This window comes from Aequorivita flava, assembly GCF_038742595.1.
In the GTDB taxonomy this organism is placed as follows: Bacteria; Bacteroidota; Bacteroidia; order Flavobacteriales; family Flavobacteriaceae; genus Aequorivita; species Aequorivita marisscotiae.
Genome location: NZ_JBANCF010000013.1, coordinates 1 through 57,671 on the forward strand (window position 1 = coordinate 1; position 57,671 = coordinate 57,671).

Here is a 57,671-nt window from a genome sequence, read left to right on the forward strand (position 1 = left end):
CGCCAGAGATGTTGCCATCTTCATCGTCAAATGCAACACCCGCAAAGTTTACTACAGCGCCACAGGTTCCAGGGTCATTGTTAGCCGTAATGTTTGCAGGACACACTATGGTTGGTGGATTGCCTACCATAGTTATTTCTGTGAAATTAATACAGTAACTTAAAAGATTTCCTGAGTCGCCGCCAGAATCATCACAGATACTAAGCGTCCAATTTCCATTTATCGGTTCTCCAGCAAATGTGGCGGCAAAAGTACCGCCTTCAGCTTGAAACGTACCTGTAAAAGGAGCGGATCCTGTAGTTATACTGGGAGCGCCGTCCATAAATACAGTATTGGTATAATTGTCTCCACTGCCTCCATTATCGCTCGATAGATCCAGAGTGGTTCCATTAGGAGAAATCAGTGTAATATCTAAGTCAGAGTCCCAAGAATGGGTTAAATTTATCTCTACTGTGTCTAAGGTGTAATCTCCTGATCCTGTACCTATATTACCTGTTGCCGTAACAGCAGCAGGTGAGGTTGTGGGGCCACCAACGCATGGAAAGCCACCAGTACCAGTAACGGGAATAGGTTGTGGATTACCGGTTCCGCAAGCTGAAATTGGGCCACCGGCCGGCATGTCGCATTTAATAACGCCGCCATTGGGCGCAAAGCTAAACTGCACACTACAATTTGCTGCTGAACTGGTATTGGTAATTACCACTTCAAACCAACCTGGTTCTACTGTTACAGAAAATGGTTGTGTGTTTGAAGAACCCACATCTCCCAAATAATTCGTGCCTTGGTTCGCCGGATCGTATGGAGTTGTACTTCCACCTCCAGGTTCTTGGAAAACTAGCGCATGACCATTGGTAAGGCAGGGACTCGCGCCACTATTTGGGTCAAAATTGATGGTTATACAGGTAGGAGCCACATCAGAATTATAAAAACGAATAGCAGTGTAATTAAAAGTTGTTGCCGTGTTGAAATCGCCGGGATATACTTTTGATGGACAGGCACTGGCTACAGCATCTCTAAAGATTCTGCCCAATTGAGTTCCAGATCGTACAAAAAAACCAGATGGCTCTGCCGAGAGTCCAATTTGAGTTTCTATCGGACTGGTCAGATCGTTACAGTCACCTTGTGCAAAGGAACTGGTGTTAAAAATAATAAGTAGTAAGAAGCTAAGAGCAGCGCTTACAAGATAATTTTTCTTCATAATTAATAATTATTTATAGTTAGACACATAAAAGTATGTTAATTAATTGAATTTATTACTATAATAACCAGATAATTATGCATAATTAAAAAAATTTAATCCAAAGGGTGAGTTATTAGTAATTCACAGAAACAAAAAAAGCCGCTAATGTATTATCATTAACGGCTTTTTAAATAATCTTGAAATATTCTTATTTAATCATCTCATAACTTCGTTTAATAAACGCTGTAAGCTCTTCACCTTTTAACAAATTTTTACTCAGTCTGGCCAAATCCAGAGCCTGATTCACCAAGCGCTCTTTTTTCTTTTCAGTTTTTGTATTTAAGATTTCGCCTACCAATTCGTGATTGGTGTTTACAATCAAATTGTACATTTCAGGGAAACCGCCCATTCCAAACATACCGCCACCACCGGTTTTTTGCATATCCTTCATCCTTCGCATAAATTCTGGCTCGGTGATAATAAACGGATTTGCATTGCTGTCCATAGCCTCTAATTGTACGCTGAACTTTTCCTTCGGAATAACCCCGTCAAGGAATGTTTTTAAACTTTCCTTTTCTTCATCAGATAGTTTTGAAATCTGCTCATCGTCTTTTTTGATAAGGTTTTCAACGTGGTCGCTATCTACGCGAACAAACGAAAGTTTCTCTTCCTTACTTTCTACTTTTTGAAGTAGGTGCGCTACTATAGGCGAATCCAGAAGTAATACTTCGTATCCTTTTTCTTTGGCTGCTTCAATGTAGCTGTGCTGTTCTTCTTTATTTGAAGCATACAGAATAACGAGATTACCATCTTTATCGGTCTGCGCATCTTTTATCTTTTCCTTCAATTCTGAAAAAGTGAAATACGTATCGTTTACCGTTGGGTACAGTGCAAAATCCTGTGCTTTTTCGAAGAACTTATCTTCGGTCAGCATTCCGTATTCAATAACGATTTTAATGTCGTTCCATTTCTTTTCAAAGCCTTCGCGGTCATTGTTGAAAAGACTTTTCAACTTATCCCCAACTTTTCGGGTTATGTAGCTAGAAATCTTTTTCACAGCACCATCGGCCTGTAAATAGCTTCGCGAGACGTTTAACGGTATATCCGGACTGTCAATTACTCCGCGTAACATCGTTAAAAATTCAGGAACAATTCCCTCCACATTATCGGTTACAAAAACCTGGTTTTGGTAGAGCTGTATTTTATCCTTTTGAATGCTCATATCGTTGGTCATCTTCGGGAAATAAAGGATTCCCGTAAGATTGAAAGGATAATCAACATTTAGGTGAATGTGGAATAGTGGCTCCTCGAATTGCATGGGATACAATTCTCTGTAAAATGAATTATAATCCTTATCTTCCAATTCAGTGGGCTGCTTGGTCCACGCTGGGTTAGGATTGTTGATAATATTATCAACTTCCTGAGTAGGCGCTTCGTCTTCTTCTTTTGCACCTTCAGGTTTTGGAAGGGTTTCCGTTTTGGTTCCGAATTTAATCGGGATGGGCATAAACTTATTGTACTTCACCAATAATTCACTGATGCGGTTTTCTTCCAAAAATTCGGTAGAATCATCGGCAATATGCAGAATTATCTCGGTCCCTCTTTCCTTTTTATCGGCTTTCTCAATAGTAAATTCCGGCGAACCATCGCACGCCCAATGCACTGCGGGCTCGTCTTTATAACTCTTTGTAATGATTTCTACTTTTTTGGCTACCATAAAAGCCGAATAAAAACCAAGTCCAAAATGCCCGATAATCCCGGCGTCCTTTCCGTTTTTGTCTTTGTATTTTTCAATGAATTCCTCGGCGCCAGAAAAAGCAATTTCGTTGATGTATTTTTCAACTTCTTCCTTGGTCATCCCAATTCCCTGATCTATTATGCGAAGCTGTTTCTTCTTTTTGTCCAACTTTACTTCAATCATCGGATTGCCGTATTCTACCCCTTCGGCTTCGCCAATATTGGCCAAATGCTTCAGTTTTAGGGTTGCGTCGGTAGCGTTCGAAATTAATTCACGCAGAAATATTTCGTGATCGCTGTACAAAAATTTCTTGATCAGTGGGAAAATATTGTCCACCGATACATTAATAGTTCCTTTGCTCATTTTTCTATTATTTATTACTTATTATTATTAATTTGAAACAAAACCTAATAGTCAAATAAAATACCAATGCCGAAATTTCTGCCACGTTGTCACTTCCCACTAAAACTTCCTACCAAACTTTAACACAACATTCTGTTTAAGTTTTATTTAATAAGATTAAACAAGTGTTATCTTTGTATTTGTGTAACGACCTATTCCACACTTTTAAATAAATTATATTATGACGGCAACGAACAATTCTGAAAATACAGACAAAACAACTTCGAAAAAAAATGCTAGAGCTGAAAAGATTATTACGGCATATATGCAGGCGGTATTAACGAAGGAAAAGCCACCCCTCAGCGTTTTCAAATTCTGCAAGGAAAATAATTTTACCGAAGCAGAATTTTATAAAAACTTCGGTTCCTTTGAAGCCCTACAATCAAAAATATGGACTTCATTTTATGATGAAACAATTCGTCTGGCTAATAGAGATGAAGGGTACGAAACGTACAGCAATAAAGAAAAAATGCTCACCTTTTTCTACACCTTTTTTGAACTTCTCACCCTTAATAGAAGTTACATACTCGTTACCTTACGCGAGCATCAAAATATGATGAAAAACCTAGGCCAATTGAAAGAATTGCGTAAAAAAATAAAGCATTTTGCTTCACATTTAATTCGCGAAAATAACGAAGATAAAAAGCTGAAAATTTTAAAACAATCGGTAACCGTATTTTCTGAAGGCGCTTGGATACAAACCCTTTTTCTATTGAAATATTGGATGGATGATAATTCCACAGGTTTTGAAAACACAGATATCGCAATCGAGAAATCGGTACGTGCCATTTTTGATGTTTTCGATACCCAACCATTGGAAAGTGTGCTTGATTTTGGAAAGTTTTTATGGAAAGAAAAAATGGCCTAATGAAGACGATAGATAAAATTCCCACTAATAAAATTCAACGCGCGTCAAAACTAATGACTACCGGCGTAAAAGTAGGCGGTAATTATTTAAAGTATTACGGTAAAAAACTCGTTAATTCCGAAACCACTAAAGACGAATTAAACGAAAGCAATGCCGAAGATATTTACGACGGGCTAAAAAACCTAAAAGGCAGCGCACTAAAAGTAGCGCAAATGCTTAGTATGGAAAAAAACATCATGCCAAAAGCCTATGTGGAAAAGTTTTCCTTGGCGCAATTTCAGGTGCCGCCACTTTCGGCACCCTTGGTGCGCAAGACTTTTATGAAATATTTTGGCGATACCCCCGAAAGTCTCTATGATACCTTTAATGCAGAATCTGTTGCTGCGGCTAGTATTGGCCAGGTTCACAAAGCTACAAAAGATGGTAAAAACTTGGCGGTGAAAATCCAGTATCCGGGAGTTGCCGAAAGTATAAGTAGCGATTTGGCAATGGTAAAGCCAGTTGCAATGAAAATGTTTAATATAAAAGGTAAGGATAGCGATAAATACTTTAAGGAAATGGAGGGTAAATTGCTGGAAGAAACCGATTATCTGTTGGAAGTAGAACAGAGCAAGGAAATTACAAATGCTTGTAAAAACATTCCCAATCTAAAGTTTCCCAATTATTACAAAGAACTTTCCGGCGAACGTATTATTACCATGGACTGGATGACCGGACAGCATCTTTCGGAATTTACTAGTACAAATACCAATAAAGAAAAGGCAGATAAAGTAGGGCAGACGCTGTGGGATTTTTATATGTTCCAAATGCACCAATTAAAGCGCGTGCACGCCGATCCGCACCCCGGAAATTTTTTAGTAGACGAAGAGGCAAACCTCATTGCGATAGATTTTGGCTGTGTTAAAACCGTTCCCGAAGAATTCTACCTGCCGTATTTTGAATTGGCCAAACCTGAAAATATAAACAATCCTGAAATTTTCTTGGAGAAGATGTATGCTTTGGAAATTTTAAAGGAGGAAGACTCGCCTGAGGAAACCAAATTTTTTTCAGAATTGTTTCACGAAATGCTAAGTCTTTTCACCCAACCCTTTCACAGTGAAATGTTCAACTTTGCCGATGAGGAATTCTTTGGAAAAATTGCCGAGTTGAGCAATAGATATTCAAAAGATACTGAAATTAGAAAGATGAACGGCAATCGTGGTTCCAAACATTTCTTATATATAAATAGAACTTTTTTCGGACTTTATAATTTAATGAACGATTTGGGAGCGAAGGTGGCAATAAATAATTATAAAAATTACCTGTAAACTTTAACAAAACTTTGTTTAATCCTTTAACAATTACACTAAACAAAGTGTGGTATCTTTACAGAGAATAATCGAATATTAAATTGCTATGAAAAAGTAAAAATATTCTATTATTTAATTGGTTAGGTTGTTTAAGAAGGGCGCATCTTTTGCGCCCTTTTTTTAATGTTAAAAGTTATTGCTTTATTTCTTCCGAAACATTTACGGAACTTTCCATTTTGTTCTTCACGTATTTGTCTAACCATTGGTCCTGTTCCCACAAAACATGTAGTACGCTTTCTTTCGCGCTGTACCCGTGACTTTCTTTTGGCAACATTACCAGTCTGGCTGTTGCTCCCAAGCCTTTTAACGCATTAAAATAGCGCTCGCTTTGCAGCGGATAGGTTCCCGAGTTATTATCTGCTTCACCGTGAATTAGTAATAATGGCGTTTTCATTTTATCGGCATGCATAAATGGCGACATGGTGTAATACGTTTCGGGAGAATCCCAATAGCTTCGCTCTTCACTCTGAAAACCAAATGGCGTGAGTGTGCGGTTATAGGCACCGCTACGTGCAATTCCCGCTGCAAACAAATTGGAATGGCTCAATAAATTTGCAACCATAAACGCGCCGTAGGAATGTCCGCCAACGCCCACGCGGTTTCTGTCTATATAACCCATTTTGTCAACGGCATCAATCGCTGCTTTGGCATTGCCCACCAATTGGGTTCTAAAAGTATCGTTTGGTTCTTCATCGCCTTCGCCCACAATTGGAAAGGCTGCATCGTCTAAAACCACATAGCCTTGCGTTACCCAATAAATTGGCGAACCGTAATACGGATAAATAAATTCATTGGGGTTTGTGGTATTTTGCGACGCACTGGCTTTGTCTTTAAATTCACGCGGATACGCCCAAAGAATCATTGGCATTTTTTCTTTCTTTTCTACGTTATAACCTATTGGTAGGTATAAGGTTCCCTCAAGTTCCAAACCGTCATCTCGTTTGTAGGTAATTACTTCTTTATGAACATTTTGAATACTCTTAAAAGGATTTTCAAATGAAGTTACAGGCGTTAAATCATTTTTCTTTTTAATATTTCTGAAGTAATAATTAGGATACTCATTCTGCGATTCTATACGAACCAGAATTTTCCCTTTCTTCATATCGATTGCAGCATTTAGATTTTCAAGCTTATCGGTGTATTCAGATTTATAGATGCGTTTGGTTTTTTGGGTTTTTAAGTTGAATTCATCTATAAAAGGAAATTGTCCCTCGTCCGAAAAACCATCGCCCATAAGAAAGGCATTGCCTTCAACCACTTCTAAAACACGCTCATCAAAATTGTTTCGGGTGGTTACAAAATTTCCGGGATCATTGTACCGGTCCTGATAATTTCTGTCAAAAATAATCTTCGGCGTTTTCGAAACATTTGATGGATTAAAAATATACGATTTTGTATTACGATCATTCCACCAATAATCTGAAGCAATGGCGAGCTTATCATTCCCCCAAATAATTCCAGAATAACGATTTTTTGTTTTTAGCAACAAGTTGCCCTTTCCGTTAAAGGGAGCTGGCAATTCATATACGGCATCGCGAAAATCTACTTTTACTTCCGGATCACCTTTATCCAAGGCTTCGGCCCAGTAAATGGTTGCTGGTTTATCTGCGCGCCAATTCATTCTTCGCTTTCCCATTCGGGTTGCCATAAAACCTTTTGGTTCTACTTCGTTTAGCGGTACGTCGTTTACTTTTTGAATCAGTTTGCCTTCGTTATTATAAATATTGGTTTCAAAAGGAAAACGGCTATAAGGCACGATATAGGAAAATGGTCTTTTAATTGTTGAAACCATGATATAATTGCCGTCGGGCGAAAAATCAAGTTCGTCGTACATGGCTGTCGGAAGAAAATCTTCAACCTTGCCCGCAGTAGAAATCTTCTTTATTTCCGAACGTGCCAATTGCTCAAAGTTGTATTCGTCGTTCGGGCTGCTTAGCAAATCCTGATAGGTTCTGTTTTGCGCCTTTTCGCCATCGCTTACTGTAATGGTTGGGCCATCGGGCACGGCTTCATCGGTGTTTATTAATTGCTTTCTATCGTTGGGGATAACGTTTACAAGTAGCGCACTGCCATCTTTAAACCAATTAATAGGGTTGCCCATATTTGCATTTATCTTTAACGTACTAAGCTGTTTGGCGGTAGCGTTTTCAATATCTGCCAACCAAAGTTGTACACCATCATCTACTGTATTTAAAAATGCGACCATTTTTTGGTCTGGTGAAATAGTAAAACTGGAAAGTCTAGGGTTTTCGGGAAAGCCCGATACTTTCCGAGCGTCTTTTTCCGAAGCTTTTTTTACTTTTATATTATTGTAAAACCTGGTACGGCTACCAATATTTGTTTTGGGGTTTATTCGCAATCCGCCTAGGCGCAATTCTGGTTCCGATAGTTCGGCAATAGATTTGTAGGCATCGCGATAAAAAAGCACTACATTTTCACCATTGCTGTCAATCCAAACCGAAGGTGCCAAGGGCGCATCTACAAGTTCAAGAATTTCTTTTGGGGGTTTCTGGTAGGTGAGTTTTTCCTGTGCTATAAAGTTGGCACACGTAAAAAGGAATACGATAATCGCAATGGTTTTTTTCATGATAAAATTTTTAAGAGCTAAAGATATTCAAAATAAATAGAAATAATTTGTTATGCGCGCATACTATATAAACTGTAATTTGTTTCCTTAAAAAGCGGTATATGTTTATCTTTCCAAACTATTTTAAACTGAAATAAATGTACACTTCAAAAATTACTGGTTTGGGATCTTACGTGCCCGAAAATGTGGTTACCAACGACGATCTTTCAAAATTAATGGATACCAATGATGCGTGGATTCAAGAACGCACGGGTATAAAGGAACGCAGACATATTAAAAAAGGCGATGGCAATTCTACTTCGGTAATGGCCGTAAAAGCTTCTACTATTGCTTTGGAACGCGCCCAACTGCAACCAAACGATATAGATATGATTGTGTTTGCCACCCTAAGCCCAGATATGTATTTTCCGGGCGGTGGAGTAGAAGTACAGGAAATGATGGGGATGCGCACCATTCCAGCTTTAGACGTCCGCAACCAATGTAGTGGTTTTGTATATGCCCTGTCGGTGGCCGATCAATTTGTGAAAACGGGAATGTATAAAAATGTCTTGGTGATTGGAAGTGAAAACCACAGTGGTGGCCTAGATTTTTCAACACGTGGCCGCAACGTTTCGGTAATTTTTGGCGACGGTGCCGGAGCTGCTGTAGTTTCAAGAAATGAAACGGGAAAAGGTGGAATTCTTTCTACCCATCTTCACAGCGAAGGGCAATATAAAAACGAACTTTCACTAAAGGGTCCGAGTACCGAATATTGGGTGCCACAGATTATTGAAGAAAACCCACAAGAAAACATACCCTATTACCCAGTGATGAATGGCCAGTTTGTTTTTAAACACGCCATTGTTCGTTTTGCCGAAGTAATCCAGGAAGGCTTGGAAGCAAATAAGCTTGCGGTACAAGATATTGATATGTTAATACCGCATCAGGCCAATCTTCGTATTTCGCAATTTATTCAACACAAATTAAAATTGAATGACGAACAAGTTTTTAATAACATCCAGAAATACGGAAATACTACTGCAGCTTCAATTCCTATTGCTTTAACCGAAGCTTGGGAACAAGGAAAAATCAAGGAAGGCAATTTGGTGGTCTTAGCAGCTTTTGGGAGCGGATTTACTTGGGGAAGTGCTATTATTAGATGGTAATATTGCTTCGGCAGAAAAAATAAAAAAGCCTTTCAGCAAAACTGAAAGGCTTTTGTTTTACCCAAAAAATAGGTATAATTTTTTAAAGGCTAATTCAAATAAATTATAAAATGAAATTTTAGGTATTGTATTATAATAGACGAAATGATATTGCCAATAGTTTCACCCCGAATGGCTTTTTAACAAAATAATAACGGACTAGAAAATTCCTCCGCCTCCAGACGAGGTGTTGTCGTCTCTGTTTTTTCTGCCCTTGGCGCGGTAATTACTTCCTCCGAATCTATAGGCCAATCCTACATAAATGGTATTGCTTTCATTTTTAAATTCCCCGCTCTGTGGATAGGGTGTATTTCCACTAAAAGCAAACTTCATGGAATTAAAAACATCATTATAATTTATACTAAAAGTTCCGCGGCCTTCCCATAAATTATATCGCGCGCCCAAATTCACAAAATAGAGGGGTTCAGATTCAAACTGAATTCCCTTGTTTTTTGCTCGGTAAAGTCCAAAGGCCGATAAAGTAAGGTTTTTGGTAACCGTAAAATTATTCGACATTCTAACATTCCAGGCAACGTTATCTGTTTCTACAACTTGTGTTATTATATCGTCCACAGTTGGAGTTCCCGTAGCGTTTTCAAAAGTTTCGGTAATACCTTTTTGGGTTTGTTTGTATAGCTCAAAACTGGTGTTAAAACTCCACCATTTTGTGGGTTTGTAGTTTGAGGAAAGTTCAATTCCGTATAAATCGGTACTGCTGAAATTTTGAAAGGTAAGAATAGACCTATCTAAATTTGTGCGATCTATGAGTATTGCACGGTTTATTTCGTTATCCACCAATCGGTAGAACAATCCGCCAGTGAAACTTCCCATTTCAAAATTACGGGTGTAATTGGCCTCTATTGAATTGGTAAACTGAGGCTCCAAGTTTATATTTCCGAAAGAAGAAATTAAGGGCGTACTAAACTCACGAATGGGATTTACCTGATCAAGTCCCGGACGATCTACCCTACGGCTGTAACTAAGTTGGTACTGATTTTTTTCGCTGGGAGAATACGTTACAAAAGCACTGGGATACACCTGAAAATAATCATTAGTGAAGGCACGCACTTTGTTGGTATCGGCTTTTACGCTAACGTTTTCCACTCGTGCACCTAGCTGGTATGACCATTTTTCATAGGTTTTTCCAAAAGTGGCATAAAGTGAATAGATGTCGCGAAGGTATTCAAAGCGCGTTGACGGCGTATCTGTTAACTCGCCATTGGCATTGTAACTTTTGCCGTTGGAGGCATAATCTATGGTGGTTTCAAAAAGCCGTGCCTCGACCCCTGCTTCAATTTTTATACTTTCTGAAATTGGATTTACATAATCAAGATTCACAGTTAGTTGATTGCGGTCCGTTTCATCATTGTCCGAAAAATTTTCTAAAGGTGAAGCTCCGCGAAATTTATATTTTCCGATGGTTTCATTTGAAAATATATTATAATCTGCCTCTAGCTCAAGACTGTGGTCCGCTTTTTCAAAATTTACTTTATAGTCGAAATTATATTGAGATGATACATTTTCATTGGCATAATAGAATAATTGTTGTTGGTTGAGAGATGGTTGATCCAAATAAAAAATTGTGGAACTTCCGTCGCCTTTTCCTTCGTATAAATTTTGATTGGTAAAGAAGGATATCGTGTTTTTTTCATTTAAATAATAATCCATTCCCACTTTAAAAAGGTTGGATTTACTATCGTCCAAAAAATGTATCACTTCTTTTGAGTTGTTCAGGGATCGGGTAATGAGTCCGTCATTCTCGTGTTTGGAAACATTATTGCTAAGGTTGGCATAGAAATTAAATTTTCCATTTCTGTAATTCATATCCAAACCCGCATTAAATTTTGCGTTTTCCCTATACGTTAGCCCAACAGAAGCATTGCCGTTAAAACCCACGTTTACGTTTTTATGCAGAATAATATTTATTAATCCGCTCATACCTTCAGGATTGTATTTTGCCGAAGGATTGGTAATAAGTTCAATTTGCTTTATGGATGAAGACGGAATCTGCTTTAGCAATTGCGCTACTGGAATGTTTGAAAGTTTGCCATCTACCATGACCCGCACATTTTGGTTGCCCCGCATAGAAAGTTCGCCTGTTTGTTGGTCAATACTCACGGTGGGCAGGTTATTCATAATATCTGAAGCAGTAGGCCCAGCGGTTGAAAGATCCTTGCCCACGTTTATTACTTTTTTGTCTAACCGTTGTTCAATAGTAGATCTTTCGGCCACGATATTTACCTCGTCCAGCGAAGCGATGTCTTCCTCCAGCAATATATTGCCAAGATAAATAGATTCATTTCCTTTCGTGATGTTAATTTCGGTTGTAAAAACTTTATAGCCAATATATTGAATCATTACTTGGCATTGGCCTTCCGGTATTTTGTGGATTTCAAATTTACCGGTATCATCGGTTACTGCGCCGGTAATTATTTCGCCCTTTAAATTTTTTACTACAACAGTAACGTAGGGAAGGGGTTGGTTTAAAATTTTGTCTGTTACACTGCCATAAATGTGGCCGGGTTTTTCCGTTGGGTCGTTAACGGCATGGACCGCACCGAATACGACGAATGCAATTAATACTAAAATGTTTTTCATTTGTGTGATTGATTGATGTTATTGATTGATTTATTAAAAAATAAGACAGTATTTTCCATTAGATAGTATCTTGTATAACATACTAACTTTGCAAATGTTACCGCGCTTATATATACAAGACGATTTAATTTTTTTTCTGTTACACTTAAAGTGAAGAAATTTTAAAAAAAACAAACCCGAAGCGAGCGCCCCGGGTTTGAATCTTTACTGCTATTATTAACACTAACCATCAACGTAAAAATTTCGCAGTAAAGAATTAATCTACTATATAGACGTTGAAAAAGGCAAATTGTTTCAAAACAATTTCATTTTAACGAACTTTTATGACTTCTTGGAAAGAAGAATTGTATTTTTCATAAAAAACATTTAAGATGAAGAAAACATTAGTACTCGGCGCCAGCCTTAATCCCAGCCGTTATTCAAACCTCGCCATTAACAGATTGGTAAATCACGGACATCCTGTTGAAGCTATAGGCTTAAAAAAGGGTATAGTAGCCGGAATTGCCATTGCCACAGAAAAAGTAGCGTTTAAGGATATTAACACCGTTACACTCTATTTAAACCCCAAACGGCAGGCGGAATATTATGAATATATTATTTCATTAAAGCCCGAACGCGTAATTTTTAACCCTGGAACTGAAAATCCGGAATTTTACGAAGTCCTCAAAAAAAATAATATTAAAAATGAAGTTGCCTGTACTTTAGTTCTTTTGGGTACGGATCAATATTAAGCCGAAAAAGGTTAGGGCGCCGTTTAGAATAAGTATAAAAAAACCAAATTCAAAATTTAAATATGCTGCGCTCATTGCACTTATGGCATATCCTATAAAAGGCGTTGCAATGGCAATAAGTGGTACAAACTTATCTTTAACATTCCACTTTGTAAATAGGCCATAGGCATATAGCCCGAGTAGCGGACCGTATGTATAACCCGCGTACACAAATAGCTTGGATATTACAGAATCATCAGCAATAACATATTTAAATATAATGATTACCAAAATTAAAAGAAGCGAAAATAAAATATGAATTCGCTTGCGCATAATAACCTGTTTCCTTTCGTCGTATTTTTTTTCAATATCCATAATATCAATACTAAACGAGGTTGTTAAAGCAGTTAAAGCGCTATCGGCACTACTGTATGCTGCGGCAACCAATCCTAAGAGAAACAAAATGGCCACGCCAATTCCAAAACGCGTTTCCTGGGCGGCGAGCGTCGGAAAAAGCTGGTCTTTGTGGGCGTCTATTCCATTTTGCTGTGCGTAAACAGTTAGAAGCAATCCCAATGTTAAAAAAACAAAATTTACGATTGTAAGCACAATCGTAAACCAAAACATGTTTTTTTGTGCATCCTTTAAATTGCGGCAGGTGAGGTTTTTTTGCATCATATCTTGGTCTAATCCCGTCATTACAATGGCTATAAATGCACCGCTTATAAACTGCTTTATAAAATGATCGCCCGATTTCCAATCGTCAAAAAAGAAAATCTGGCTCATATCGCTATCTGCAATAAAAGTAAAAAGATTACCGCCGGACAATCCTAAATCGGTTGCCACATAATATACCGCCACCCCCACGGCAACTAACATAAAGAGCGTTTGCAGCGTATCAGTCCAAACAATTGTTTTTATCCCGCTCTTAAAGGTATATAGCCAAATAAGCAGGATTGTAATGGTAACGGTTATCCAAAAAGGAATATTTAAATCGTCAAATATTAAACTTTGCAACACTACTGCAACCAAGTATAATCTAAAGCTTGCGCCAACAACTCTTGAAAGCAAAAAGAAACTGGCACCTGTTTTATACGAAGCATTTCCAAATCGTCCTTCTAAATACGTATAAATAGAAGTAAGATTTAAACGATAATACAGCGGAAGTAATACCGTGCCAATAACTGCATAGCCTACAACATACCCCAACACTACTTGAAAATAACTAAATTTTGAAGCTTCTACCCAGCCCGGAACTGAGATAAATGTTACCCCGCTCAGCGAGGCACCAATCATACCAAAAGCTACCAAATACCATGGCGATTGTTTCCCAGCTTTAAAGAAATCTGCATTGCTGCCACCCTTATTTGTAAAATAGGAAATAAGTATTAAAACTATAAAGTAACCAAGAATAAGGAGCAGAATATGTAGCGGTTGCATGGAATGTTAGTTGTAATTTTTTAGGTTTGCTTTTCGGCGTAAAAATACAAAGTTTGATTTCCCCACCATTTTTATTTTTAATACTTTTGGAAACTTTGAAACAAATTACTCGTAACACCTTAAAAATTAATTATATGCGGTTTAAATTACTTCTTCTTACGGTATTGCTTTTTGGTTCTTTTACCAGTCAAGCGCAAGAATACCTTCACATGATTGACGCAGGTACCTATAAAGTACAGGATATTATTGACAGTGCCGAAACCTACTTCGCCGATAAAGACAAAGGCAGAGGATCTGGCTACAAACAATTTAAGCGCTGGGAATACAACGCCTTGCGAAGAGTCAAGGAAAATGGATTTCTCCCTACTACACAAGAGCGTTTAGACGAATTGCAGCAATGGAACGCATATTTAAATGAAACTTCAGCAAATAGAGGTGTTCTTACCGATAACTGGGAAGAATTAGGTCCTGATTATATGAATGCAACCTCAAGCTGGAATCCGGGCGTAGGTAGAATTACTGGGCTCGCAATAGATTTGGCCGATGCAAACCATATGATAGTTGGTGCGAATACCGGCGGGGTGTGGAAAACTACAGATGGCGCCCAAACATGGACGCCCCTATGCGATTATTTCTCTAATCTTTCGGTCTATTCGGTAGCTATAGACCCTGCAGATTCCAATACTTATTTCTTTGGATCAACCAATGGAAATATTTTTAAATCTACAGATGCCGGAGCCACATGGACACTCTTAGGGACCATTGGCAACAGTATTGTAAACAAAATATTAATTCATCCTACAAATTCCGATATAATGTTTGCTACTGCAGACAATGCAGGTATTTATCGTTCTGTAAATGGTGGCGTTACTTGGATAAAACCCGCTACAGATAACAGAGGCTACGATGTAGAATTTAAACCCGGCGACCTATCGGTGGTTTACGCCTCCGGAAGTGGTTTTCATAAATCTACAGACGGTGGGGCTACTTTTACAACTATAAGTGGTTTCTCTAGTGGCGCAAAAATGATTGGTGTTTCTGATGCAGATCCAAGTGTGGTATATGTTTTAGAAGCTGCCGGCGGTAAATTTGGAGGATTTTATACCTCTAGCGATAGTGGCGATAATTTTACGAAACTTAATCACGGCGGACTCAATTTCTTTGGTTATAGCACCAGTGGAAATGATAATAGCGGGCAGGCTCCTCGAGACATGGCTATTGCAGTAAACCCAACAGATGTAAACGAAGTTCATATTGCGGGTATTCTTACTTGGCGATCTATGAATGGAGGCGTTAATTTTTCCTGTACCTCAGATTGGATTCCTGGAAACGCCGCTTCACAAAATATAGGATATTGCCACGCCGATGTAGATGATCTTCAATTTTATGGTACCGCATTATTCGCAGTTACCGATGGTGGCGTTTTTAAAGCCGCTAATACGGTAACGGTTACTGCCAATTACTACGAAGATTTAACCGAAGGTCTTGGAATCCGTCAATTTTATAAAATAGGTGTTTCTCAAACAGCAGACGTAATTGTATCCGGAGGTTCTCAAGATAACGGTACTTCGGCATATACCGCAGTAAATGGTTGGAAAGACTGGTTGGGTGCCGATGGAATGGAATCGTTTATAGATAAATCTAATAGTAATCTGTATTACGGTACTACCCAAGGAGGGCAATTGTACCGTACAAGTAATGGCGGTAATACATATACGGGGCTTAACGAACCGGGAAGCGGTTCTGGAAACTGGGTTACACCCTTTGAACAAGACCCTATTGACGACAATGTAATTTATGTGGGCTATAATGTGGTGTATAAATCTATCAATTTTGGTTCAAGCTGGACGGCGGTTTCCCAAAACCTCGGCGCTAATTTAAATAACTTAAAAATTGCACAATCTAACAATCAGGTAATGTATGCTTCTCGTGCTGCATTTATATACAAAACTACCGACGGTGGAGCAACAAATTGGACGCAGATTACCAGTCCGGGAGGTTCAATAAATGCAATTGCTATACATCCAACCAATCCAGATAAGGTAGCAGTAGCAGTAGCTTCCGGAAATAAGGTTATGGTTTCGGACGACGGCGGAAATACTTGGACAAGCTATAAAAAGAATCTTCCAAACTTTAGTGCTTTTGCCTTGGTGTGGGATAATAACGGAGAAGATGGCCTGTACTTGGGTATGGATTACGGAATATATTATATAGATAACACCTTTACAGATTGGCAACCCTATAGCAATTTATTGCCAAATGTTTACGTAAACGAACTGGAAATTAACAAAGTAGATGGCAAAATATACGCAGGAACTTACGGAAGAGGCTTATGGGCATCCCCATTGGTTGCTGGCACTGCAGGAGTTGAAGACAGAATTTCTGCAAATAGCGTATCCCTGTACCCAAATCCAGCTTCGGCACAGTTTACCATCGCATTGCCAAAGGCTTTAAATGCTGAAGTACGCGTTTTTGATATTTCAGGAAAACTACTTATTTATCAAGCTGAAACGTTAATTTCATCAAAACATTCGGTTGATGTTTCGACACTGTCAACGGGAACTTATTTTGTTCGAATTAACAGTGAAGAGGGTACCGTTACCAAAAAACTTCTTATAAAATAAACATCATTTTTATATTAGAAATGCTTCGGGAAAAACATCTATTTCCGAAGCATTTTTTTTATAACTTCGCAGCAGGAATTAGGCTATGGAATTTTCTTCAAAACTTCTTGAAAATGCAGTAAACGAAATGTCTCAACTTCCCGGTATCGGTAAACGGACCGCCTTGCGTTTAGTACTGCACTTACTAAAACAACCCAACGAGCAATCGCAAAAATTGGCCAGTAGTTTGGTTAAAATGCGGGAGGAAATTAATTTTTGCAAAAACTGCCATAATATTAGCGACTCAAAACTGTGCGAAATTTGCGCTAACCCTCGCCGCGATGAACAATTAGTTTGCGTGGTGGAAGACATTCGCGATGTTATGGCTATTGAAAACACCAGCCAGTACCGCGGACATTATCACGTTTTGGGTGGCAAAATTTCACCAATGGACGGGGTAGGTCCGGGCGATTTAACCATTCCATCACTAGTTGAAAGAGTAAAATCAGGAAAAGTTCGCGAACTTATTTTTGCGTTAAGCTCAACGATGGAAGGCGATACCACCAACTTCTATATTTATAAACAAATAGAACCTTATAATATTGCCACTACAACCATTGCACGCGGAATTGCCGTGGGCGATGAACTTGAATATGCAGATGAAGTAACCTTAGGAAGAAGTATCTTGCATAGAATCCCTTTTGAATCCTCACTAAAAAACACCTAAGATTGAAACTTTCTGTTGTTATTCTCAATTATAATGTTCGTTATTTTTTAGAACAATGCATTCGTTCGGTTAAAATAGCCACCGCAAATTTGCACTCCGAAATTATTGTTATAGACAATGATTCTGAAGATGATAGTTGCCAAATGGTGAAAACGTTGTTTCCAGAGGTAATCTTAATTGAAAATAGCGAAAACGTTGGTTTTAGTAAAGCGAACAACCAAGCTGTGGCTGTAGCACAAGGCGAATACATTTGTATTTTAAATCCAGATACTGCAGTGTCTGAAGATACTTTTGTCAATACATTAAAATACGCCGAAAGCATTACTAATATTGGGGCTTTGGGAGTATATTTAATGGATGGCACGGGAAATTATCTTCCCGAGAGCAAACGCAATCTGCCCACCCCAAAAGTCTCCCTTTTAAAACTTACAGGCTTTCCCCAAAAATATTACGCCAAACAGCTTTCCGAAACTGAACAGGGCGAAGTAGGCGTATTGGTAGGCGCTTTTATGCTTATTAAAAAGAATATTTACGATGAGGTGGGAGGCTTTGACGAAGATTATTTTATGTACGGTGAAGACATAGATTTGTCTTATAAAATTACCAAAGCGGGTTATAAAAATCACTATCTCGGAAACACCACCGTCTTACACTACAAAGGCGAAAGCACCAAAATAGACGATGCGTATTTTAAACGCTTTTATGGCGCTATGCAGATTTTTTACAGGAAGCATTTTAATAAAAATTTTCTGTTAGAGGGTTCCGTAGCAGCAGGTGTGGCCTTGGCAAAAACCGTCAGAAAGCTTTCCCCAGTAGCTAAAACCAAACCGCTTCCAACCTTGGAGCGAAATTATTTTTTTACTGAAAATATCGAGCTATTGGAAAAACTTTCTGCCAGCACTGTAACCGTATTTCAGATGGTTTCAAAAAACATGCATCCGCGTATTGAGCTCGAAAACAGCTTGTTGGTTTTTGATGTTGACTATATTTCATACCGTGAAATTTTCAAAATCATGAAACAGTTAAAAGGAAAGAACAACCTTTTTCGTATTCGGCCAGCTGGATGTAATTTTATAATAGGCAGCGACCAAAGCGACGAAAAGGGCGGGGTAGTACTTTTTTAAGAAAATTGAAACCTTAATCGAGCAAATTTTAACTAATTTTGCAACGTTTTTAAAATAGGCACGCGGGTGCGTCCAAAATAAAACATTGAAAAAATATTATGGCAAAATTTGAATTGAAATTGCCCAAAATGGGCGAAAGTGTTGCAGAAGCAACCTTAACCAACTGGCTAAAGGAAGTAGGAGATACTATAGAGGCAGATGAGGCAGTGCTTGAAATTGCAACCGATAAGGTAGATAGTGAAGTGCCAAGTGAGGTAGATGGGGTTTTAGTTGAAAAGCTCTTTAACGTTGATGATGTGGTACAGGTAGGCCAGACCATCGCCATAATTGAAACCGAAGGTAGCAGCGCCAAAACAGATACGCCTGCTGCAGAAACCAAGCCTTCTCCAGAAGTAGTTAACCAAGTTGAAAAACAAGTAGAAACTGCTAAAGAAACGGTAAAAGCCCCGATTGAAAATACAGGCGATCGCTTTTATTCTCCTTTGGTAAAAAATATTGCATCAGCCGAAGGGATTTCGCAGGATGAACTTGATGCAATCTCCGGTACCGGAAAAGACGGACGGGTAACCAAAGACGATATTTTAGCATATGTAAAAAATAGATCTGCAGTAAAAACAGAGGCAGAACCGTCTAAAACTACGGAAACGCAAAAGCAGGAGCCTGCAAAACCAAAAACTCCGGTATCTGTTAATGGTAACGATGAAGTTGTTGAAATGACTAGAATGGGCAAACTTATAGCCCATCATATGATAGAAAGTACCCAAACTTCAGCTCACGTACAATCCTTTGTAGAGTGCGATGTAACCAATGTTTGGAATTGGAGAAATAAAGTAAAAGGCGCATTTGCTAAGCGCGAGGGTGAAAACCTAACTTTTACACCTATATTCATGGAAGCAGTGGCAAAAGCCCTAAAAGACTTTCCGATGATGAATATTGCAGTAGATGGCAACAACATCATAAAACGAAAAAATATAAACTTAGGAATGGCGGCAGCGCTTCCTGACGGAAATTTAATTGTACCTGTAATTAAAAATGCAGATCAGTTAAATTTACTTGGTATGAGCAAAGCCGTAAACGATCTCGCTAATCGCGCTCGCGAAAATAAATTAAAGCCAGACGATATTCAAGGAGGTACCTATACTGTTACAAATGTGGGAACTTTTGGTAGCATTATGGGCACACCAATTATAAACCAGCCGCAAGTGGGTATTTTGGCCCTGGGCGCTATTAGAAAAGTTCCGGCGGTAATTGAAACCCCGGAAGGCGATTTTATTGGTATTCGATATAAAATGTTTCTATCGCACAGTTATGACCATCGCGTTGTAAATGGTGCTTTAGGCGGACAATTTGTAAAACGCGTAGCCGATTATTTAGAAGACTGGGACCTTAATAGAGAAATTTAATATACTGTAAAATACTGTGTAAGGGGGTTTTGTTGTCAAAATCCCCTTTTTGGTTTTTATCTTTTTTCTAAGGTTTAATAAGCGGTATATTTACCTTTTTTTAAAATACAATAATGGAGCTCAACTTAAAAAAACCAATCTGCTTTTTCGATCTTGAAACTACGGGAATTAACGTAGCTTCCGATAGAATAGTAGAAATAGCCATCTTAAAAATTTACCCAAACGGAAATAAGGAAAGCCACACCTGGCGCGTAAATCCTGAAATGCCAATTCCCGCAGAATCTTCAGCAATACATGGCATTACAGATAAAATGGTGGCAAATGAACCCACATTTAAAGAGCTTGCACCAAAAGTTTATGCCCTGATTAAAGATAGCGATTTGGGCGGGTTTAATTCCAATCGTTTTGATATCCCACTGTTGGCCGAAGAACTGCTGCGCTCCGAAATAGATTTTGATATGAAAAAAGCACTATCTGTAGATGTGCAGACCATCTTTCATAAAATGGAGAAACGCACGTTAGAAGCGGCTTATAAATACTACTGCAATAAAGATTTAACCGATGCCCACAGTGCGGCTGCCGATACCCACGCAACCTATGAAGTATTAAAGGCACAACTGGAAAAATACGACGAGCTAAAAAATGATATCGGTTTTTTGGCAGACTTTAGTTCGCATCGGGATCACGCAGACTTTGCTGGCTTTATTAGTTATAACGACGATGGCGTTGAGGTTTTTTCCTTCGGAAAATACAAGGGAAACTTGGTTACCGAAGTTTTGGAAAAAGATTCCGGATATTTTGGGTGGCTGTTAAATGCAGACTTCCCCTTGTACACAAAACAGGTTTTAACCCGTATTAGATTGAATACCTTAAATACAAAATTTTAGCAGCTATATGAAAATAATCTGCATTGGTCGCAATTACGCCGATCATATAAAAGAGCTCGATAACGCCAAACCCACCGAGCCAATTATCTTTTTAAAACCCGATACGGCAATATTATTAAAGAAGCAGCCGTTCTTTATTCCAGATTTTTCAGACAACGTGCAGCACGAAGTAGAATTGCTAGTGCGAATCAATAAAATTGGAAAACATATCGATAAAAAATTCGCGCATAAATACTATGACGAAATTGGATTGGGTATAGATTTTACAGCCAGAGACTTACAGCTTCAATTAAAGGAAAAAGGTCTGCCGTGGGAAAAAGCCAAAGCATTTGACGGCGCTGCGGTTATTGGAAATTTTATAAAAAAAGAAAAATTTAACGACCTGAATAACATTGATTTTAGCCTGAAACGCAACGGAATAACGGTTCAAAAGGGCAATTCTATGTTAATGATGTGGAAAATTGATGCGTTAATCGAATATATTTCGAAATATTTTACCTTAAAAATTGGAGACGTTATCTTTACAGGAACTCCCGCTGGAGTAGGTAAGGTTGAAGCAAACGATGTATTGACGGGATATATAAGTGAAACAGAAATGTTTTCAATAAAAGTAAAATAGTATGACAAAATATTATGAAAGAGAGAATCTAAACGAAATCGCCGATGGCGATCCAGATTTTTTACAGGTATTGGCACAGACATTTTTAGATGAAATCCCACCGGATTTATATTCTATGAAAGAAGCCATCGAAAATGAAAATAGAGATTTAGCCTATCAATTTGCACACAAAATGAAGCCGAATATTGAGATGTTCGGCATAGATGCGCTTAAGGATATTACAAGCATTGAAGCTTGGTCTAAAACCTCTAAAAATAAAGCCAGTGTAATTCCGCATTTAGAAAACGTGCTAACTACATTAGATAATGTTTTTGAGGAGTTGAAGAAAGACTTCGATTTATAACATGCTTGCAGAAATTATTACCATAGGCGATGAAATTCTCATCGGTCAAATTATTGATACCAATTCGGCCTATATTTCAAAAGAGCTGAATAAAGTAGGGGTAAAGGTCTATCAAATTACTTCGGTTCAAGACGACCGTCTCCATATTCTACAGGCTTTCGAGGACGCCAAAAAACACGCCGATCTCGTAATAATTACGGGCGGTTTAGGCCCCACCAAAGACGATATTACCAAACAAACTTTCTGCGATTTTTTTAATGATGTTTTAGTCGAAGATAAACGCGTTATTGAAAACGTGGCACAACTTTTCAAGAAATATCAGCTCAACAAACCCTTGCCGGCCAATTTTCAACAAGCAATGGTTCCGTCTAAAGCTACCATTTTAATGAATGCGTTTGGTACGGCACCCGGAATGTGGATGGAGAAAGACGATGTGGTTTTTGTTTCCTTGCCCGGAGTGCCCTACGAAATGAAACACCTAATGCAGCAAGAGGTTTTGCCACGTATTATTAAGCGTTTTAACAGGCCACATATTTACCACAAAACCCTTTTAACCTATGGTTTGGGCGAAAGTGCCATTGCAGAGCGCATCGCCGCGTGGGAAAACAATCTGCCCGAAACAATTAAGCTCGCCTATCTGCCCTCCTTAGGGAAAGTGCGATTGCGACTTTCTTCTACAGGAAACGATGAAGTTGCGCTAAAGGAAACCGTAGATTCCCAAATGGAGGTTTTAAGCCAAATGCTTTCAGATATTGCCGTGGGGTTTGAGAATGAAACTTCCATGGTAGAATTAATCGGAAAAATTTTAAGTGAAAAAGGAATGAGTTACAGTGTTGCCGAAAGTTGTACTGGAGGTAGAATTGCTTCTGAAATAATTCAGTCTGCCGGAGCATCCAATGCATTTATGGGCGGCATAATTCCTTATGATACTAATTTAAAAACCAAGATTCTGGGGGTTCCGAAAAACATAATTGAAACGTATAATGTGGTTAGTATCCCAGTGGCCGAAGAAATGGCAAAGCGATGTTGTGTGCTTTTTGAATCGGATTACGCAATTGCAACTACAGGAATTGCGGGCCCAACCAAAGGCGATGGTAATGATGAAGTAGGCACGGTATGTATTGCTATTGCTGCGCCTAGCGGAATTACCTCAGAAAAATTCAGTTTTGGGCAGGACCGTTTTCGCGTTATAGAAAAGACCACCAATAAAGCTTTGGAGATGCTCCTAAAAGAAATTTTAAAAAACTAAATTTCTTTTGTTGTACATCCCAAAAGAATTACTTAAATTTGCACCCTGTTTTAAAAATAACTTAAAAAGGTTAAGGAATGTCAAGAGTTTGTGAACTTACCGGAAAGAAAGCGATGGTTGGAAATAACGTGTCGCACGCAATGAATAAAACCAAACGTAAGTTTGATGTAAACTTGCTAAAAAAGCGCTTTTATATCCCAGAGGAGGACAAGTGGGTTACCCTTCGTGTTTCGGCTTCTGCTATAAAAGACATCAATAAAAAAGGTATTTCTGCGGTTATGAAAGAAGCTCGCGAAAAAGGCTTTTTAACAAAATAATTGCAATAATCAATAAAGTCTGTTACAATGGCTAAAAAAGGAAATAGAGTACAAGTAATTTTGGAGTGCACTGAGCACAAGGAATCTGGACAACCAGGAACTTCTCGTTACATCACTACCAAAAACAAAAAGAATACACCGGACAGAATGGAGTTGAAGAAATTCAACCCTATTTTAAAGAAAATGACGGTTCATAAAGAGATTAAATAATATAAGTCATGGCAAAGAAATCAGTAGCATCGTTACAAACAGGATCAAAGCGTTTAACCAAAGCAATTAAAATGGTTAAGTCGCCAAAATCGGGGGCATATACATTTACTGAAGCTATTATGGCTCCAGAATTGGTAAACGACTGGTTGAACAAAAAGTAACCAGCTTAAAATATTGAAGAAAAGCCACTTTTTTGCGAAGGTGGCTTTTCGTATTTTTACCATCTCAAAAAAATAACTTTGTCAAAAGCTTAAAACTTTTTTCAAAGTTGACGAACCGACAACAGTTAACCGATAACCGAACCATGAGTCTATTCAAAAAAATATTTTCGAAAGAGAAAAAAGAAACGCTCGATAAAGGACTTGAAAAAACAAAGACTTCCTTTTTTGATAAACTGAGCAAAGCAGTTGCCGGAAAAAGCAAGGTTGATGACGATGTTTTAGACAACCTTGAAGAAGTTCTTGTGTCTAGTGATGTGGGCGTAAATACAACACTTAAGATAATTGATAGAATTGAAGCGCGCGTAGCCCAAGATAAATACTTGGGAACAGATGAGCTCAATAAGATTTTGCGCGAGGAAATTGCAGGTCTTCTAAGCGAAATAGATTCCGGAAACGCTACAGATTTTGAAATTCCAGCAAATAAAAAACCATATGTTATTATGGTAGTTGGTGTAAATGGGGTAGGGAAAACAACCACTATTGGCAAACTGGCATATCAATTTAAAAAAGCTGGAAAGAAAGTGGTATTGGGTGCAGCAGATACCTTTCGCGCCGCCGCCATTGACCAATTACAAATTTGGGCCGATAGAACCGATGTCGAAATTGTAAAACAAAGTATGGGCAGTGATCCTGCAAGCGTAGCTTTTGATACCCTCCAAAGTGCGGTAACCCAAAATGCCGACGTGGTGATTATAGATACTGCCGGACGTCTTCACAACAAGGTTAATCTAATGAACGAGCTTACAAAGGTAAAACGGGTAATGCAAAAAGTAGTTCCGGATGCACCGCACGATGTGTTGTTGGTCTTGGATGGTTCTACAGGTCAAAACGCATTTGAACAAGCAAAACAATTTACTGCTGCCACCGAAGTAACTTCCCTTGCCGTTACAAAACTTGACGGTACAGCCAAAGGCGGTGTAGTAATAGGAATTAGCGATCAATTTAAAATTCCTGTAAAATATATTGGCGTAGGTGAAGGCATGGAAGATCTGCAGGTTTTTAATAAATTTGAATTTGTAGATTCATTCTTTAAGTAGATGGAAGAAAAGGCAAATAATAAACCCAGCAAAATTTATCAGTATATTTTGCTCGCCTTGGTTGGCTATATCGGAATTCTTACCGGGTATCATACATTCAAAATTATTCAGTATTTTTTTAAATCGGTGCCAAATCCGTTAATGCCTTTAGATTTATATAAATACATAGCTTTTCCGTATTTATCTTTTATTCCTTTTCTTTTGGGATTGCTGATTTTAGGTCTCTATTTTGCAAGAAGGAAATATTTCAAAAAAAAACACGTAATTCTGTACGTAATACTAATTCTTGTTTTCCATCTTTCACAAACCAGCCTGCTCGAATTGTTTGACGGTTTTAATCCGTACGGTGGATAAAATAGTTTAAATCGAAACATAAAAAAAACCTACAAGGTTTTGGAAACCTTGCAGGTTATTTGACTTTATTCTTTATACGAAAACGTGGCTTATTTAGTCCTACGTCTTTCAGCGCAGCAGTCTTACGTCTTTTTGAAAGCGTTTCCTCCGTGACTAAAACAAAACCACGAATCCACAAATATTTTTTAAGTATCATTCGTGAATTCGTGGCTAAAATTAAACGCTACAGTCTTTTTACCCGAATTGTTTGACGGTCTTAATCCGTACGATGGATAAAATAGTTTAAATCGAAACATAAAAAAAACCTACAAGGTTTTGGAAACCTTGCAGGATATTTGACTTTATTCTTTATACGAAAACGTGGCTTTTTTAGTCTTAAGTCCTACGTCTTTCAGCGCAGCAGTCTTGCGTCTTTTTGAAAACGTTTCCTCGGTGACTAAAACAAAACCACGAATTCACAAATATTTATTGAGTATCATTCGTGAATTCGTGGCTAAAATTAGAGGCTAAAGTTCTAGCTTCTTTTTAAAGAGTTTCCTTCAACCAATTAAAAAACTCGCGTTGCCATATTAAAGCATTTTGCGGTTGCAACACCCAGTGATTTTCTTCGGGAAGATAGAGGAGCTTACTTTTTATACCTTGCAATTGTGCAGCCTGAAAAGCCCCTAAACCTTGTTCAATAGGAACGCGGTAATCCTTGCCTCCTTGAATAATCATAATTGGGGTGTCCCATTTATCAACATATGTTATTGGGTTAAATTCATTAAAAGCTTTTTGCGCAATGGCATTGTCTTTTTCCCAATAGGCACCACCCATATCGTAGTTTACAAAAAATAATTCTTCGGTTGTTCCGTACATGGCGCGCGTGTCAAAAACTCCGTCGTGGGCGATAAAAGTTTTAAAACGACCTTCGTGATTTCCAGCCAGCCGAAAAACAGAATATCCGCCAAAACTAGCTCCTATTGCACCTAGACGTTTATTGTCCACATACGGTTCTTTAGCAACATCATCAATCGCATCGAGGTAATCCTGCATAGCGCCACCGCCCCAGTCACCGCTAATTGCTTCATTCCATTCCACGCCGTGACCTGGCATTCCGCGACGGTTTGGCGCTACAATAATATACCCCTGAGATGCCATAAGTTGAAAATTCCAACGCGTGGAATAAAACTGCGACAGCGCCGATTGTGGCCCGCCCTGTGCGTAAAGCAAGGTTGGGTACTTTTTATTTTTGTCGAAATTTGGCGGAAGAATAACCCAAACCAGCATTTGCTTACCATCTTTTGTAGTTACCATTCTCTTCTCAACCGTAGGTAAGGTTAACTTTCCGTAGAACTCGGTATTTACTTGTGTAAGTTGCTTAAAGGTGTTGCTCTTTAAATTGAAAGAGAATATTTCGGTTGCGTGATTCATATCGGTGCGAGTAACAATTAACTGCCCATCTATTTCTGCAACAATCCCAGTTACATCAAACTGCCCCTTTGATAGTTGTTCAACAAGCGGCATTTTTCGAGTCTTCCCAGGATAATCAACCTTAAAAATTTGTTTGGTTCCGTCAACTGGAGCGGTAAAATAAATATCCTTGTTGTTTTTAGCCCAGGTAAATCCGTTTACCGTGCCATCCCATTGAGCGGTTAAGTTTTGTTTTACGCCGTTTTCCAGTACAACAATATCGTTTTTATCGGCTTCATAACCATCGGTTTTCATTTGAAGCCACGCCAAAGTACCATTTTCTGAAAAAGCTGGCTGCGTATCGTATCCTTTGTTTTCTTCGGTTATATTTTCAGTTTGTTTACTAGCAAGGTTATACTTGTAAATGTCTGTATTAGTACTAACCGCATAGTCGGTTCCAGCTAACTTTTTACTTACGTAAAAAATGTTTTCGCCTTTTGGCCCCCAGATATAATCCTCATCACCGCCAAACGGTGCTTGTGGTGTGTAGTACGGTTGTTGTGGCGTAATATCGGTTTCGGCACCTGTGTTTACATCTTTGTAAAAAACATGGCTATAGCTACCGTCGTTGTATTTATCCCAGTGGCGATAATCTAATGAAGTATAAACGTACGCATCGCTTTTGGGAAGGTCGCTGTAAATATCCTTCGCCATTACATCTTTTACGTGTACCTCTTTATCTATTAAAAGAAAGTTGCCATCGGGCGAAAGGTTTTTATCGGCTACTTTGGCTTCTTCTTTTGTAACTTCGGCAAAATTGCCACCCGAAACGCGCATTGCGTAATACTTAGAGTCGAAACTGTTTTCCGGTATATTTGGCGTGGTTACTTTATAAAAAAGCACTTCGCCGTTTTCAGAAATTCCAATCGGACTTACTTTTTTCACCTGCCATAAAAGCTCGGGAGTCATTGTGTTTTGCGCAAACAAAAAGCCAGCACAAAGAAAGGCCAGCAGGAAAGTTATTTTTTTCATCTGAATAAAATTATTGAATTTTTAACGAGTGTAAAGTTACTTAAAATAGTTGGTAGCGTAAATGAGATTTAGTAATTGTGAATAGGGTGGTTTTTTAATGGTATCTTTGCACCCCGATAATAAAAATTTTATATGCGTACCAAATCCCTTAAAAAGAATAAGATAAATGTTGTAACCCTCGGTTGCTCTAAAAATGTGTATGATAGCGAGGTGCTTATGGGCCAATTGCGAGCCAGTAAAAAAGAGGTGGTTCACGAAGAAGAGGGCAATATTGTAGTTATAAATACCTGCGGTTTTATTGCCAATGCAAAGGAAGAAAGTATAAACACCATTCTGGAATACGTTCAAAAAAAGGAAGAAGGAACGGTTGATAAAGTTTTTGTAACGGGCTGTCTTTCGGAACGGTATAAACCCGATCTTCAAAAGGAAATCCCCAATGTAGATGAGTATTTTGGCACCACTGAACTTCCAGGTTTACTAAAAGCTTTGGGCGCAGATTACAAACACGAATTAATTGGCGAGCGAATTACAACCACCCCTAAAAATTACGCCTACTTTAAAATAGCCGAAGGCTGCGACCGGCCGTGCTCGTTTTGTGCAATCCCGATTATGCGCGGAAAGCATAAAAGCACCCCAATGGAAGATTTGGTAACCGAAGCCGAAAAACTCGCCGCAAAAGGGGTAAAGGAATTGATTTTAATAGCCCAAGATTTAACATACTACGGGTTAGATTTATACAAAAAACGAAACCTGGCAGAGTTACTTCAGAAATTGGTAAAAGTTGAAGGTATTGAATGGATACGTCTTCATTACGCATTCCCAACGGGCTTTCCGATGGATGTTTTGGAGGTAATGCGCAACGAACCAAAGGTGTGTAATTATATAGATATTCCGTTGCAGCATATTTCAGATTCAATATTGAAATCCATGCGCCGTGGAACTACAAAAGCAAAAACCACTAAACTCTTAGAAGATTTTAGAGCTGCCGTCCCGGAAATGGCAATCAGAACTACGCTAATTGTTGGGTATCCCGGCGAAACGGAAGAAGATTTTCAAACCCTAAAACAATGGGTTAAAGATATGCGTTTTGAACGCTTGGGTTGCTTTACCTACAGCCACGAAGAAAATACACACGCCTACAATCTCGAAGACGATGTGCCGGAAGAAGTAAAAATAGACCGCGCCAACCAGATTATGGAAATTCAATCACAAATTTCTTGGGAATTGAACCAGCAAAAAGTTGGTAAGGAATTTAAAGTAGTGATAGACCGTAAAGAAGGTGGCTATTTTGTAGGTAGAACCGAATTTGATAGCCCCGACGTAGATAACGAAGTTTTAATAAATGCCGAAGACGACTATCTGCGAACCGGCGAATTTTTCAATGTAAAAATTACCGCCGCGGAAGATTTCGACCTTTATGCTGAAGTTGTTTAATTGGTAACCCTGAGCAGCTTGTCCTAAACGTAGACAACCGGTAGCTGTTAATTACAAGGAAAAATCACGCCTCGGGAAGTATATTTCAAAAAAAGTAACTTTTTACAAATATGCTGTTGAATTGTTATCTTTGAAAGAAACTCGCTATTATGAGAAACTCCCAACGTTTTACATTTCCGAAAACGGTCCTCTTCGGGATAACTACGCTGTATGTAGTGTTAATGCTGGCAACCTATTTTCTGTATTATAAAGAACCCACCGTAATTTGTGCACAGCGTATGTTGACTGCGCAAACCATTGCCTTGCTTTTTCAAGTGGTGCTTAATTATATAAATTATCACGCAAAAAATAAAATCGTAATTCTGGGCACTTTGTTCGTTAGTGCAATGATTATTTTTGGAGCCATTACTGCCTTTTTTAGCCTTACAATTATGTGCGAATTTTATGGATTTTAAAAAAATCTAAATACGTTAACCTGAACGCTACAATTTGAAAAAACTGCTCATCATCGGTCACACTTTTCCGGAGCCCAGCACAACAGCTGCAGGTAGCCGAATGATGCAGTTGTTACAGTTATTTGAAGCTGAACAGTATGAGATAACCTTTGCGAGTACAGCTTCGGTTTCGGAACATACTGCTAAACTGGAATTACGAAACATTTCGGTAAAAAACATTCTTTTAAACGATCCTTCTTTTGATGAATTTATAAAAAACCTAAATCCTGAAATCGTACTTTTTGATCGATATATTTCTGAAGAACAATTTGGTTGGCGCATTTCAGAAAACTGTCCGAATTGCCTTAAAATTCTCGACACCGAAGATTTACATTTTCTAAGGAAGGCGAGGGAAGAAGCAATAAAAGCAAACCTTTCGGTTTCTGATGCAAATTTATTTTCAAATTTGGCCAAGCGGGAATTGGCGAGTATTTTACGTTGCGATCTGTCGCTAATTATTTCAGAATATGAAATGGAGCTGCTTCAAAATACCTTTAAAATTTCCGGTGAAATACTTCACTATTTACCTTTTTTAATTGAATCGGTTTCCGAAGAAATACAGACTTCTTCATTTAAAGAACGCCAAGATTTTATTGCGATTGGCAATTTATTGCACGCGCCGAATGTAGATTCGGTTTTGCAGTTAAAGCAAATCTGGCCCGAAATTAAAAAGCAACTTCCAAAGGCAGAGCTGCATATTTATGGGGCATATGCTCCGCAACAAATTCTTCAATTAAATAATAAAAAAGAAGGTTTTATTATCAAAGGCTGGGCTAATAACTTGGAAACAACACTGCAAATGTATCGCTTGCAATTGGCGCCCTTACGTTTTGGCGCCGGCCTTAAAGGCAAATTGCTCGATGCAATGCGTTTTGGGTTGCCCTCTGTAACCACAAAAATTGGAGCAGAGGCCATGCGAGGAAAATATCCTTTTGGTGGCGCAATTACTGATGAACAAACCAATTTTATCACGCAAGCTATACACTTGTATTCTGATGAAAATACATGGCAGGAAGCCCAGAAAAATGGGTTTGGAATAATTAAAAACCGTTTTCGAAAAAATCTTTTTTCCAAACAATTTATGTCGCGTATAAATGAGCTTCTGGCTAGGCTCGATGCACATCGGCAGCATAATTTTACAGGACAAATTTTACAGCACCATACGCTACAAAGTACAAAGTATTTGAGCAAGTGGATTGAGTCTAAAAGCGTGATTGCACACAATGCGTCGCCAGTTTGTTTTGCCAATTCCGATGAGGTGCGCGAAGATTACAAGCAGTAGTTTTTCTGAAATTTTAATTAGTTTTGCTTTTTTATCCCCTCAATATGAAAGACAATTCTAATCGTAAACTCGAAGAAACAGCCGTTGAGCGCAAAGCCCTTTTTGATAAGATAAATAACTTTTCCGAAGCATTTTTAGAAGGTCTTCCCGAGCGAAAGGCTTTTCATTATAATACGCATCAAACCACCGACGCCGATTCATTTTTTAATATAAATTCTGAAAAAACTTCTTTAGACAATATCTTAAGTTTTTTTGAGGAACGGGTTTTAAACGTTGGACTAAACCCCACTTCCGGGGGGCATTTGGGCTATATTCCCGGAGGAGGAATATACAGTGCCGCCGTTGCAGATTATCTGGCCGCCGTTACCAATAGATATGCTGGCGAGTTTTATGCCTCGCCCGGTGCCGTACGGATGGAAGATGCGCTAATAGATTGGGCTGGCAAATTAATGGGATTTACGGAAGATTTTGGCGGTAATTTGACTTCTGGTGGGAGCCTAGCCAACCTTATTGCGCTCCATACTGCCAAACACCACAAAAAAGTAATTGGTACTGCCATAGCTAAAAACGTGGTTTATTGCACAGCACAATCACACCACAGTATTTATAAAGCATTAAAAATTATTGGGCTGGAAGACTGTATTGTTCGCGAAATTGCTTTGGATGATAATTTTAGAATTTCGGTAAAAGCGTTCGAAAATCAATTAAAAGCTGACGGTGCAATGGGGCTAAAACCTTTTTTGCTCATTGCAAACGCCGGCTCTACAGATGTTGGTGCCGTAGATCCGTTGGAGGCATTGGGGAAACTTGCAAAAAACTACAATCTTTGGTTTCACGTTGATGGAGCGTACGGGGCATTTTTTATGCTAACGGCTTCTGGCAGGGCAAAATTAAAAGGTATTGAAATGGCCGATTCCATTATACTTGATCCGCATAAAGGTATGTTTCTACCCTATGGTTCGGGAATCGTGTTGGTAAAGAATAAAAAGCAACTCGCGGCCGCTCATAGCTATACCGCCAATTATATGCGCGATGCCTATATTGAGGACCAGTACTCTCCATCTAATTTATCGCCAGAACTGAGTAAACATTACCGCGGCTTACGTATGTGGTTGCCATTAAAATTATACGGAGAGCAGATCTTTACCGATTATTTAAACGAAAAATTGCAATTAACTACATGCCTGTCGGATGAATTGTTAGCCCTAGGTTATAAATTAGTCTGCAAACCAGATTTAAGCGTTGTAGCTTTTAGATTGGCTTTAAAGAAATACGATAACGACACGCAAAATAAAAGGGTTTTAGACTATATTCAAAAAGACGGACGTATTTTCATTTCTTCCACAATTCTTGATGATAAACTCACTTTGCGCGCTGCAATTTTATCTTTTAGAACCCATAAAAAAGATATTGACCTTTTCTTAAAGCTTCTTAAGGAAGCAAAGCAAAACTTGATGAAATAACGCGGAAGGCGCTGTGCAAATAATCGCAGCAAATATTAAATATAACTACTCCTTTGTAACCTAATTTAATAAAACTCATCCAAAATGTGAACAGAAAACAATTGGATATGGGTTTTATCTTTCCGTATAGAGTAAAAGTTTTAAGCGTTGAAACTATAAATAACAACGTAATTCTTTTAAAAATTGAAAAGCCTTTTAGATTTGAATTCCAACTCGGACAAGTAGTTGACTTAAGTATTTTTAAACCCGGATTTGAACTTTCGGTAGCTTCGTTTACAATCGCCAATACGCCTTCGGAAAATCATTTGGCCTTTATAATTAAAGTGTATCCGCGAAAGGGACTTACCGAAGCGATTTCAAAACTAAAACCCGATGAAATAGTTCAAATTTCTACCCCTTGGAATTCGTACGCATACAAGGGTAGTGGAACTTTTATAGCGGCGGGCGCGGGAATAACGGCCTTTTTGCCAATTTTTGAAACCATTGAAGACAAAGGTATAGATGTAAAACAGGAACACAGTTTAATTTATGCAGATAAAAGTAAAAGCGATGTTTTATACTACAATAAATTAAAAAAAACCTTTAATAATAAACTGTCTGTTATTTTAAGTAGGGCAAAATCTAGAAACCTTTCTTTTGGGAAAATTGACGAAGATTATCTTTCAAAATTAATCAGCAGTACAGAACAATACTTTTATATCTGTGGCCCCCGAAGTTTTGAAAAGGAAGTTAAAACGCATTTGGTTACCATTGGCGTTAAAAAACGAAATATTCAAACAGGTTACAACCTATAATACGTGTGATAGGTTTTATTTTAATTTAGAATTATTGTCTTTTTAACAACTTCAACCTTCTTGGTGGTAATACTTCAATATTGCTCTTTCAATATTTAACATAACTAAAAAATGATCTGGATTTTTTTGTAACCGGATTCAATTTTATGAATCTAAAACTAAAGAATCGAAACCTCGAAATTGATTTTTCGAAATAGGGAGAGATTATTAATTCACAAATAAAACCTAAAGATTATGAGAAAAAAAATTATGATTTATATGTTGCTGCTCGGCGTATTTACGTCGCTGGGCTTATACAGTTGTAGCAATGATGACGATGGCGATACCGGTAGGTTGGCACCTGGAGAAGGCAGTTTAAACCTACCTCCCTTAGATGCCCAATTGGTACAGGAAGGGCAAGATATATTCCGTTACGACACTTTTGGCGATGAAACGTTTTGGACAGATGTGTTACAGATGAATGAAGTTGTAGAAGCTGCCGTAAGTCCGAATACCGCATTGGCAGTAGGGTTAAAAGTAGATGCCGAAGCATTGCCACCTGCCGTTGTTGAAGCCATCCAAAATGGACAAGTTGATTTGGACGATCCACAAACTACGCTCGTGCTTTTACAGCTTAATGCCGTGGTTGGGGTGCAAGGTGAAGTAAGCGAAAATGCCGATGGCTCTTTAAAGCTAGATAGAATGGGAATAACCTGTGCATTATGCCATTCCACAGTAGATGATTCTTTTGCTCCGGGAATAGGAAGCCGATTAGATGGTTGGGCAAATCGTGATTTAGATCCCGGGCTCATTATATCATTATCACCAGCCTTAGATCAACAAACAAAAGATGTTTACGCCTCTTGGGGTCCGGGTATATATGATCCCAGATATAGTAACGATGGGTTAAATAACCCTGTTGTAATTCCGCCAGCTTATGGTTTATATGGTTTGCCAAAGGCAATTTTTACCGGCGATGGTGATGTTGAACACGAACCAGCAGGACCAGTGGCGTACTGGAATAGATACGTGGCGGTAACGCAAATGCGTGGCCATGGGTATTTTGCAGACCCACGTCTTAACTTAGAAGTAGATCACAGAGAAGGCGATGATTTAGTTACAGACAAACTCCCTGCTTTACAGGCCTATCAGTTTTCAATTTCCGCACCAACGCCACCAGCAGGTTCGTTTGATGTTGCTGCCGCTGCACGTGGTAAAGAACTATTTTCTGGAAAAGCGCAGTGTGCGAGCTGCCACAACGGACCATTATTTACAGATGTTGTAGATGGTGGAAAACTTCATCCTCAAAGTGCATCGGTAGCGGTAGATAAAGATTATGTTAAACGATCTGCTACCAAACAATGGAGAGTTACTCCACTGAAAGGTCTTTGGCAACACCCACCGTATTTCCACGATGGTTCCGCAGCAACCTTGGCTGATGTAGTGAATAGATATAATGAAGTAAATAATCTCGCCTTAACCGGTTCTGAAAAGGATGACCTTACTGAATATTTGAAATCGCTATAAGAAATTAATAGTCTAAAGGTTGAAACACACTTAGAATTTTCAGATCCACTTTTTTTATATGCATCTCTTTTAGAGGAGTCTATCCCCAGTTAAACTGACCTCTAAAGAGATGCATTTTTAGTAAATGAACTAATGATTGTTCAACTTATTATCGTGTTTTTAAAATCCAAAATTAGCAATCACTTTATATCAAAATATATGTAAAACGATGACCAAAAAGAAAGGCGTCATTGAAGATCAATCTAAAAGTACAAATATGAAACTTAATAGAATTCTTTATATAATTCTGGTTTTGATATTATTTACAAGCTGCAAAAGTAAATTGATATATCAAAGTATCGACTTTGAAAACAATTATAAATTCAATTCTGAAATTCAAGAAGAACTTGTTAAAGATACCGTGGCCTGGAAATATCAAATTTCAGCAGGAGAATATGCAATCAATGGAGATTATAAAAATGCATTAGAACAATGGGATGTCGCATTTCCAGGGAGTGCTAAAACACTTTCTCAAAAGCAAATCGATTCAATTATTGCCAAATACAAAATTGTACCAGCAATAAATTATATAGTTGAACAGGCAAAATCAAACCAAATTGTCATCATAAATGAAGCACATTACAATTCGTCCCATCGCGCTTTTACTGAAAAATTACTTCCAAAACTATACGAAATTGGATACACAAATCTCGGACTTGAAGCCTTAACCAACGGCGAAAATGTAGATTCCCTACTCAATAAAAGAGGCTATCCTATTCAAGAAAGTGGATATTATACTAAAGATCCAAAATTTGGAAATTTAATTAGAACCGCTCTACAAAATGGGTATACCGTTTTTCCCTACGAACGCACCTCTAGGACAAACGGAAAAGAAAGAGAAATTGAACAAGCGGAAAACATAAAAAAGATTATTGATAAAAATCCCAATGAGAAATATATTATCCATTGTGGTTTTGGTCACGTATTAGAAGGAGATGTTCAAAATTGGGAAAAGGCTATGGCAGGAAGACTGTATGAATTTACAGGAATAAATCCACTGACAATTAATCAGACCAAGTATAGCGAAAGAAGTAAACCCGAATTAAATAATCCATTATTAGAAGCCTTGGCTTTAAGTGAACCCTCTATACTACTCGACGAAAATGGCAAACCACTAAAGTATACCAAAGAAGAAAGTTATACCGATATAGCAGTCTTTCATCCAATTACGAACTATTTAAATGACAGGCCAAACTGGCTATTTGATTCAGATAATAAAGAAATCAAGATTGATTTAAAGGATGTAAACATTTCATTTCCGGTGATGGTTTTGGCTTATTTTAAAGATGAGGATACTACTAAAGCTGTTCCTACAGATATTATTGAAATTCAAAATAAAAATGCTCTTGGACATCTCGCTCTAAAAAGTGGAACCTATGTTATTGTAGTCACTAATAAAATGCGAAGATCATTAAAGTTTGAATTGAAAGTGAAATAAATATTTCAGTCTAAAACGAAAACAAAATGCACATCCCCAATTATTTTAAAAACGAAAATTTAGAAGAGGTTAAAAACTTCCTGATTCAAAATAGTTTTGGGATTTTGATAAACCGGACGGAGGAAAGATTGACCGGAACCCATATTCCAATGGAAATCGATAAAAATGAATATGGAGAAGATGTACTGGTGGGGCATGTTTCAAAAGCGAATCCGCAATGGGAAAATTTTAATGACAAAGAGGAAATACTAGCAATTTTTAACGGGCCACACGCCTACGTTTCTTCTTCTTGGTACGAAAAAGAAAATGTTCCTACTTGGAATTATATTGCAGTACACGTTTACGGGGAAATCAGAATTATTGAAGGCGATGAATTATTAGATTCTTTAAGGAAATTAGTAAACAAGCACGAAAGGAATTCTGAAAATCCAGTTTCTGTAGAAAACATGTCAAGTGAAACGCTTAAACAAATAAATGGAATCGTTGGGTTTAGTATAAAAATAAATGAAATTCAAGCCGCCTATAAACTTTCGCAAAACAGAAACCAAACTGATTATCACACTATCATTGAAAAGCTCGAAAAAAATGGAAACCCTATTTCAGATGAAGTTGTGACTGAAATGAAAAAAAAATCAATTAACTGTAAATTAAGGCGATGAACTATTTAATAAAACAAGCAAAATTTATTCCTTTATTATTCTTTGTTCCAGTCACTATAGCTGGGTTTTTAGTCCCTAGTTACAGCATGATAAAACAACAAGGAAGCGAAATTACATTGACAACCTATAAAACCGCAATTTTTATTTTAGAAAGCGGGGCGCTTTTGTCTGGCTTATCCGGTATTTTATTGGCTTTGGGAATTATGCTTAAATATAAAAGGTTCTATCTCTCAAGCGTAATATTAATTGTATTTAGTATTTCCATGATATCTAATGGATTGTTCCCTATGGGTAGTCCAATGCACGGATTTTATGGAATTGGTCTTTCACTTATGTTATTGCCATTTATTAGTTGTTATGAATTAAAAAATGAAATGGTAAGAAAGACCTTTTTTAAGATATCTATAATTTCTGGCTTTGTAATGTTCATATATTTCTGGTCAACGATCGTTGGTTTGGACCCTCAAGATTATCAGGGGTTAACACAAAGAATAGCAGCCATATTTATGTTTGGATGGATTGCATATTTGGCATACGAATTAGAGAAAAGCGTTTCGATGTAACGTAGATATTGCATAGAACGAGTCATTGGAAATTCAAGCCGCCTATAAGCTTTCCCAAAACAGAAACCAACCTGATTATCACACTATCATAAAAAAGCTCGAAAGTACAGGATATCCTAACCCAAAAGGAGTAACTGAAGAAATGAAAAAAAAAATCAAATAACTATAATTTTAAAATCAAAAACTGTAACCAATTTAAAATTTTTATTGCCTTATCTATAAAATAATGAAAGAAATAAATCGAAGTATCAGACCACATTTTTTAATACTTTTTATGCTTTTTGCATTTTCTTGCAAGACAGGAATACATTCTACATTTCAAAACACAAGCAAATTCCAAGAAGAACATCCCAACTTTTCATCAAAATTTGAAAACCAAGTAAAAGACATCTACAAAGAAAAAGAATTGTATGGAGATTTTATTTTTGCTGTAGTTGATGAAAATGGATTGGCTTATTCATTTGCTCTCAACAGAGATATTCTAAATGGAAAAGTATCATCTCTTGACAATAATTCCCCTATTTATATTGCATCTAGCACAAAAGCATTTACAGGAACGCTACTCAAAATATTAGAACAGAAAAAGATACTCGATTTAAACAAATCACTTAATGATTACCTGCCACAACTTGATTACAGTGACAGTATAGACACAAAGAAAATCACAATTAAAAGCCTTTTAAATCACACTCACGGCACATTTAGCACAAGTATGACGTGGAAAACAGCTTTTTTGGGTTATAGCGGTAAAAATGAAGAATTAATCAACGATTTAAATACAGACTTTCTTTATGACCCATCAGGTAAATTTCGATATTCGAATGTTGGACCAATTATCGCAGCTATGGTCGTAGAAAATGTTGTAGGAAAAACCTGGAAAACAGAAATGAAAGACTATATTTTTAGACCATTAAAAATGGAAAACACTAGTGCGAATGTTAGTGATTACAACTTAAAAAACATTCGTCCATCACTTACCATTTCCGAAGAAAGAGGGATTATTGAAAAAGGTTTTTATAAAAAAGACATTACAATGCACGCAGCAGGCGGTATAATTTCAACTATAAATGACCTTTCAAAATGGTTAAGTGTAAATATTAGAGAAGACAATATTTTGCTGAATAAAAATTCTTGGTCAGAACTTCACACTTCTACCACACCTCAAGACAAAGAGTATTTCAATTACAATCGCACTGGTTACAGTTTAGGTTGGGATATTGCTGAATATCAGAAAGAAAAGATATTAACACGTTTTGGAAACTTGGCGGGAATAAGTTTTCATATGTCATTTATGCCGAATAAAAAAATTGGAATTATTGCATTTTCAAATGATAACAGAGCATATCTATTGCCTCATCTAATGGCAGATTATGCTTACAATATAATAAATGGATTATCAGCAGACAGTATTTTCAAGAGTGAGAAACCAAAATTTGAAAAAGGTTTTGAAAGGGAGAATGAAATTTCATATCCTAAAGATTCACAACTTTTAACAGAAAGTAAGGTTGCGGACAAAATATTGGGTACCTATCAAAATACAGAAAATTGGCCAGCCATTTCCATTGACAATAAAGATAATCATTACATTTTAAAGTGGGGAATTTTGGATGGAAACATCTATAAAAAAGAAGAAGGTAGTTACTTTAGTAATTTAGGTGTGCTAACAAGAGATTTTGAAATAAAAAATGATTCCCTTGTAAGTGGATCGCTAATTTTCAAAAAATCGGAGGAATAAAAACTGCATACAATTACTTCAACTACAGATTTAATAGACCCTTCAAAATAAATCTTGTAACCTTTTACTGCTAAAATCATCAAATATGAGGAACTTGACTTTCGCAGTCTTAAAACTCTATCCATTTTATTACCTCCTGTTTGCCATAGCCTTTAGGTTGTATTAATAGAGAAATGATGATCGCGAAAGTAATAAATTCGCATCGCGCTTAACGGATAAACAACTGCTCTTTTACATATTACGAGACACATATAAATTCGATGCTCACAAAACAAATTAACAAATGTCAAGTTTAAAAAAAATTCTATTCTCCACCCGTACCATGACGGTTCTTTTGCTGCTATATGGCATTTCCATGGCTGTGGCAACTTTTGTGGAAAATGATTTTGACACGCCCACCGCGAAAACACTAGTTTACAATGCAACTTGGTTCGAAATTTTAATGCTTTGGCTGATACTCTTATTTGTTGCAAATATTAAAACCTACAACCTTACAAGACGAGAAAAATGGCCAATACTGGTATTTCACTTGGCGTTTATTTTTATGTTTATTGGTGGCGCAATTACACGCTACGTCAGTTTTGAAGGGCAAATGCCGATAAAGGAAGGACAGACCACCAACGAAATTATCAGCGACCTCACTTATTTCAAACTCAATGTAAGTGATGGAAGTAAAATGCGGATTTATGACAAGAACTCATATATGATGTCTTATTTTAATTCCAAAGACACCAAATGGCCATTCAAAAGAACATTTGAACAAAATTATCGGTTTGACGACAAGGTTATTTCTTTAAAAACCCTAAACTATATTCCACTAGCCAAAGACTCGCTTCAAATAACCGAATCGGGAAAGAAGATGCTCAACATCGTAACCATAGGGGAAGGTGGTAGAGTGAATAATTATATTCCCGAAGGTGAAATCAAAAATATTGATGGTACAATGTTCAGTTTTAACAAACCGGATCAAGATGCGGTTCAACTAATGGAAAAGAATAGCGTTTTAATGCTTACCCTCCCAACAGATGGGCGATACATGTCTATGGAAGGGCAGCAAAAGGGCGTAGTAACTGATGCTACATTATTGGCGCAACAATCGGGAAATATTAAAGCGAATAAAACGGATACGCTGAATCACAGAACACTTTACACGGTAAGCAACACTAATTTTATTATTCCCGAAAGTGCTTTTAACGGAAAAATAGTTTATTACAAAGGCGACAAAAACAATCCGATGGACAAAAATCTTTTGGAAGTTATTCAGGTAGAATTAAAATCGGGCAATGAAATTGATACGCTATTGATAAAAGGTGGAAAAGGCGTTACCGAACTAAACAAAACTTTAAAAATTAATGGGCTAGATGTTTCTTTAGGATTTGGGTCGAAGATACTTAAAACGGAATTTGAATTGCGTTGCGACGACTTTCTTTTAGAGCGTTATCCAGGTTCAAATAATCCCTCATCTTATGAAAGTAAGATAACGGTAATTGATAAGGGATCAGAGAATCAGCACCATGTATTTATGAATAACGTTATGGATTATCGTGGATATCGGTTTTTTCAAGCGAGTTATTTTCCAGATGAAAGCGGCACAATTCTGTCTGTAAACGCCGATTGGTGGGGAACAAGAGTAACCTATTTTGGATATTTCCTTTTATTTTTAGGAATGTTTTTTACACTTTTTTGGAAAGGCACTCATTTCTGGAGTTTAAATAATACACTAAAGAAAATGCATAAAAAAAATAGCTCCCTTCTGTTTTTTTTATTCTTCTTCGGAATAGGTCTTGCTACAACGCCTAGCTTTTCACAGGATTACACAGGGAAAATTGCAGATACTACGTTGCAGCCGAAACAAAAAATTGGTCCCGATGCTCAATTTGCATCCCGTGAAGCATTAGGTTCTAATCGAATAATTAATTTAAAACATGCAGAAAAATTTGGACGTCTTTTAGTGCAGGATTTTCAAGGACGAATTAAGCCTGTTAATACCCATTCGTTAGAGTTGCTCAGAAAAATCTACAAAAAAGACTCATATAAAAAACACAAAATCACTATAACTCCTGAACAATGGTTTATTTCTATGCAAATAGATCCGGGATTTTGGGCAAATGAACCTATTATAAAAGTAGGTTTAAAAGGAGGAGAAAAGCTCTTAAGGGAAACCGGAGCCAATGCGGCGGGATATACCACATATACCAATCTCGTAAATCCAAGTACAGGGGTTTATAAATTAGACGCACAAAATAACGCATCTTTTAGCAAACGAAAGGCCGACCAATCTAAATATGACAAGGCGGTGATAGCGGTTACGGAACGCTTTAATATTTTTAGTAACATCGCATTTGGGTATTACACCAATATTATTCCTGTAAAAAACGATCCACGACAAACTTGGAGAAGCTGGATTTATAGTACGGAGGAAAACGCCGTTACCATAGACGAAAACGCCTATAGCCTATTAACCCCCTATTTTGAAGGTGTAAAAAAAGGTTTAAAATCCGGCAATTGGAGTAAAGCCAATAACAGTATTGAAACTATAAGCAAATTTCAGCAAGTTTGGGGAAAAGCTATTGTACCGTCGCCATCAAAAGTTAATTTGGAAATTATTTACAATCGTATAAATATATTTTTTTGGCTGATGATAGGGTACAGCATTTTAGGTGTATTTATGATTATACTCGGATTTGCTGAGGTATTTTCTTCAGAAACAAAATATAATAATTTTATTCGCCTCTTAACCAAAATACTGCTGGGAATAATGGTTTTTGCCTTGACCATTCAAGTGATTGCCTTAAGCATTCGCTGGTGTCTTTCCGGGCATGCTCCTTGGAGCAACGGTTATGAGGCGATTGTATTTATTTCGGCAATTGGAGTGCTTTCTGGCTTGCTTCTCTATAGAAATAGAAATGCTTTTATACCTGCCGCTGGAGCTTTGGTAGCCATGATAATGATGGGATTTGCCCACGGCGGATCTATGTTAGATCCTCAAATTACCCCGCTGGAACCAGTGTTAAAATCGTACTGGCTTATGGTTCACGTGGGTATCATTACCTCCAGTTATGGCTTCTTTGGACTCTCGGCCGTATTAAGCGCTATTGCCTTAACACTATTGAGCGCTAAACCTACCCAAAAAATTAAACGCGCGATTAAAGAATTAACTATTGTGAATGAAATGGCTTTGACCGTGGGAATTTTTGCCCTCGCTGTAGGTACTTTTTTAGGCGGAATGTGGGCAAACGAGAGCTGGGGACGATATTGGAGCTGGGATCCCAAAGAAACGTGGGCTTTTATTTCGGTTATATTTTATGCCGTGGTTCTCCATTTGCGATTAGTTCCAAAACTTAGGGGAAAACTCATCTTTAATGTTGCGAGCCTTTGGGCTATATGGTCTATTATATTTACTTATTTCGGAGTGAATTATTATCTGTCCGGATTACATTCATATGCTGCTGGCGACCCCATGCCAATTCCGGCTTGGATTTATAGTACGGCTGCGGGGATGCTCATATTATCTTTAGTGGCTTATTTCAGAAATAAAGCAAATACGAAAACAAAAATCAGTAAAGCACCACGGAAAAGTTTAGGGTAAACAAATCAAAAAATTAAAACAATAGAATATGAACACTTCATTTAAAATTTGGAAGAAAAATAGAGAGCAATTGTTGGCATACTTCAACAAATATTCCTTGGAACAATTAAATAAGATTCCGTCGGGGTTCAGTAATAATTTAATTTGGAATATCGGACATGTAATTGTTGTACAACAAGCGCTAGTTTATAAAGGTTCGGGTTTAGAAGGTTACGTTTCGGAAGAATTATTCAAATTATATATGCCAGGAACAAAACCCACGGGAAATACGTCACAACAGGAAGTTGATGATCTTAAAGGGCTCTTAATGCTTCTTTTAGAAAAAACAGAAGCTGATTTTCGGAATGGAAAATTTGTAACCTATAATGAAAGAAAGGTTGGTGAAGGATTTATTTTGTCATCATTTGAAGATGCACACCAATTCAATAATTATCACGAAGGGATGCACTTCGGATATATGATGAACATAAGAAAATTTGTGTAATCCACTTACGATTGAGGTTGGGTTGTAAATGCGCGAAAGGACTTTTTAAACGCGAGTTAAAATTTTAAGCACTTAAACCCCAACCTTTGGTAAAAACTTGATAAGACGAAGACAACCAGAATAAATGCGGACTTCAATTTTTTTCGTTACAAACAATTGTAGAAACTATTTTTGAATCGAATTCAAAAACCTATTTTTCATTTTATTCTTCGCGAATTTTCCACCAAAAAAAGTGGTTGAGGTTATACTACTGTTGTCTTTAACCCCGCGCGAAGCTACACATAAGTGATTGGCTTCAATATAAATGGCAATATCGTCAGTTTGCAAAAGCTCTTTAAATTTTTCACCAATTTCCATAGTAAGTCGCTCTTGTATTTGGGGTTTACTGGCAACAAATTGTACGATTCTATTAATTTTTGACAATCCTATTACCCGGTCCTTTGGAATATATGCCACGGCGGCTTTTCCAAAAAAAGGTACAAAATGATGCTCGCAATAAGAGTAAATTGTGATATGATCAACCAAGATCATTTCTTTATAATCGCTGGTGTTCTCAAAAAAAGAAACCTTTGGAGAATTGTTTTTATCCAATCCTTTAAAAACATCATTCACATACATTTTTGCCACCCTTTCTGGGGTTTTTTGCAAGCTTGGGTCATCTAGGTCTAAGCCCAACGCCTCCATTATTTTACCGAAATGGTATTTTATGGATTCCATTTTTTCTTTATTGCTGTCATCCTGAACGTCAATACATATTTTATTGTTCGGAAAGAATGCTGTTTCGATATTTTTTTCTCCGTTGATTTTCATGTCTTTACTATAATGTTCTATTGGTTTTTGTGAATTCTAAAAGTTAGCCCGTGCTGGTAACTTTTAGATGAAAACCTATGAAAAAGGTTACAAAACTGTAACTGAAATGGGCTATTAGCATCTAAATTAAAACAACCTCTTATGAAACTTAAAAACGTAGATCAAAAGGAACCTACAGAAGCATTGATAATAGAGAAAATTCTCGACGGACAAATTGAACTTTTTGAAATTTTAATGAGACGTTACAACGAATTGCTATATAGAACCATTAGAAGCTATATAAGTACAGAAAGCGATGCGGAAGACACTATGCAAGATACTTACATCAAGGCATTTCAGAAACTGTATCAGTTTAAAAATGAAGCAAAATTTTCAACTTGGCTCATCCGAATAGGAATAAACGAAGCACTGCAAAGAAAGCGTAAAGCGCAAAAACTTAGAACTATTGCCATACAGCAAGAAGACAGAGTGCTACAGATTGAAGATCGCACAATTATGGATCCTGAACGCAAAACTATGTATAAAGAATCGTCACATTTTATGGAAAAAGCGATAGATACGCTGCCCGAAAAATACAAAATCGTGTATATGCTAAAAGAAGTGGAAGGCATTGGTATTTCAGAAATTTCCAGCAGCTTAGATCTTACCAACAGCAACGTTAAGGTGCGCTTACACCGAGCCCGTATCATGCTTCGCGATTCAATATTGTCGCTTACAGATCATACCACTGTTTTTGATTTTGGCAATTCAAAATGCGATAAGATTGTTGCCAATGTAATGGACTATATTTTTAACCTGAATCCGCAACATTAAAAGGACATTGTTAATAGCTACATACTTTTAATGAAAGAAGATATTATGGAGTCCGAGGATTCTGTATTGCATAAATCGAAATAAAATCATCATAAAATTATAGTAGTTACCTAATAAACATATAAGGCTATGAGTTTATTTTCCGATGAATTAAAACGTGTTATTATTTTTGGTTTCCTTATTGTCAACATTGTTAGCTATAGTCAGAAGACTTATACTGGAACTGTTTTAGATCAAAATGGACAGCCATTATCAGGAGTGGAAATTATGTTGGAAAAACACTCTTCTAAAGGAACTATAAGCGATTTCCACGGGAATTTTAAAATTAATTTAGAATCTGAAACCCTTGTTAAAATAACGCATTTAGGATATAAACCTGTACGCTTAACTCTTTCAGAAAAATTTACTACCATTATCCTTGAATTGGATTCCGAACTTTTGAATGAAGTTGTTATTTCTGCAAGCCGCGAGCAGCAAAATAGGCGCGATATTCCAGCTGCTATCAGCGTGCTAAGTCCAACTACTATTGAAAACACTAAAGCGGTAGAGCTGGAGCAGCTTGTTAATCAGGTGCCCGGGGTCTTTATGTCTGCATCTACCGTGGCGAGCAATGAAGAACATATGATGGCCGTTCGTTCACCAATTACTACCAAGGCGCTTTTTCTTTATTTGGAAGATGGTATTCCCATTAGACCAACGGCAGTATTTAACCACAATGCATTATTGGAAATGAACGGAACATCTTTCCAAAAAATAGAAGTTTTAAAAGGACCTTCATCTAGTATATATGGCAGCGATGCCATTGGAGGCAGTTTTAATTTTATAACGAAATCCCCAACTAAGGATTTCCGTTCGAGTGTAGGTTTTGAAATCAATGATATGGGCCTTAAACGTTACGAGCTCGAAATGTCTCAATACACCACTGAAGACTTTGGGTTTTATATTGGGGGACATTATGTAGAAAGAAAAAACGGACCAATGGCGCACAGCGATTATGAAAAATTTGCGCTCACCTTTAAAACGGTCCATCACGTTAGTAAGACAACATCTTGGAGCAATGTTATTGATTTAATCGATTATCGCTCAGATTCCAATGGCGATTTGAGTACTGTAGATTATGAAAATGGAAACTATGAAAGCGATCAGACTTTTACCGAAAGAGTAGCTAAAAGTTTTCGCTTCAGAAGTACGCTCACTAAAACATGGTCTTCAAAAAATAAAACAAACTTCAACTTTATATTTAGAAATAATGTACTTGGCCAAATACCCTTCTATCGGATAACGCAATTTAAAGATGATGGCCAGTTAACTGGTGAAGCAATAGGTGAAATAAACTCAGATCGGTTTAGGAGCATAGTTGGCTTGATACAGCATAAATTGGATTTCGATTTTAAAGAATCTACCCTTATTATCGGAGCGTCCTTGGATTTTACCCCGCAGGAATATATTGCTAACCCAATTGATATAATTGTGGACACAGAAACTGGACAGAACTTAGATTATCAATTAAACCCAGACAAGTTTATATTGAATTATACCGCTGATATTAACAATTTTGCGGGTTATTTGCAATACGAAATCTCCCCAGTAAACGCTTTAAAAATAACTACAGCTTTACGTTACGATAAGTTTGAATACAATTACAACAATCTAATTGAAAGCAGCGCTGGAGCAAAGGACACCTATTCAACATACAATCATTTTTCCCCGAAATTTGGTGTAAACTATAATATCTCTAATGCCTTTGGCACATACGCCAGCTACTCAAACGGATTTACACCACCCCAAGCATCAGATCTTTACCGCAATAATTTTGTGGAAACGGGAGGTAATGTTTTTAAACTTAAACCGAGTACATACCACAATTTTGAAGTTGGAGGATATTATCAACCAAGCGTTAAGTTTAAATTTGATTTGTCGTTATACCTTTTAAATGGTGAGAATACATTGGTTAGTTTACGGGATGACAGCGACAATTTTTTTAACGCTAATATAGGGTCAACCCAATCGATGGGAATTGAATACGGTTTTAAATATCAATTTCTCCCTCAGTTTTCTATAGCACATAATGGTAGTTTCGCCTCCCATCGCTACATTGATTTTTTTGATCGTGGCGTAAACTATTCGCACACTGACATGGCCGCTGCACCAAAAATCTTAGGTCAATCTCGCCTGAATTACACCCCAACATACTTTAAAGGATTATCAATTGGGCTGGAATACGAAGTTGTTGGTGGCTACAATACCAGTTTTGAAGGACAGGCAATTACAAATCAAAATTTACCGACCACTGCAACCTATCCCGGTCATCACGTTTTTAATTTGACTGCCTTGTTCAGAACTAAAAAAATTGAGCTATGGGGGCATTTATTAAATGTTTTTGACACTCTTTATGCAGTCCGCTCAAGCTATAATGTATTTCGGAAGGAGAACACATTTACAGTAGGTAGTCCGCGTGCCTTTCACTTTGGTATTAAATATCATTTTTAACGTTGGGCTTAATAAAAATGAGGTTTAACCACCTTGAAATTTTTTATGAAAAAGAACCTTAAATTACACCAATGGTTGATGAAATGGCATTTTATTTCAGGAGTAATTATTCTCCCATTTGTCTTGATACTATCAGTTACCGGATTTATATATCTTTTCAAGAATACCTATGAAAGCCCACAGATTAGTGATTATCGGAACTTAGATGTAAAAAATGAGCGCCTCACTTTTCAGGAGCAATGGGAAATTGCCGGAAGAAATAGTAGTGTTAAACCACATTCCGTAATTATTTCTAGTAAAACAGATGAAGCAACTGAATTTATTTCAGGAAAATTCGCAAATGTGTCTCATCTATTTGTTAATCCATACAATGGAGCCATCACTGGTGAATTTTTCGAAAATGAAAGCCCAATGGGGGAAGTTCGTAAAATGCACGGATCGTTGTTTCTGGGTGTTTGGGGTGGCAGAATTATCGAGCTTGTTGGCTGCTGGTTATTCGTAATGCTGCTAACGGGAATTTACATTTGGTGGCCAGTTAAGAAATGGAGTGTATTTGGTTTTTTTATTCCGAGAATAAAGCGAGGGAGGCGTACGATTTTCAGGGATATTCATGCAATTTCAGGTTTTTGGATTTCAATCTTACTCGTAATGATTCTGGCTGGAGGATTACCTTGGACGGAAGTTTTCGGAAATAATTTTAAAAAGCTCCAAAAAATCACGAACACGGGTTATCCTGCTACTTGGGACGGACAAGGACTGCAATCGTGGCCTACTAAAAATGCAATGTCGCTTGATGAAATGATTCTAGTTGCAAAAAAATACCCGCTACTAGGAACAGTGAGTTTGCGTTTTCCCAAAGGTAAAGATGGAATATTTAGTGTTTCAAATACATATTACAAGAATCTAAACGCCCAAAAAGTTATCCATTTTGATCAGTATTCTGGCAGGGTGCTAGCCCTCCATAAATGGTCGGATGTGGGATTTTTAATGCGAGGTAGAATGTGGTTAATGGCCTTCCATCAAGGTCAACTAGGAGCTTGGAACTTTCTACTTATTGCTTGTACCGCTTCCCTGTTGTTTATTATGAGTCTTGCGGCTATCATTTCATATCTATTGCGAAAACCGAAGGGAAAGCTACAGGTTCCTAATGTGCCTTCCAATTTCCACCCTGGGAAATATATTTTCTTAAGTATTGTAATTTTAGGGCTTATACTCCCTTTATTTGGATTGAGCGTATTGCTAATTGCCTTACTTAGCAGATTGCCATTAAGTAAAAAACAAGCTAAAAATTCTTGATTTCTTTTGGGTGCATTCATAAATATACTTAAACTTTGGTCGTGGTAATCGGTATTAAATACGATGTGTGAAAGCTTAAAGCTAAATGACTAAAATTATTATTTCTAAAAATTTTATGATGCTATATTATTTATACTGCAAAAATTAAACATTGTCAATTATAAGTAATTTAGAAGTTTAAAGGACAATTGCGGCTTATGAAATATATTTCAGACAATATTTTCTATAATTTTTCACATAAAAACTAAGGCTACAATTAAGAATGCCATTATCTTTAGGGTTTTTCAAAATAATATGAGGCAAACCCTTTTTGAATTTATTGTGAAACTGGGAGCTTTCCTAAGACACACCTTTAGGAAAGATAATCCAAAGCTTCCGTATATTCTTATAGTGTTGGCAGCGTTAATTTTAGTAATTGCTGGAACGAGTATTTTTATTGAATTAACCGAAACATTAAAGGAAGAGGAATTAGATCTTTTTGATCAACAAATTGCAGAATTTGTAATTTCATTTCGTTCAGATACACTAACTAAGTACTTTGTTTTTATAACGAATATAGGTGATTTATACGGCTATATTATAATGCTTATACTTGCAATTATAGCCTCCGTTTTATACTTTAAAAACTGGAAGTATATTCTTCAAACTGTTTTTGTTTTACTGTTGGCTTCAATCTCTAATGTAATGTTAAAGCGCTTGGTAGATCGAGCACGCCCAGGTGGTGAACATTTGGTGGTTGTAGAAACCTTGAGCTACCCCAGTGGGCACGCTATGAGCGCCATGGCCTTTTATGGTTTTTTAATTTATTTATTCTCCAGATTTAAAATAAATAGATGGCTTAAATACCTTATTATCGCCGTATTGATAACCATGATTTTAAGCATAGGCCTTAGCCGAATTTATCTCGGCGTCCATTTTCCCTCCGACGTTGCCGGTGGATATATTGCAGGGTTAATTTGGGTGTTTTTCTGTATTTTGCTTTTTAATCTCGCCGAAGTATTTAGAAGAGATCCAAAAGTGTAATCTGTAAATACGTCTCTAAAAATTAAACCCTCCCCGTAGGATTCCCGTGCCTACTAAAACCTTCAATATTTTGTCTAAAATACACGTTCAGATAGTAAGGGTTCCTTAGCTTTGTACTGCAAGAGGGGAGGGCTTATATTATTTTAGTCATAGCTATTCTAGCAAGGCTTAACCACAGCGTCAATAGATTTTTGAGATAGCATTACAATGATCAAAAAACGAATATTACAATTATTAGGCTTAGGCGTTTTTGGAATGCTGCTGTTAATCTTCATTTCAAATTATACCATTGCGAAAACAACCGAAAACAAAACATTTTCGAATGTTTCAACTATACAAAAAAATAGAGTTGGGCTATTATTGGGTACAGCCAAATACTACAAAGAAGGTGGGATAAACCTATATTTTCAATATAGAATTGATGCCGCTGTGGCATTGTATAACAACAACAAAATTGATTTTATTTTGGTGAGTGGCGATAATAGAACGCTAAACTATAATGAACCTATAACCTTTAAAAAGGAATTAATTAAACGGGGAATCCCCGAAGAGATAATTTTTTTAGATTATGCAGGTTTCCGAACTTTAGACTCTGTAGTGCGCGCCAATGCAATTTTTGGGCAAGTAAACATTACCATTATTTCGCAACAGTTTCACAATGAAAGAGCTATTTATATTGCCGAAAAAAAAGGAATCAACGCCATTGGGTTTAATGCCCGGGATGTTGATGGTACTAATGGCATCAAGGTAAAATTGCGTGAATACTTTGCGCGAACGAAGGCTTTTTTAGATATAATATTTCACGTTGAACCTAAATTTTACGGAGAATCCATTGAAATTAAAAGAGTAAAAAAAGTAGATACAATACTAGAAGTAGATAGTCTTGAAATAAAGCAAGCTGAAAATGAACTTTAAGTATATAGACGAACAGACGTACGCAAATATTAATTATGCCGAAAAACGATTGGAAATTGCCGAATATGAATATTGTACTTTTAACAATTGTAATTTTTCAAACAGTTTGCTCTCCGAAATCAAGTTTTCGGAATGTGAGTTTATTCAGTGCAATTTCAGCAATGCTAATTTGGCAAACGCTTCTTTTCAGGATGTAAAGTTTGCAAATTGCAAAATGCTCGGTTTGCAATTTGAAGCATGCAGTCAATTTGGTTTCGCCGCAACTTTTCATAGCTGCCAATTAGATCATTCAATTTTCTTTAAAATGAAATTGAACAGAAGCGCCTTTGTAAATTCGCAATTGAAAGGGGTAGATTTTAGTGAAGCAGATTTAAAAAAATCGAAACTCATTGGCTGTAACTTGCAAGATGCAACTTTTCAAAATACAATTCTGGAGTTGGCAGATTTCCGAAACGCGACTAATTATTCCATAGATCCCGAACAAAACCGAATAAAAGGAGCAAAATTTTCGATGCCAGATGTTGTAGGGCTTTTGGATAAATATCTGCTTAAAATTGAAAACTGATTTTTTCGAAACTACTTTTTACAGAAAAATTTTAATTGCCCTTAAAAACCTACTTCTTTCTAAAACACTGAGGTTTTATAGTGAAACTGATTTCCATTTTTAAGAACTTAAGTACCCGCGGCCGTATAAAACCATAAATATAGTTTGATTTCATTTCGGCATCTATCGCTTTGTTTCCTCGATTATCAGAAACTGAATATTGCGTACTTGTAAATTCAAATAAATCGCTAAGATTTAATACGCTTTGTAGCTTTAAAATTGTAAAGACTAAATAGAATGATTATCTTTGTAACTAACTAATTTTAATGCATATGGCAGCAATTTGCTTTTTAAATACCAAAAAACATCCTTCGGGGTTAGCGCTGTCATTATCTTATCTGCACGACGATATTTTTTTAAAAAATTCCAAAGAGTTTATTGATTAATCCCTGTTTCGACTCAGAACAGGGCTACTCATTATTATTCTTAAAATTTAATCTGTTTTCTTCTTAACACTACTGTACCATTTACAAAAAGCAGCTCAATATATTGTGCGCTATTTTGAATGATTGAGTCACAACTACGCAGTATGGAGAAGAGAATTTAAAAAAATATACTATGTCAAAAAATGTAATTTTAACAACCGGAATATACGACATGATTAAAGATCATGTTCGACGAAATAAAGTAACCAAACAAGAAGAAGAACTATTGGTTCTAGAATTAAAAGACGCCGAACAGGTTTATAGACGAGACCTGCCAAATGATATTGTTACAGTTAACCGACGTGTAAAAATTAAAGATCATACGGTAAACAAAGAAAGGGAATATACGTTTGTATCATCTAATAAAGCAAATAATAAAAAAGGGAAAACGTCTATTTTATGCGATGTTGCCGTTGCTACATTGGGTAGAAAGGTAGGCGATGTAATTAATTGGCCATTTAAAGATGGAGAAAGAAAACTCGAAATTTTAAAGGTTGAAAACATTTAGCCTTCAAGAAAAAGGGCCTTTGCTGTAAAAATGCAAAGGCCCTTTTTTAATTGCTTACTTGGCCACGCGGCTAAAAATACACAACTTCATTAGCCTTTACTTTCTAATAAACCGCTGTGATTTTGAATGGTTGTTGTCGTAAATTTTTAAAATATACTTTCCCGTTGCCAAATTTGAAACGTCAATAGTATTTAAATCTACTTTGGCAGCCATTACTTTTTTCCCTTGAACATCATAAATCGTAAATGCTGGATTTGTAAAATGGTTTAAATCACCGAGGTTTAAAATATCTTGGGTTGGATTGGGATATAGAATAAGAGGGTTCGCCAAGTTTTCGTTTAAACCTAAAACTGTAGATCCTTCCACCACAGAAAGCACCTGATCTACTGCAACATCTTCTAGAATATCCACAATTCCCGATGGCCATGAAATGGTTATATTGCTAATGGTTGTATTTGTTCCCAAACCAAAATGGGTATTCAGGGTGCTCATATATTTAAAACCTTCACCACTTCGCACTTCTCGAATTTGCGTCCCCATATCCGATGAAATTGTTATACGGGCGCCGATACCATTTATATTGCTCTCTACTCCTATAGTGTTTATGGTTATCCAATGGTTTGCGTTAGCGTTGTTGTAGTAAACGTTGCCACCCGTAAACGAGTCGATAAATCCGTCGTTGTTTAAATCGCCAAAGGATCCGTTGTTATTTGGAAGCGCTAACGGGACTAACGTAAAGGTTAGATCGCCATTGTTTAAAAGTATATTTCCATTGGAAGCGATATCTACATACCCATCGTTATTAAAATCGTAACTGCAGTTTTCAATTCCTGTAATCGTTAAAGCATGTATTCCTGTAGTAGCAGAAATATCGGTAAACGTACCGTCGCCATTATTTCTATTTAATTTATGGGTAAAATTACTGTCGCTACTTCCTACGAAAACATCTAAAAAGCCGTCGTTGTCAAAATCGGCCCACGTAGCAGACCAAGTTTGCATCTCGTCTTTTAATCCAGTAGCATCACCCACTTCAATAAAGTTGCCAGCACCATCGTTTTGATAAATTTGATTTTCACTTCTTTCATTTACATCTCCATTTACGTTGCATTTTGCAATAAACACATCCATATCGCCATCGTTGTCATAATCTATCCAAACAGAACCGTAATTTCCTCCCGTGGGATAATCACCAATATCTCCTTGGTGAAAGGTGAACGTTCCGTCACCGTTGTTAATATAGTAAACACTCGGCGCCACGTCGTGACAAACAAATGCGTCTAAATGCCCGTCGTTATTAATATCAACAAAATTAGAACGCTGCGAGAAAACATATTCCGGAAACGATATTTCTTCATAGGAGGTCCCGTTATTCTTAGCCTTCATAAATGTAACGCCATTTGCACCACCGTAAAGTAAATCGGCAAATCCGTTCTTGTCAAAATCTGCGGCAGCAAGACTCCACGAAGGGGTGTTGGCAACAGGGGGAGTAGCTATATTTGTTTCTATAAAACTACCGTCTGTTTGCTGATAGTGAATTTGAATATTGGTAGCAGTCACCGAAACCAAATCGTCTAGAAAATCGCCATTCATATCAACGGCGGCTCGTTCAGCACCCGTGGTTGAAATTGGAACAGCAGTAAATGATACCTGTGCATTTACGGCTCCGGTTAAAGCGAAGAATAATAATAGCATAATAATTTTTTTCATCTAAAATAATATTTAATGGTTAGTCGCAAGGTTCTGTGAGTGAGTTTATCCATTCTTCTAACACTGGCAGAAATGCTTCATCCGCCAGCGAACGCCCAATCATGGGCATGGCATATTCCTCTAAGGTAGTTGCTACCCTAAAATACAATATTGAGTTACTAGCATCGCCCGGGGTTATAAGTTTTGCACCGTCGTATCCCGGAACTTGAAGATCCGGATCTGTACATACACCTAAGTTGTCGTGATCGTGACTTTCTCTAAACGCCAATCGCAACGACCGTGCTCCGCAATGTCCTCCAACAATATGGCAGTGGGCACAATTCATATCAAAATACGAGCGCACTCGGGTTTCCAAACTTTGGGAGATATCCTTCCAACTCGGTACGGTTTCAATTGTAGTGGGCAGATTGGTATTTGAAAGGTATCCTATTTCCTTCCATTTTTCAAGTTGATTTTCAATCCCGTCTGCATATTCATAAATAGCATTTAAATTTTGGGGTTTTGGACCAATAGGAAAAATTATATCGTTGAATTTATGGCAAATAAAACATTCCAAATCTGAAGGTATTCGGTAATTAACCCACTTGGTTTCTCCGTTTTCTACCCACTCTACCGGCACATTAAAACCATAGCCGGTGGTGTTGAGGAAAGCTTCCTCTTGAGCCTCATCCCAAATATAATTTGCAAAAATCCAACCGTCATCCTTTTTAATTAATACTCGGGTTTCTATATTTTTTGTGGTATTATCGGGTAAAACATTTTCGTAATAGAAGGTTTTTATCAACGCACTACCCGTTGGAAAATCTAAAACATCGCCATCGCTAACATAAGTAGCCTGTACATTATAGGGCATCCAAACAAAACGTTTTTTATGAGCGTAATCTGAAAACAAAGCATTTATTGGTTCATAAGGCAAAACACCATAAACAGGAGATAATTCGGCTAAGTTTCCTTCAAAAAAATTATAATCAGAAAGTTTATCAAAAGGAACCGTACTAATATCAAAGTTTACTGGCGAAAACGGCAAAACCTGTATGGTAACTGTGGCTGTGGCGCAACTCTGACCGGTAGGATCGCAAACTGTATATTCAAAAGAAACCTCACCTTCAAAAGTTTCGTCGGGGGTGTATTGCAGGGTGTCGTCCAAAATTGTTGCGGGGGTGCCATTGTTGTTGATTATTACTAGTCCACTTTGAGGTGCAGTAAGTGAAATTTCACCATCCTTTGGAATATTGCTGTCGTTGTTTAACATGGCAATCGTTACTGAAGAATTTTGAAAAACTTCCCCAATATCTGCGTTGGCAGTAATATTTAAAGGAATGTAATCTGAATTTTCATCATCCTTACAGGCATTAAAAATCACGAGTAAAAAAAGGAATATACTAATTCGAAAGACATCAAATTTCATAAACGGTTTGGGGTAAATTATTAGTAATAGATAATTGTAAAAAAAAATAAACTTAAGAAAATTTTATGATTTATGGATACAATTGTTAATATTTTGAGAAATTAAAGAAAACGCAAACTAAGTCATCTTATGTGTAATTTGGAAATATCGGGTATTACGCCAGCAAACGTTGTAAAATTGTTTATGCCTTTGGCAACAATTTTGATAAAGAGCCATTGATTTGCGTTTACGTTTATAGCACGGTTTATAATGCATACCGCTCACCGCTATTTTTCGTACTTTTGTAACCTATTGAAAAAGAAAATATGAACTTTAAAATTGCCTCAGAATTTAAGCCTACGGGCGATCAACCCACGGCTATAAAATCCTTGGTGGACGGCCTTGTTTCAGGCGAACAATATCAAACCCTTCTGGGGGTTACCGGCTCTGGAAAAACTTTTACTGTGGCCAATGTGGTGCAGGAGGTGCAAAAGCCTACCTTGGTTTTAGCTCACAATAAGACGCTGGCGGCACAATTGTATACAGAGTTTAAAAATCTATTTCCCGAAAATGCGGTGGAGTATTTTGTGTCGTATTACGATTACTATCAACCTGAAGCTTTTATTCCGAGTAGTGGTACTTATATTGAAAAGGATCTTTCAATTAACGAGGAAATTGAAAAAATGCGTCTTAGTACAACTTCTTCCTTGCTTTCGGGTAGGAGGGATGTTATTGTGGTTTCTTCTGTTTCCTGCCTATACGGTATCGGAAACCCTGTTGAATTTCAAAAAAACGTAATTAAGTTAGAAAAGGGACAAACTATTTCGCGAACCAAATTATTACATCGGTTGGTTCAGAGCCTCTATTCACGGACAGAAGCAGAGTTTAATCACGGTCGTTTTCGCATAAAAGGCGACACGGTAGATGTGTATCCAGGGTATGCAGACGACGCTTTCAGAATTCATTTTTTTGGAGATGAAATAGAAGAAATTGAAGTGTTTGATCCACTTAATAATAATATAAAGGCTAAATACGACCGACTCAATATTTATCCGGCAAATATGTTTGTAACCTCCCCCGATGTGCTGCAAGGGGCGATACGCAATATTCAAGATGACTTGGTTTTACAGATAGAATATTTTAAAGAAATAGGAAAGCATCTGGAGGCAAAACGTCTTGAAGAACGTACCAATTTTGATCTCGAAATGATTCGTGAACTAGGCTACTGTAGCGGTATTGAAAACTATTCGCGCTATCTGGATCAACGCTTGCCGGGTACGCGTCCGTTTTGCTTATTGGATTATTTTCCGAACGATTATTTAATGGTTGTTGATGAAAGCCACGTATCCATTCCACAGGTTAGCGCTATGTACGGCGGTGACCGTTCGCGAAAGGAAAACTTGGTAGATTACGGGTTCCGATTGCCCGCAGCAATGGATAACCGACCGCTAAAATTTGAAGAATTTGAAGCCTTGCAAAACCAAGTCATCTACGTAAGTGCCACCCCCGCAGATTACGAATTGGAAAAAAGCGGCGGAGTGTACGTAGAACAAATAATAAGACCAACAGGATTGCTGGATCCTCCGATTGAAGTGCGCCCAAGTTTAAATCAAATTGACGATTTATTGGAAGAAATACAGCTTCGAATTGAAAAAGACGAACGTATTTTGGTTACTACCTTAACCAAGAGAATGGCGGAAGAATTGACAAAGTATTTAGAAAGAGTGCAAATTAGAACGCGTTATATTCACAGTGACGTAGATACGCTAGAACGTGTGGAAATTATGCAGGATCTCCGGCTCGGATTATTTGATGTTTTGGTCGGGGTGAATTTATTGCGCGAAGGATTGGATTTACCCGAGGTTTCATTGGTTGCAATTCTGGATGCCGATAAAGAAGGATTTTTAAGAAGCAACCGTTCGTTAACCCAAACAGTAGGCCGTGCAGCGCGGAATTTAAACGGAAAAGCAATTATGTACGCCGATAAAATTACCGCGAGCATGCAGGCTACAATTGATGGCACCCAATACCGAAGAGAAAAACAGATTGCCTATAATAAAGAACACGGAATTACACCAACGGCGATTAAAAAATCTTTTGAAAACTCCCTGACAAAAGCCAAACAAGCTGCCTACACCTTTGAAACTGCCGAAACGCTAGCTGCAGAATCTGAAGTAGAATACCTTACGCAAGCACAGATTGAGAAAAAAATACGCGATACCCGCAAAGCGATGGAAAATGCTGCTAAAGGGCTTGATTTTATGATGGCCGCAAAACTTCGGGATAAAATAAAAACATATCAAAAACAATTGGAAACACTTTAAAATCATATCTAAAGAACCCAAACTTTACAATGCTCTTAACGTCTTTCATAAAACCTATTTTGTACTTTTCCCTTTCTATGGCTACAGCACAAAGCATTAATTTAGAGAATAAAATTATTCCTGCAGATATTAAAAGCGAAGTAATTGAGGCATTAACCTTTTATCCGGAACTCTACGATACCGCAATTGAATTTAAGTATAAAACAAACATTAAAAAATCTACCATGCAGGCGCAGCCTCGGTTTACAAGTTTTTTTAAAAGTAAGGAAAACAGAGAGTACATTATTTTAATTAGCCGAAGCATTCAAATAGAAG

The 57,671-nt window shown here is 37.3% G+C and carries 47 protein-coding genes (1 of these 47 running past the window's edge); 38 read left to right on the top strand and 9 right to left on the bottom strand.

Features of this window, described 5'->3' with window-relative positions:
* Positions 1-1,198, bottom strand: a 1,198-nt coding sequence (locus VZD24_RS13005) for a proprotein convertase P-domain-containing protein (RefSeq protein WP_342687861.1), incomplete at its 3' end; no start/stop codon positions are given.
* 190 nt (positions 1,199-1,388) lie between these two features.
* Positions 1,389-3,281: a molecular chaperone HtpG gene (htpG, locus tag VZD24_RS13010; RefSeq protein ID WP_342687862.1), complete on the bottom strand. Its 1,893-nt coding sequence runs from the start codon at positions 3,279-3,281 to the stop codon at positions 1,389-1,391.
* A gap of 220 nt (positions 3,282-3,501) precedes the next feature.
* Here htpG and VZD24_RS13015 point away from each other — a divergent pair, with 220 nt between their 5' ends.
* Positions 3,502-4,188: a TetR/AcrR family transcriptional regulator gene (locus VZD24_RS13015; RefSeq protein WP_342687863.1), complete on the top strand. Its 687-nt coding sequence runs from the start codon at positions 3,502-3,504 to the stop codon at positions 4,186-4,188.
* On the top strand, positions 4,188-5,495 hold the full coding sequence (locus VZD24_RS13020; RefSeq protein ID WP_342687864.1) for an ABC1 kinase family protein: 1,308 nt from the start codon (positions 4,188-4,190) through the stop codon (positions 5,493-5,495). The genes VZD24_RS13015 and VZD24_RS13020 overlap by 1 nt, the downstream gene beginning before the upstream one ends.
* A 175-nt stretch (positions 5,496-5,670) precedes the next feature.
* On the opposite strand, the gene VZD24_RS13025 is transcribed toward VZD24_RS13020, so the two are convergent.
* On the bottom strand, positions 5,671-8,124 hold the full coding sequence (locus tag VZD24_RS13025) for an alpha/beta hydrolase family protein (protein WP_342687865.1): 2,454 nt from the start codon (positions 8,122-8,124) through the stop codon (positions 5,671-5,673).
* Positions 8,125-8,261: 137 nt separating this feature from the next.
* Between VZD24_RS13025 and VZD24_RS13030 the strand changes: the two genes are divergently transcribed.
* On the top strand, positions 8,262-9,269 hold the full coding sequence (locus VZD24_RS13030) for a 3-oxoacyl-ACP synthase III family protein (protein ID WP_279447300.1): 1,008 nt from the start codon (positions 8,262-8,264) through the stop codon (positions 9,267-9,269).
* Between the two features lie 198 nt (positions 9,270-9,467).
* On the opposite strand, the gene VZD24_RS13035 is transcribed toward VZD24_RS13030, so the two are convergent.
* Positions 9,468-11,906 carry a TonB-dependent receptor gene (locus VZD24_RS13035; RefSeq protein WP_342687866.1) on the bottom strand — a complete coding sequence of 813 codons (2,439 nt, stop codon included), beginning with the start codon at positions 11,904-11,906 and terminating at the stop codon, positions 9,468-9,470.
* Positions 11,907-12,277: 371 nt separating this feature from the next.
* Here VZD24_RS13035 and VZD24_RS13040 point away from each other — a divergent pair, with 371 nt between their 5' ends.
* The gene (locus tag VZD24_RS13040) at positions 12,278-12,637 is read left to right on the top strand and encodes a CoA-binding protein (protein WP_279447303.1); all 360 of its coding nucleotides are present in this window, start codon (positions 12,278-12,280) and stop codon (positions 12,635-12,637) included.
* Here VZD24_RS13040 and VZD24_RS13045 read toward each other — a convergent pair.
* Positions 12,608-14,056, bottom strand: coding sequence for a sodium:solute symporter (locus VZD24_RS13045; RefSeq protein WP_342687868.1), 1,449 nt, complete (start codon positions 14,054-14,056; stop codon positions 12,608-12,610). The genes VZD24_RS13040 and VZD24_RS13045 overlap by 30 nt on opposite strands.
* Before the next feature lie 134 nt (positions 14,057-14,190).
* Between VZD24_RS13045 and VZD24_RS13050 the strand changes: the two genes are divergently transcribed.
* The 13 genes from VZD24_RS13050 to VZD24_RS13110 all read left to right on the top strand — a co-directional run bounded on the left by VZD24_RS13050 (position 14,191) and on the right by VZD24_RS13110 (position 25,150).
* Positions 14,191-16,680: a T9SS type A sorting domain-containing protein gene (locus VZD24_RS13050; RefSeq protein WP_342687869.1), complete on the top strand. Its 2,490-nt coding sequence runs from the start codon at positions 14,191-14,193 to the stop codon at positions 16,678-16,680.
* 85 nt (positions 16,681-16,765) lie between these two features.
* Positions 16,766-17,386 carry a recombination mediator RecR gene (recR, locus tag VZD24_RS13055; RefSeq protein WP_279447306.1) on the top strand — a complete coding sequence of 207 codons (621 nt, stop codon included), beginning with the start codon at positions 16,766-16,768 and terminating at the stop codon, positions 17,384-17,386.
* Positions 17,387-17,388: 2 nt separating this feature from the next.
* Positions 17,389-18,510: a glycosyltransferase family 2 protein gene (locus tag VZD24_RS13060; protein WP_342687870.1), complete on the top strand. Its 1,122-nt coding sequence runs from the start codon at positions 17,389-17,391 to the stop codon at positions 18,508-18,510.
* 98 nt (positions 18,511-18,608) lie between these two features.
* Entirely contained in the window at positions 18,609-19,913 is a 1,305-nt protein-coding gene (locus VZD24_RS13065; RefSeq protein ID WP_342687871.1) for a dihydrolipoamide acetyltransferase family protein, read from the top strand.
* A gap of 113 nt (positions 19,914-20,026) precedes the next feature.
* Positions 20,027-20,800 carry an exonuclease domain-containing protein gene (locus VZD24_RS13070; RefSeq protein ID WP_342687872.1) on the top strand — a complete coding sequence of 258 codons (774 nt, stop codon included), beginning with the start codon at positions 20,027-20,029 and terminating at the stop codon, positions 20,798-20,800.
* A 7-nt stretch (positions 20,801-20,807) separates the two neighbouring features.
* Entirely contained in the window at positions 20,808-21,419 is a 612-nt protein-coding gene (locus VZD24_RS13075) for a fumarylacetoacetate hydrolase family protein (RefSeq protein ID WP_342687873.1), read from the top strand.
* A 1-nt stretch (position 21,420) separates the two neighbouring features.
* Positions 21,421-21,762, top strand: a complete 342-nt coding sequence (locus VZD24_RS13080) for an Hpt domain-containing protein (RefSeq protein WP_279447312.1) — start codon at positions 21,421-21,423, stop codon at positions 21,760-21,762.
* A 1-nt stretch (position 21,763) separates the two neighbouring features.
* Positions 21,764-23,011 (top strand): competence/damage-inducible protein A, encoded by a 1,248-nt coding sequence (locus tag VZD24_RS13085; RefSeq protein WP_342687874.1) that lies wholly within the window; start codon positions 21,764-21,766, stop codon positions 23,009-23,011.
* Between the two features lie 77 nt (positions 23,012-23,088).
* Entirely contained in the window at positions 23,089-23,328 is a 240-nt protein-coding gene (gene rpmB / locus VZD24_RS13090; RefSeq protein ID WP_014782807.1) for a 50S ribosomal protein L28, read from the top strand.
* 27 nt (positions 23,329-23,355) lie between these two features.
* On the top strand, positions 23,356-23,538 hold the full coding sequence (rpmG, locus tag VZD24_RS13095; protein WP_081211513.1) for a 50S ribosomal protein L33: 183 nt from the start codon (positions 23,356-23,358) through the stop codon (positions 23,536-23,538).
* Between the two features lie 8 nt (positions 23,539-23,546).
* Entirely contained in the window at positions 23,547-23,699 is a 153-nt protein-coding gene (locus VZD24_RS13100) for a DUF4295 domain-containing protein (protein ID WP_279447318.1), read from the top strand.
* 143 nt (positions 23,700-23,842) lie between these two features.
* On the top strand, positions 23,843-24,796 hold the full coding sequence (gene ftsY / locus VZD24_RS13105) for a signal recognition particle-docking protein FtsY (protein WP_279447319.1): 954 nt from the start codon (positions 23,843-23,845) through the stop codon (positions 24,794-24,796).
* Entirely contained in the window at positions 24,797-25,150 is a 354-nt protein-coding gene (locus VZD24_RS13110) for a hypothetical protein (protein ID WP_279447320.1), read from the top strand.
* A 525-nt stretch (positions 25,151-25,675) separates the two neighbouring features.
* Here VZD24_RS13110 and VZD24_RS13115 read toward each other — a convergent pair.
* Complete coding sequence (locus VZD24_RS13115; protein ID WP_342687876.1) at positions 25,676-27,574, bottom strand: S9 family peptidase; 1,899 nt, start codon at positions 27,572-27,574, stop codon at positions 25,676-25,678.
* 132 nt (positions 27,575-27,706) lie between these two features.
* Between VZD24_RS13115 and rimO the strand changes: the two genes are divergently transcribed.
* The 12 genes from rimO (at position 27,707) to VZD24_RS13175 (ending at position 43,054) form a co-directional block, all read left to right on the top strand.
* On the top strand, positions 27,707-29,008 hold the full coding sequence (rimO, locus tag VZD24_RS13120) for a 30S ribosomal protein S12 methylthiotransferase RimO (RefSeq protein ID WP_342687877.1): 1,302 nt from the start codon (positions 27,707-27,709) through the stop codon (positions 29,006-29,008).
* Between the two features lie 149 nt (positions 29,009-29,157).
* Entirely contained in the window at positions 29,158-29,463 is a 306-nt protein-coding gene (locus VZD24_RS13125; protein WP_342687878.1) for a hypothetical protein, read from the top strand.
* 34 nt (positions 29,464-29,497) lie between these two features.
* Positions 29,498-30,784, top strand: coding sequence for a glycosyltransferase (locus tag VZD24_RS13130; protein ID WP_342687879.1), 1,287 nt, complete (start codon positions 29,498-29,500; stop codon positions 30,782-30,784).
* 44 nt (positions 30,785-30,828) lie between these two features.
* Positions 30,829-32,247 (top strand): pyridoxal phosphate-dependent decarboxylase family protein, encoded by a 1,419-nt coding sequence (locus VZD24_RS13135; RefSeq protein ID WP_342687880.1) that lies wholly within the window; start codon positions 30,829-30,831, stop codon positions 32,245-32,247.
* A gap of 86 nt (positions 32,248-32,333) precedes the next feature.
* Positions 32,334-33,041, top strand: a complete 708-nt coding sequence (locus VZD24_RS13140) for an FAD-binding oxidoreductase (protein ID WP_279447326.1) — start codon at positions 32,334-32,336, stop codon at positions 33,039-33,041.
* Positions 33,042-33,275: 234 nt separating this feature from the next.
* Positions 33,276-34,547 (top strand): hypothetical protein, encoded by a 1,272-nt coding sequence (locus VZD24_RS13145; protein WP_342687881.1) that lies wholly within the window; start codon positions 33,276-33,278, stop codon positions 34,545-34,547.
* A gap of 208 nt (positions 34,548-34,755) precedes the next feature.
* The gene (locus VZD24_RS13150) at positions 34,756-36,024 is read left to right on the top strand and encodes a hypothetical protein (RefSeq protein ID WP_342687882.1); all 1,269 of its coding nucleotides are present in this window, start codon (positions 34,756-34,758) and stop codon (positions 36,022-36,024) included.
* 26 nt (positions 36,025-36,050) lie between these two features.
* Positions 36,051-36,683 (top strand): FMN-binding negative transcriptional regulator, encoded by a 633-nt coding sequence (locus VZD24_RS13155; protein ID WP_279447329.1) that lies wholly within the window; start codon positions 36,051-36,053, stop codon positions 36,681-36,683.
* Positions 36,680-37,246, top strand: a complete 567-nt coding sequence (locus tag VZD24_RS13160) for a DUF998 domain-containing protein (RefSeq protein WP_342687883.1) — start codon at positions 36,680-36,682, stop codon at positions 37,244-37,246. Before VZD24_RS13155 ends, VZD24_RS13160 begins: the two co-directional genes overlap by 4 nt.
* A gap of 226 nt (positions 37,247-37,472) precedes the next feature.
* Positions 37,473-38,981: a serine hydrolase domain-containing protein gene (locus tag VZD24_RS13165; RefSeq protein ID WP_342687884.1), complete on the top strand. Its 1,509-nt coding sequence runs from the start codon at positions 37,473-37,475 to the stop codon at positions 38,979-38,981.
* A 283-nt stretch (positions 38,982-39,264) separates the two neighbouring features.
* Entirely contained in the window at positions 39,265-42,570 is a 3,306-nt protein-coding gene (locus tag VZD24_RS13170) for a cytochrome c biogenesis protein (protein ID WP_342687885.1), read from the top strand.
* Between the two features lie 28 nt (positions 42,571-42,598).
* Positions 42,599-43,054: a DinB family protein gene (locus tag VZD24_RS13175; RefSeq protein WP_342687886.1), complete on the top strand. Its 456-nt coding sequence runs from the start codon at positions 42,599-42,601 to the stop codon at positions 43,052-43,054.
* A 165-nt stretch (positions 43,055-43,219) separates the two neighbouring features.
* Here the strand turns inward: VZD24_RS13175 and folE are convergent, their stop codons facing one another.
* Positions 43,220-43,864 carry a GTP cyclohydrolase I FolE gene (folE, locus tag VZD24_RS13180; RefSeq protein ID WP_342687887.1) on the bottom strand — a complete coding sequence of 215 codons (645 nt, stop codon included), beginning with the start codon at positions 43,862-43,864 and terminating at the stop codon, positions 43,220-43,222.
* Positions 43,865-44,005: 141 nt separating this feature from the next.
* On the opposite strand from folE, the gene VZD24_RS13185 reads away from it, so the two are divergent.
* The 7 genes from VZD24_RS13185 to VZD24_RS13215 all read left to right on the top strand — a co-directional run bounded on the left by VZD24_RS13185 (position 44,006) and on the right by VZD24_RS13215 (position 51,938).
* A complete protein-coding gene (locus tag VZD24_RS13185; protein WP_279447336.1) occupies positions 44,006-44,677 on the top strand; it encodes an RNA polymerase sigma factor in 672 nt (223 codons plus the stop codon).
* Positions 44,678-44,806: 129 nt separating this feature from the next.
* A complete protein-coding gene (locus VZD24_RS13190) occupies positions 44,807-47,167 on the top strand; it encodes a TonB-dependent receptor (protein ID WP_342687888.1) in 2,361 nt (786 codons plus the stop codon).
* Between the two features lie 45 nt (positions 47,168-47,212).
* Entirely contained in the window at positions 47,213-48,463 is a 1,251-nt protein-coding gene (locus tag VZD24_RS13195) for a PepSY-associated TM helix domain-containing protein (protein ID WP_342687890.1), read from the top strand.
* 294 nt (positions 48,464-48,757) lie between these two features.
* Entirely contained in the window at positions 48,758-49,486 is a 729-nt protein-coding gene (locus VZD24_RS13200) for a phosphatase PAP2 family protein (RefSeq protein WP_279447339.1), read from the top strand.
* 207 nt (positions 49,487-49,693) lie between these two features.
* The gene (locus VZD24_RS13205) at positions 49,694-50,401 is read left to right on the top strand and encodes a SanA/YdcF family protein (RefSeq protein ID WP_342687891.1); all 708 of its coding nucleotides are present in this window, start codon (positions 49,694-49,696) and stop codon (positions 50,399-50,401) included.
* Complete coding sequence (locus VZD24_RS13210) at positions 50,391-50,966, top strand: pentapeptide repeat-containing protein (protein WP_342687893.1); 576 nt, start codon at positions 50,391-50,393, stop codon at positions 50,964-50,966. The genes VZD24_RS13205 and VZD24_RS13210 overlap by 11 nt, the downstream gene beginning before the upstream one ends.
* A gap of 597 nt (positions 50,967-51,563) precedes the next feature.
* Positions 51,564-51,938 (top strand): GreA/GreB family elongation factor, encoded by a 375-nt coding sequence (locus tag VZD24_RS13215; protein WP_342687894.1) that lies wholly within the window; start codon positions 51,564-51,566, stop codon positions 51,936-51,938.
* A 96-nt stretch (positions 51,939-52,034) separates the two neighbouring features.
* Here the strand turns inward: VZD24_RS13215 and VZD24_RS13220 are convergent, their stop codons facing one another.
* Positions 52,035-53,645: a T9SS type A sorting domain-containing protein gene (locus VZD24_RS13220; RefSeq protein WP_342687895.1), complete on the bottom strand. Its 1,611-nt coding sequence runs from the start codon at positions 53,643-53,645 to the stop codon at positions 52,035-52,037.
* Between the two features lie 19 nt (positions 53,646-53,664).
* A complete protein-coding gene (locus VZD24_RS13225) occupies positions 53,665-55,053 on the bottom strand; it encodes an Ig-like domain-containing protein (RefSeq protein ID WP_279447344.1) in 1,389 nt (462 codons plus the stop codon).
* Positions 55,054-55,358: 305 nt separating this feature from the next.
* Between VZD24_RS13225 and uvrB the strand changes: the two genes are divergently transcribed.
* Positions 55,359-57,356 (top strand): excinuclease ABC subunit UvrB, encoded by a 1,998-nt coding sequence (gene uvrB, locus VZD24_RS13230; RefSeq protein WP_342687896.1) that lies wholly within the window; start codon positions 55,359-55,361, stop codon positions 57,354-57,356.
* A gap of 77 nt (positions 57,357-57,433) precedes the next feature.
* A protein-coding gene (locus VZD24_RS13235) for a hypothetical protein (protein WP_279447346.1) crosses the window boundary here: on the top strand, positions 57,434-57,671 show its 5' end (the start). The gene runs 365 nt beyond the window's last position; the window shows 238 of its 603 coding nt (coding positions 1-238); it begins with the start codon at positions 57,434-57,436; its stop codon lies beyond the right edge, outside the window.

Coding starts and splice junctions, on each gene's coding strand:
- htpG (WP_342687862.1), bottom strand. CDS start 3,281: ATGAGCAAAGGAACTATTAATGTATCGGTGGACAATATTTTCCCACTG.
- VZD24_RS13015 (WP_342687863.1), top strand. CDS start 3,502: ATGACGGCAACGAACAATTCTGAAAATACAGACAAAACAACTTCGAAA.
- VZD24_RS13020 (WP_342687864.1), top strand. CDS start 4,188: ATGAAGACGATAGATAAAATTCCCACTAATAAAATTCAACGCGCGTCA.
- VZD24_RS13025 (WP_342687865.1), bottom strand. CDS start 8,124: ATGAAAAAAACCATTGCGATTATCGTATTCCTTTTTACGTGTGCCAAC.
- VZD24_RS13030 (WP_279447300.1), top strand. CDS start 8,262: ATGTACACTTCAAAAATTACTGGTTTGGGATCTTACGTGCCCGAAAAT.
- VZD24_RS13035 (WP_342687866.1), bottom strand. CDS start 11,906: ATGAAAAACATTTTAGTATTAATTGCATTCGTCGTATTCGGTGCGGTC.
- VZD24_RS13040 (WP_279447303.1), top strand. CDS start 12,278: ATGAAGAAAACATTAGTACTCGGCGCCAGCCTTAATCCCAGCCGTTAT.
- VZD24_RS13045 (WP_342687868.1), bottom strand. CDS start 14,056: ATGCAACCGCTACATATTCTGCTCCTTATTCTTGGTTACTTTATAGTT.
- VZD24_RS13050 (WP_342687869.1), top strand. CDS start 14,191: ATGCGGTTTAAATTACTTCTTCTTACGGTATTGCTTTTTGGTTCTTTT.
- recR (WP_279447306.1), top strand. CDS start 16,766: ATGGAATTTTCTTCAAAACTTCTTGAAAATGCAGTAAACGAAATGTCT.
- VZD24_RS13065 (WP_342687871.1), top strand. CDS start 18,609: ATGGCAAAATTTGAATTGAAATTGCCCAAAATGGGCGAAAGTGTTGCA.
- VZD24_RS13070 (WP_342687872.1), top strand. CDS start 20,027: ATGGAGCTCAACTTAAAAAAACCAATCTGCTTTTTCGATCTTGAAACT.
- VZD24_RS13075 (WP_342687873.1), top strand. CDS start 20,808: ATGAAAATAATCTGCATTGGTCGCAATTACGCCGATCATATAAAAGAG.
- VZD24_RS13080 (WP_279447312.1), top strand. CDS start 21,421: ATGACAAAATATTATGAAAGAGAGAATCTAAACGAAATCGCCGATGGC.
- VZD24_RS13085 (WP_342687874.1), top strand. CDS start 21,764: ATGCTTGCAGAAATTATTACCATAGGCGATGAAATTCTCATCGGTCAA.
- rpmB (WP_014782807.1), top strand. CDS start 23,089: ATGTCAAGAGTTTGTGAACTTACCGGAAAGAAAGCGATGGTTGGAAAT.
- rpmG (WP_081211513.1), top strand. CDS start 23,356: ATGGCTAAAAAAGGAAATAGAGTACAAGTAATTTTGGAGTGCACTGAG.
- VZD24_RS13100 (WP_279447318.1), top strand. CDS start 23,547: ATGGCAAAGAAATCAGTAGCATCGTTACAAACAGGATCAAAGCGTTTA.
- ftsY (WP_279447319.1), top strand. CDS start 23,843: ATGAGTCTATTCAAAAAAATATTTTCGAAAGAGAAAAAAGAAACGCTC.
- VZD24_RS13110 (WP_279447320.1), top strand. CDS start 24,797: ATGGAAGAAAAGGCAAATAATAAACCCAGCAAAATTTATCAGTATATT.
- VZD24_RS13115 (WP_342687876.1), bottom strand. CDS start 27,574: ATGAAAAAAATAACTTTCCTGCTGGCCTTTCTTTGTGCTGGCTTTTTG.
- rimO (WP_342687877.1), top strand. CDS start 27,707: ATGCGTACCAAATCCCTTAAAAAGAATAAGATAAATGTTGTAACCCTC.
- VZD24_RS13125 (WP_342687878.1), top strand. CDS start 29,158: ATGAGAAACTCCCAACGTTTTACATTTCCGAAAACGGTCCTCTTCGGG.
- VZD24_RS13135 (WP_342687880.1), top strand. CDS start 30,829: ATGAAAGACAATTCTAATCGTAAACTCGAAGAAACAGCCGTTGAGCGC.
- VZD24_RS13145 (WP_342687881.1), top strand. CDS start 33,276: ATGAGAAAAAAAATTATGATTTATATGTTGCTGCTCGGCGTATTTACG.
- VZD24_RS13150 (WP_342687882.1), top strand. CDS start 34,756: ATGACCAAAAAGAAAGGCGTCATTGAAGATCAATCTAAAAGTACAAAT.
- VZD24_RS13155 (WP_279447329.1), top strand. CDS start 36,051: ATGCACATCCCCAATTATTTTAAAAACGAAAATTTAGAAGAGGTTAAA.
- VZD24_RS13160 (WP_342687883.1), top strand. CDS start 36,680: ATGAACTATTTAATAAAACAAGCAAAATTTATTCCTTTATTATTCTTT.
- VZD24_RS13165 (WP_342687884.1), top strand. CDS start 37,473: ATGAAAGAAATAAATCGAAGTATCAGACCACATTTTTTAATACTTTTT.
- VZD24_RS13170 (WP_342687885.1), top strand. CDS start 39,265: ATGTCAAGTTTAAAAAAAATTCTATTCTCCACCCGTACCATGACGGTT.
- VZD24_RS13175 (WP_342687886.1), top strand. CDS start 42,599: ATGAACACTTCATTTAAAATTTGGAAGAAAAATAGAGAGCAATTGTTG.
- folE (WP_342687887.1), bottom strand. CDS start 43,864: ATGAAAATCAACGGAGAAAAAAATATCGAAACAGCATTCTTTCCGAAC.
- VZD24_RS13185 (WP_279447336.1), top strand. CDS start 44,006: ATGAAACTTAAAAACGTAGATCAAAAGGAACCTACAGAAGCATTGATA.
- VZD24_RS13190 (WP_342687888.1), top strand. CDS start 44,807: ATGAGTTTATTTTCCGATGAATTAAAACGTGTTATTATTTTTGGTTTC.
- VZD24_RS13195 (WP_342687890.1), top strand. CDS start 47,213: ATGAAAAAGAACCTTAAATTACACCAATGGTTGATGAAATGGCATTTT.
- VZD24_RS13200 (WP_279447339.1), top strand. CDS start 48,758: ATGAGGCAAACCCTTTTTGAATTTATTGTGAAACTGGGAGCTTTCCTA.
- VZD24_RS13205 (WP_342687891.1), top strand. CDS start 49,694: ATGATCAAAAAACGAATATTACAATTATTAGGCTTAGGCGTTTTTGGA.
- VZD24_RS13210 (WP_342687893.1), top strand. CDS start 50,391: ATGAACTTTAAGTATATAGACGAACAGACGTACGCAAATATTAATTAT.
- VZD24_RS13215 (WP_342687894.1), top strand. CDS start 51,564: ATGTCAAAAAATGTAATTTTAACAACCGGAATATACGACATGATTAAA.
- VZD24_RS13220 (WP_342687895.1), bottom strand. CDS start 53,645: ATGAAAAAAATTATTATGCTATTATTATTCTTCGCTTTAACCGGAGCC.
- VZD24_RS13225 (WP_279447344.1), bottom strand. CDS start 55,053: ATGAAATTTGATGTCTTTCGAATTAGTATATTCCTTTTTTTACTCGTG.
- uvrB (WP_342687896.1), top strand. CDS start 55,359: ATGAACTTTAAAATTGCCTCAGAATTTAAGCCTACGGGCGATCAACCC.